The sequence below is a fragment of the Gloeocapsopsis crepidinum LEGE 06123 genome, from assembly GCF_015207655.1.
In the GTDB taxonomy this organism is placed as follows: Bacteria; Cyanobacteriota; Cyanobacteriia; order Cyanobacteriales; family Chroococcidiopsidaceae; genus Gloeocapsopsis; species Gloeocapsopsis crepidinum.
In genome coordinates this window covers 1-57,671 of record NZ_JADEWN010000014.1, presented here as the reverse complement: position 1 = coordinate 57,671, position 57,671 = coordinate 1, and the positions used below count along the sequence as shown (strand labels likewise).

General features: G+C 41.8%; 27 protein-coding genes (1 of these 27 running past the window's edge). 5 read left to right on the top strand and 22 right to left on the bottom strand.

The genetic code is table 11. The features are described 5' to 3' along the window. The 5 genes from IQ230_RS07930 to IQ230_RS07910 form a co-directional block, all read right to left on the bottom strand. A protein-coding gene (locus IQ230_RS07930) for a non-ribosomal peptide synthetase (RefSeq protein ID WP_193931481.1) crosses the window boundary here: on the bottom strand, positions 1-9,335 show its 5' portion. 184 nt of this gene lie to the left of the window's left edge; the window shows 9,335 of its 9,519 coding nt (coding positions 1-9,335); it begins with the start codon at positions 9,333-9,335; its stop codon lies off the left edge, out of view. A gap of 15 nt (positions 9,336-9,350) precedes the next feature. After that, entirely contained in the window at positions 9,351-13,130 is a 3,780-nt protein-coding gene (locus IQ230_RS07925; RefSeq protein WP_193931480.1) for a condensation domain-containing protein, read from the bottom strand. A gap of 91 nt (positions 13,131-13,221) precedes the next feature. After that, the gene (locus tag IQ230_RS07920) at positions 13,222-16,575 is read right to left on the bottom strand and encodes a non-ribosomal peptide synthetase (RefSeq protein WP_193931479.1); all 3,354 of its coding nucleotides are present in this window, start codon (positions 16,573-16,575) and stop codon (positions 13,222-13,224) included. Between the two features lie 71 nt (positions 16,576-16,646). After that, on the bottom strand, positions 16,647-21,209 hold the full coding sequence (locus tag IQ230_RS07915; RefSeq protein WP_193931478.1) for a type I polyketide synthase: 4,563 nt from the start codon (positions 21,207-21,209) through the stop codon (positions 16,647-16,649). A 3-nt stretch (positions 21,210-21,212) separates the two neighbouring features. Next, on the bottom strand, positions 21,213-26,495 hold the full coding sequence (locus tag IQ230_RS07910; RefSeq protein ID WP_193931477.1) for a non-ribosomal peptide synthetase: 5,283 nt from the start codon (positions 26,493-26,495) through the stop codon (positions 21,213-21,215). Positions 26,496-27,052: 557 nt separating this feature from the next. Here IQ230_RS07910 and IQ230_RS07905 point away from each other — a divergent pair. The 3 genes from IQ230_RS07905 (at position 27,053) to IQ230_RS07895 (ending at position 32,307) form a co-directional block, all read left to right on the top strand. Continuing rightward, positions 27,053-29,746 carry a TonB-dependent receptor domain-containing protein gene (locus tag IQ230_RS07905; protein ID WP_193931476.1) on the top strand — a complete coding sequence of 898 codons (2,694 nt, stop codon included), beginning with the start codon at positions 27,053-27,055 and terminating at the stop codon, positions 29,744-29,746. Positions 29,747-29,777: 31 nt separating this feature from the next. Beyond that, positions 29,778-30,770, top strand: coding sequence for an iron-siderophore ABC transporter substrate-binding protein (locus IQ230_RS07900; protein WP_228054681.1), 993 nt, complete (start codon positions 29,778-29,780; stop codon positions 30,768-30,770). A 226-nt stretch (positions 30,771-30,996) separates the two neighbouring features. Continuing rightward, on the top strand, positions 30,997-32,307 hold the full coding sequence (locus IQ230_RS07895) for an MFS transporter (RefSeq protein WP_193931475.1): 1,311 nt from the start codon (positions 30,997-30,999) through the stop codon (positions 32,305-32,307). Between the two features lie 25 nt (positions 32,308-32,332). On the opposite strand, the gene IQ230_RS07890 is transcribed toward IQ230_RS07895, so the two are convergent. The 13 genes from IQ230_RS07890 to ligA form a co-directional block, all read right to left on the bottom strand. After that, entirely contained in the window at positions 32,333-32,791 is a 459-nt protein-coding gene (locus IQ230_RS07890) for a hypothetical protein (RefSeq protein ID WP_193931474.1), read from the bottom strand. Between the two features lie 47 nt (positions 32,792-32,838). Further along, positions 32,839-33,762, bottom strand: coding sequence for a DMT family transporter (locus tag IQ230_RS07885; protein WP_193931473.1), 924 nt, complete (start codon positions 33,760-33,762; stop codon positions 32,839-32,841). 126 nt (positions 33,763-33,888) lie between these two features. Further along, positions 33,889-35,436 carry an iron uptake porin gene (locus tag IQ230_RS07880; RefSeq protein WP_193931472.1) on the bottom strand — a complete coding sequence of 516 codons (1,548 nt, stop codon included), beginning with the start codon at positions 35,434-35,436 and terminating at the stop codon, positions 33,889-33,891. Between the two features lie 10 nt (positions 35,437-35,446). Beyond that, entirely contained in the window at positions 35,447-36,460 is a 1,014-nt protein-coding gene (locus tag IQ230_RS07875) for a phosphotransferase (RefSeq protein WP_193931471.1), read from the bottom strand. Between the two features lie 10 nt (positions 36,461-36,470). Next, positions 36,471-37,754 (bottom strand): aminoglycoside phosphotransferase family protein, encoded by a 1,284-nt coding sequence (locus IQ230_RS07870; protein ID WP_193931470.1) that lies wholly within the window; start codon positions 37,752-37,754, stop codon positions 36,471-36,473. Next, on the bottom strand, positions 37,741-39,585 hold the full coding sequence (locus tag IQ230_RS07865; protein WP_193931469.1) for an ABC transporter ATP-binding protein: 1,845 nt from the start codon (positions 39,583-39,585) through the stop codon (positions 37,741-37,743). The genes IQ230_RS07870 and IQ230_RS07865 overlap by 14 nt, the downstream gene beginning before the upstream one ends. Before the next feature lie 3 nt (positions 39,586-39,588). Continuing rightward, on the bottom strand, positions 39,589-40,758 hold the full coding sequence (locus IQ230_RS07860; protein ID WP_193931468.1) for a glycosyltransferase family 4 protein: 1,170 nt from the start codon (positions 40,756-40,758) through the stop codon (positions 39,589-39,591). Then, positions 40,758-41,987 carry a glycosyltransferase gene (locus tag IQ230_RS07855; RefSeq protein ID WP_193931467.1) on the bottom strand — a complete coding sequence of 410 codons (1,230 nt, stop codon included), beginning with the start codon at positions 41,985-41,987 and terminating at the stop codon, positions 40,758-40,760. The genes IQ230_RS07860 and IQ230_RS07855 overlap by 1 nt, the downstream gene beginning before the upstream one ends. Positions 41,988-42,005: 18 nt before the next feature. Further along, positions 42,006-43,367, bottom strand: coding sequence for a glycosyltransferase family protein (locus IQ230_RS07850; RefSeq protein WP_228054680.1), 1,362 nt, complete (start codon positions 43,365-43,367; stop codon positions 42,006-42,008). 212 nt (positions 43,368-43,579) lie between these two features. Then, the gene (locus IQ230_RS07845; protein WP_193931466.1) at positions 43,580-44,245 is read right to left on the bottom strand and encodes a response regulator transcription factor; all 666 of its coding nucleotides are present in this window, start codon (positions 44,243-44,245) and stop codon (positions 43,580-43,582) included. Continuing rightward, positions 44,217-45,674 carry a sensor histidine kinase gene (locus tag IQ230_RS07840; RefSeq protein ID WP_228054679.1) on the bottom strand — a complete coding sequence of 486 codons (1,458 nt, stop codon included), beginning with the start codon at positions 45,672-45,674 and terminating at the stop codon, positions 44,217-44,219. The genes IQ230_RS07845 and IQ230_RS07840 overlap by 29 nt, the downstream gene beginning before the upstream one ends. A 374-nt stretch (positions 45,675-46,048) precedes the next feature. Further along, positions 46,049-47,515, bottom strand: coding sequence for a glycosyl hydrolase family 57 (locus tag IQ230_RS07835; protein ID WP_193931465.1), 1,467 nt, complete (start codon positions 47,513-47,515; stop codon positions 46,049-46,051). Between the two features lie 41 nt (positions 47,516-47,556). Continuing rightward, positions 47,557-49,599 carry an NAD-dependent DNA ligase LigA gene (ligA, locus tag IQ230_RS07830; RefSeq protein ID WP_228054682.1) on the bottom strand — a complete coding sequence of 681 codons (2,043 nt, stop codon included), beginning with the start codon at positions 49,597-49,599 and terminating at the stop codon, positions 47,557-47,559. 178 nt (positions 49,600-49,777) lie between these two features. Here ligA and IQ230_RS07825 point away from each other — a divergent pair, with 178 nt between their 5' ends. Continuing rightward, positions 49,778-50,074 carry a hypothetical protein gene (locus tag IQ230_RS07825; protein ID WP_193931464.1) on the top strand — a complete coding sequence of 99 codons (297 nt, stop codon included), beginning with the start codon at positions 49,778-49,780 and terminating at the stop codon, positions 50,072-50,074. A 7-nt stretch (positions 50,075-50,081) separates the two neighbouring features. Here the strand turns inward: IQ230_RS07825 and IQ230_RS07820 are convergent, their stop codons facing one another. Together IQ230_RS07820 and IQ230_RS07815 are read right to left on the bottom strand one after the other, a co-directional pair. Then, a complete protein-coding gene (locus tag IQ230_RS07820) occupies positions 50,082-51,806 on the bottom strand; it encodes a sensor histidine kinase (protein ID WP_193931463.1) in 1,725 nt (574 codons plus the stop codon). 182 nt (positions 51,807-51,988) lie between these two features. Beyond that, entirely contained in the window at positions 51,989-52,216 is a 228-nt protein-coding gene (locus tag IQ230_RS07815) for a hypothetical protein (protein WP_099700732.1), read from the bottom strand. 457 nt (positions 52,217-52,673) lie between these two features. Here IQ230_RS07815 and lepA point away from each other — a divergent pair, with 457 nt between their 5' ends. Then, on the top strand, positions 52,674-54,485 hold the full coding sequence (lepA, locus tag IQ230_RS07810) for a translation elongation factor 4 (RefSeq protein WP_193931462.1): 1,812 nt from the start codon (positions 52,674-52,676) through the stop codon (positions 54,483-54,485). A gap of 118 nt (positions 54,486-54,603) precedes the next feature. Here the strand turns inward: lepA and IQ230_RS07805 are convergent, their stop codons facing one another. Continuing rightward, positions 54,604-56,418 carry an ABC transporter ATP-binding protein gene (locus tag IQ230_RS07805; RefSeq protein ID WP_193931461.1) on the bottom strand — a complete coding sequence of 605 codons (1,815 nt, stop codon included), beginning with the start codon at positions 56,416-56,418 and terminating at the stop codon, positions 54,604-54,606. Positions 56,419-56,529: 111 nt separating this feature from the next. Beyond that, positions 56,530-57,522 carry a sucrase ferredoxin gene (locus IQ230_RS07800; protein WP_193931460.1) on the bottom strand — a complete coding sequence of 331 codons (993 nt, stop codon included), beginning with the start codon at positions 57,520-57,522 and terminating at the stop codon, positions 56,530-56,532. Positions 57,523-57,671: the final 149 nt, after the last annotated feature.

Here is a 57,671-nt window from a genome sequence, read left to right as displayed (position 1 = left end):
CGCAATTGGCTATGAACCTGCGCCAAAAGTAACGAATGACCTCCCAATTCAAAGAAGTTATCATCGATACTTATTTGCTCAAGATTCAGAACTTTTCTCCACACTTGGGCAATTGCTTTTTCCCAATCAGTTTGTGGCACTACATAGGTTTCTAAATCCGAACGTCTCACTTCTGGCGCGGGTAAAACTTTGCGATCGAGTTTGCCATTGGGCGTGAGTGGGAATTCTGGTAAAATGACAAACGCAGAAGGTAGCATATATTGCGGTAACTTCTCCTGCAAAAAGTGACGCAATTCTTTACTTGTCAGCGTCTCGTGGGTTTGGGAAGCTACATAGGCAACGATGTCACCTTGTCGAGCGATCGCGATCGCCTGCTGCACTGGCGGATGCTGATTCAACTGCGCGGCAATTTCTCCTAATTCAATGCGAAAACCGCGAATTTTTACCTGATCGTCAATTCGTCCGAGGTATTCAATATTGCCATCGGGTAGATAGCGAGCCAAATCTCCAGTCTTGTATAAATAGTCACCTGGTTCTGTACTGAAAGGATTGGGAATAAACTTCTCGGCGGTTAAATCGGGTCGTTGCCAATAACCCCTGGCTAATCCCACACCGCCAATGTGTAACTCACCAGGAACGCCAATCGGAACAGGTTGCAAGTAGCGATCGACTATATAGATTTGCGTATTTGCAATGGGAGAACCGATAGGAACAATCCGCATTTGATCTGGTTGGCAAATCCACCAGGTAACATCAATTGATGCTTCAGTAGGACCATAAAGGTTATATAGTTTTGCATTGCAATGCTCAAAGAATTTTTCTTGCAGTTCATAGTCAAGCGCCTCACCACTGCAAATGACATTTTTCAAGCTATGGCATTCTAATCCTGATTGCAGAAACACTTGCAGCATTGAGGGAACAAAGTGAAGTGTTGTAATTTGTTGCTGGGTAATTAATTCGGCTAGATAAACACTATCGCGATGACCGCCAGGTTTTGCTAAAACAAGACTTGCTCCGGTTAATAAAGGTAAGAAAAATTCCCAAACAGAAACATCAAAACTAAACGAAGTCTTTTGTAAAACTCGATCGCTGGGTGTTAATTGCAATGCAGCTTGCATCCACAACAAACGATTACTGATACCCTTGTGGGTATTCATTGCTCCCTTGGGCTTGCCTGTAGAGCCAGAGGTATAGATTGTATACGCTAAATTATCGAGGGTGACGCTCGCAACAGGATTTTCTAAGCTTTCTTGTGCGATCGCCTGCCAATCCGTATCTAGACAAAGACAATGATGTTCGGGAAATCTGGTCAGCAGTTGTTGTTGAGTTAATAAAACTGGTGTTTGTGAATCTGCTAGCATAAAAGCTAGGCGTTCTGGTGGATAGTCAGGGTCTAGAGGTACATAAGCGCCACCCGCTTTCAAGATACCTAAGAGGGCGATCGCCATTTCTAAGGAACGTTCTAGACAGACGCCAACTAAAACCTCTGGTTTGACTCCCAGTTTTTGCAAGTAGTGCGCGAGTTGATTGGCACGTTCGTTGAGTTCTCGGTAGGTTAATTGTTGATTCTCAAAGATAACTGCTACTGCATTGGGTGTTTGTTCGACTTGTGCGGCAAATAACTCGTGAATACAAGAGTTTTGTTGATAATCGATTTTCGTATCGTTCCACTCGACGAGTAATCGGTGTTGTTCGGCGCGACTCAGCAGGGGTAAACTTTTAATCTCTTGCTGCGGATTTGCCACAATTCCTTCTAACAAAATCTCAAAGTGTTCCACCATCCGCGCAATTGTCTCAGCGTGGAATAAGTCGGTATTGTACTGCAAACCTCCTCGTAGTCCGGAATCAGTTTCTTGCAGTGATAGACTTAAATCGAAGATTGCCGAAGTGCGATCGCATTCCAGCACACTCAAATTCAAATCTGGTAACTTGAGTTCAACCGCTGCATTTTGCAAGGCAAACATCACCTGAAATAGTGGATTGCGATCCAGGCTGCGATCGGGTTGCAGTTGCGCGACTAAGTACTCGAACGGTAAATCTTGATGCGTATACGCTGCTAACGTCATTTGTCGCACTTGTTGCAGCAAATCTGCAAAGCTTTGGTTGCTTGTCAGATAACTGCGCAACACCAAGGTATTGACAAAAAAGCCGATTAATGGCTCAATTTCCACGCGGTTACGATTCGCAATTGGTGAACCAACAGCAATATCACTTTGCCCGCTGTAGCGATATAGCAACGTCTGGAACGCCGCGAGTAATGTCATGAATAAAGTTACGCCTTGACGACGACTTAAGGCTTGGAGTGCCGCCGTGAGTGCGGGTGATAGCGAAACAGTTGTCGTTGCACCGCGAAAGCTTTGGACTGCTGGGCGGGGTAAGTCGGTAGGTAGTTGCAGTGGTGTGATGTCTGCGAGTTGTTGCTGCCAATAATTCAGTTGTGGCTCAAGTTCACTTTGTAGCCAGTGGTGTTGCCAGGTGGCAAAATCTGCATACTGAATCGGTAGTTCAGTTAATGGCGAAGGTTTACCTGCACTGAAGGCTTGATATAGAGTTGTGAGTTCATTAATTAAAATCCCAATTGACCATCCATCTGCAATGATATGGTGCATAGTTAATAACACCACATGCTCGGTTTCACCCAATTTAAGTAGGGTTACTCGCAACAATGGGGCTTGCGCTAAATTAAAGGGGCATTGAGCTTCCGATTTTGCAAGGCGTTTAACTTCTGCTGCTTTTTCGCTGTTGGGTAAATGCCGCAGGTCTACAACTGAAATCGTTAAGCTTAAAGTAGGAGCAATGATCTGTACAGGTTGACCGTCAACAAGTGCAAAGCTTGTCCTTAAAACTTCGTGACGGCAGAGGATTTCATTGAAGCTCTGTTGTAATATCTCAATATCGAGCCAACCCTTGAGACATACTGCTTCAAAGATGTTGTAAGCACTATCTGTCCCTAGTTGGTTAAGAAACCAGAGCCGCGCTTGAGCAAACGAAAGTGGACAAGAATCAGTATTTCTCCTGGGAATAATCTGTGTTGCTGTCTCTATTTGTTGTGGTTGGGCTTTGATCGTTTGAGCAATTTTTTCAATATCTTGCCCATTACCAAGTTTTGCTAATGCCTCTACCAAACCTTCAATAGTAGGAGCCTCAAACAAGCAACGGATAGGAAATTCGATTTGAAAAATTCTACTCAGGCGGGAAGTGACTTGTGTCGCGAGTAATGAATGTCCGCCTAACTCAAAAAAGTTGTCTTGAATGCCCACTTGTTCGAGATTGAGAACTTGTTTCCAAACATCTGCAACAACTTCCTCAGCCGCAGTTTTGGGTAGAGTTGAGCTACGTTCTATCTGTGGTGCTGGCAGTGCTTGAAGGTCTAATTTACCGTTGGGTGTTAATGGTAGACTGTCTAACAGTACAAATGCCCACGGAACCATGTAGTCGGGTAATTTTTGTTGCAGATAACGACGTAATTCAGCAGTATCTATATCTCGGTTTGGTACAATGTAGGCAACTAAGCGTTTGCCATTAGCAATATCTGCTTGGGGCTGGACAACTGCTACCGATACATCTGGATGCTGTTGCAGTACAGCCCGAATCTCTCCTAATTCAATGCGAAAACCACGAATTTTTACTTGATCGTCAATGCGTCCGATGAGTTCAATATTTCCATCGGGTAGGTAGCGAGCGACATCACCAGTTTTGTACAAACAAGCATCTGGTTCGCGGCTAAAAGGATTGGGAATAAATTTCTCAAGCGTCAGTTTTGGTTGATTGAGATAACCCTTTGCCAAACAAGCACCACCGATGTATAATTCGCCAGGAATTCCTACAGGTGTAGGATTGAGATGTTGGTCAAGGATATAGATTTGGGTGTTGGCAATTGGACGACCAACGGGTACGTAAGCATGAGCTTGCTCTGTATAGGTATTGGCTTCGTAGACTGTCACGCCAATTGTTGCTTCGGTTGGTCCATAGGCATTTAACCACCGGACGTTTTGACTTGCAATTTTTTGCCAAAGTGCAAGTTTTTCTGATGATGCTTGTTCGGTTCCAACAATGACTAAGCGCACTGTAGAAGGTAAGGAAGTGTTCGTAAATTGCAGATAGGATACCCACTCGTGCCAATAAGCCGTTGGTAAATTGAGGACGGAGAGTTTTTGCTGTGATAAGAATTGCTGGAAATTGGCAAAACTTGATATTTGTTCAGTGCGAATGACAACAGTTGCGCCACTCAACCAAGATGCAAAAATTTCTTCGGCTGCAACATCAAAACTGATTGAAGCAAATTGTAAAACTCGATCCTGCGGTTGCAGTTGGTAAGCTTGCGCGACTGCAAGGCTATGGTTGACTAAAGCGCGATGACTAACTAAAACTCCCTTGGGCTTTCCTGTGGAACCAGAAGTGTAGATAACATAAGCTAGATTTTCAGCGTTAACGCGATCGCTAGAATACTCTATGTCAGCCTGATAATTTATCTCATCACTATCCAGACAGATTATCTGTGCTTGATGCGGAGGTAGTTTTGAGTGTAAGTGCGTCTGAGTCAGTATGACTGTCAGCTTTGCATCTTCTACAATATAGGCTAGACGTTCTTGAGGATAAGCTGGATCTAAGGGAACATAAGCCCCACCTGCTTTGAGGATTGCCATCATCCCCACAACCATATCTAAGGAACGCTCAACGCAAAGACCAACTAATTCTGGTTTAACACCTAATGTTTGTAAATACTGCGCTAAACAATTAGCTTGGCGATCGAGTTCGCGATAGCTAAGATTTTCACCGCAAACCACCGCTAAAGCATCTGGTGTTTTTTCGACTTGTGCGGCAAACAACTCGTGAATGCACTTATTGAGGGGATAATCTACGTGCGTGTTGTTCCACTCGACGAGTAATTGGTGTTGTTCGGCGCGACTCAGCAGGGGTAAACTCTTCAGGTGTTGCTGCGGATTTGCCACAATTTCTTCTAGCAAAATCTCAAAGTGTTCCACCATCCGCGCGATCGTTTCCGCATGAAACAAGTCAGTGTTGTATTCTAAACTGCCCGATAGTCCGGAATCAGTTTCTTGCAGTGATAGACTTAAATCGAAGATTGCCGAAGTGCGATCGCATTCGAGTACACTTACACTTAAACCTGGTAAGTTGAGTTCAACCGCCGCACTTTGCAGTGCAAACATCACCTGAAATAGTGGGTTGCGATCGAGGCTGCGATCGGGTTGCAGTTGCGCGACTAAGTACTCGAACGGTAAATCTTGATGCGTATACGCTGCTAACGTCATTTGTCGCACTTGTTGCAGCAAATCTGCAAAGCTAAGAGTTCCAACAACGTTGCTTCTTAAAACTAAGGTGTTCGCAAAAAAGCCGATTAATGGCTCAATTTCCACGCGGTTACGATTCGCAATTGGTGAACCAACAGCAATATCACTTTGCCCGCTGTAGCGATATAGCAACGTCTGGAACGCCGCGAGTAATGTCATGAACAGAGTCACGCCTTGACGACGGCTTAAGGCTTGGAGTGCGCTAGTGAGTTCAGGTGAGAGTGATATAGTTGTGGTGGCACCGCGAAAGCTTTGGACTGCTGGGCGAGGTAAGTCGGTAGGCAATTGTAGGGGTGTAATGTCTGCGAGTTGTTGCTGCCAATAATTCAGTTGTGGCTCAAGTTCAGTTTGCAGCCAGCGGTGTTGCCAGGTGGCAAAATCTGCATACTGAATGAGTAGTTCAGGTAATGGCGAAGGTTTACCTGCACTGAAGGCTTGATACAGAGTTGTTAGCTCATTAATTAATATCCCAATTGACCAGCCATCGGAAATGATATGGTGCATGGCGAACAGTAAAATATGTTCATCCTCTGCCATGCGTAATAAAGTCACCCGCAGTAGAGGATCTGCACTCAAGTCAAATCCTTTTTGAGCTTCGGTAAGTGCTAGTTGTTTGGCTTTTTCTTCCCGTATTGGTTCTGGAAACTCGCGCAAGTCGATAATAGGCAAAGGTACGTGCATTGAGGCAGCAATCTGCTGTACTGGTTCTCCGTCAACGCTGATAAAGTTTGTCCGCAAAGCTTCATGACGGCGCACGATCTCGTTGATACTGGCGTGAAATGCATCGACATTTAAGTTTCCAGTCAGACGAACCGTACGAGGTAGGCTATAAAAAGGACTCTGAGGATTGAATTGGTCTAAAAACCATAAGCGTTGCTGGGCAAAGGAGAGGGGTAATTTGGGATCTCGTACCAGTGGTGATGTATCTGGTGTTACCCCCGCCCGCATGGCTGTTTCTATATGGGTAGCAATCTCTGCAACTGTAGGCGTTTCAAACAACTGGCGTAAAGGTAAATCGATCTCAAAAACTTTGCGTAAGCGGGAAATAACCTGAGTTGCTAAGAGCGAATGACCGCCTAATGTAAAGAAGTTATCATAGATCCCTAGTTTGACACCGAGGATTTCTGCCCAGATTCCAGTCAGTACTTCTTCAACCGGAGTTCTAGGAGCAACAATTGTCGCTGATTCTAATTGTCGTTCTGGCGCGGGTAATGCTTGGCGGTTGACTTTACCATTTGCAGTGAGAGGTAGCTTTTTCAGCAACACAAAACCTGAAGGCAGCATATATTCAGGCAATTTCTGTTGTAAAAACTGCCGCAGTTCATCAATACTGAGTTGTTGATTTGGCTTGGTGACTAAGTAAGCAATTAAGCGTTTATCCCCTGGCTTGTCTTCCTGGAGGGCAACAACAGCTTGTTGTATTTGGTGGTGTTGGCTAAGAACAACTTCAATTTCCTCAAGTTCAATGCGAAAACCGCGTACTTTTACCTGATTGTCAATGCGTCCTAAAAACTCTAGATTGCCATCAGGCAGATAACGAACTAAATCACCAGTACGATACAGCCTTTGCGGAGAATTACCAAAGGAATGTGTAATAAATTTTTCTTTTGTTAATTCTGGTGAATTGAGATAGCCCCGTCCTAACCCAGCGCCACCAATATACAATTCTCCTGGCACGCCAATTGGTAGTAGCTGCAACTGCTCGTCTAAGACGTACGCTTGAATATTTGGTAAGGGACGACCAAGAGGAACTGTTTCCGTGGTATAAATTGTTTGCTCGTTGCTGATGGCATACGTCATGACCCCGACGGTAGTTTCCGTGGGACCATAATGATTAATGATATGGCAGTGTGGTGATAATTGTCGGATCTGTTCAATCAAACTCCAACTCGCTGCTTCACCACCTAAAATTAATCTTTGCAATGGCAATATTGATTTAGCACCATCCTCTAACAACGCAGCTAAATGCGAAGGAACTATTTTTAAACAATCCACAGAATGACGCTGAAAGTAATCTGCAAGTAATTTGCTGTCGGTAGTTCGGTGTTGGGCAACTATATGCAAACAGCCTCCGCTACATAGTGCTGAGAAAACTGCGGTGTTACCTAAATCTGCTGCGAAAGTGGAAACAGTCGCAAAGCTAGCACCTGCGGGTAAAGATAATCTCTCTAAAATACCCCATACATAATTGAGCAGTTGTCGATGCTCAATGGCAACTCCTTTGGGTGTACCCGTTGAGCCAGAGGTAAAGACAACATACACCAAATTATCGCTACTAACCTGAATAGAGAGATTTTCTTGACTTTGTTGAAGAATATTTTTATCAAGACATTGATACGTTAGGTTATTTGGTAACTTTGCCGCTAAAGACTCTTGAGTTAAAACTAATGCTACTTCAGCAATGTGCGATCGCATTGCTATTGCTTCTGCTGGCAGATTGACATCAAAAACAAGATATGCATAGCCAGCCTTGAGGATACCTAGAATAGCGACAATTGTTTCTAGGGAACGTTCCAGGTAAATTCCGACAATTTGTTCTGAATCGATTTTTAAAGAGCGTAAATAATGGGCGAGTTGGTTGGCTTTATGATTGAGTTCAGCGTAAGTTAATTGCTCATCTTCAAAAACAACAGCAATTTTGTCTGGGTGATTTGCAGCTTGTTCTTCAAAAATTTGGTGAATGCATCGATTGAGAGGAAAATCTCTTTGAGTATTGTTAAAATCTACTAACAATTTTTGGCGATCGCTAGGACTTAATATTTCTAGCTTACTAATGGGAGTTTCTGGGTTTTGAGCAGCGCTAGTAACTAAAGTTTGGAATTGTGCTGCTATCTGTTGAATACTTTCTAAAGTAAATAATTCTTGGTTGTAGCTGAAGTCAATGAATAAATTATTACTTTCGATGCAGGATAATTTTATTTTAAATGGTTCGATACAAGTATATTGTCGATAAATTGCAAAATTAACTGCTGCACTAGAGCTTAAAATAGGAGATTGCGAAAATTCAAAACCAAACGGAAACGCAATGCGATTGCTATCTTCTCCCAAACACTCATCAACAAAATAATCTTGCCACTCTTCCGCGTCAGCTACTTGTTTTTCAACTAAATGCAACACATCTGTAAAAGACAAGTCAGCAGTTAATTGACAACGAATTGGTAAAGTTTTAGCAAATAAACCTAAAGCATCATGTAATTCTTCATATTCTCTACCACGAGCTACCATTCCGATTGTAATATCTGCTTGCTTTGTCAATCGCCATAGCAATATTTGCCAACAGGTAAGTAAAAATATCTCGGTAGTTGCATATTTATTTGTAATATTAGGAGCAAGCCTCAGCCTTAAAGATGCTGGTGAAAATGTATATTGATACTTTTTAGCTTCAAAGGGTAATAAGGTATTTAAGGGTAAAGATGAAACCTGACTCCAATAATTTTTACCTGCTTCAGCGTCTGATTCTTCGAGTAATTGATTTTGCCATTCTGCAAATTGTACGTATTGAACAACCTCTTCTTGATTATTATGATGATTTTTTAGATAAATTTGATAAAGATTGCTAATTTCTTGAACAACATTAGCAAGCGTCCAGGTATCTGCATAAATTGCAGGTAAGCTAATAATTAAAATATACTTTTTTGTAGTAAATTGAACTAAATAGACATTAAAGTAATTGCCAATCCAGTTAATATCTTGATAAATTAGCTCATCAAAAAGCAAATCAAATTTTGTTAATTGCTCCTGCGGGCTACAATCTGTCCAATTTAGCTCTTGCCATATAGGAAAGCTGTAGTTTTCTACAACCATTATCGGCATTTTCATACCCGATAAGCAGTGAAACCTAGTACGAAGCATTTCATGCTTATCAGTAATTTTTTCTATAGATTTCTTTAACAAATCAACATTAAGATTGCCTTCAATAATAACTGCACACTGCGTCTTATAAACTGAACTATTTGCTTGTAATGACCAAAGACGTTTCTGTTGAGGAGAAAGCCGAAATCCTTGAATAGTATTTGATTGCATTCTAATTCTCAATTTCTAACTAATAATGTCTTCGCTGTTAACCATTTCACCCATCGCTACCACAATCTTACGTGGTCCAACATAAGGATTCCGTCCGTGAGCAACGAGCATATTATCTAACATTAAGACATCGCCTTTTTGCCAAGGGAAACTAATTGTTGCTTGCGAATAAACATCCAAAACTTCTTCTATTACTGCGTCTTCAATTGGCGAACCATCACCGTAGTAAACATTACGCGGTAACTTGTCTTTGCCAAATAAAGAGAATAGAGATTCGCGCACGGCTGGCTCTAAACAAGCGATATGATGCAACTGAATTTGGTTAAAAAAGACAGCTTCATGAGTTATTGGGTGTTGTGCTATGGCATGACATACTTTTGAAGTTTTCAAATTATCATTGGTAAGCCATTCAAAATTAGTAGCTGATTGACGACAAAAATCCTCAATTTTCGCTTTTTCTGTAGTATGAAAGAACTCTTGCCAGCTAACATCTAAACCATCTATATAATTACGAATGTACAATAACTTTTTATCGGCAAACTTTTCTTTGGTTTTGGGGTCGAGTAATTGATATATTTGGCGACAATCTACTAGTGGTGTTTCTCCTCCCTGTGCTGCTGGTTGAACGCAGAAAAACCAAATTTTTAAAGGAAAGCGATGTAAATGAGAACTTTCGTTATGGAATAAAATTGCTTTATCTGGTGGATAAGGAGTCGAGGTGTAAACTTTACCGCTAACTCCCTCGCGTGGTAGATCGCCATATTCTCCAAACAAGTTTGGACAAATAGTTTGTGCAAAGCTTTCAAATTCAGAGACAGATTTTAGAAAACCTCTAAACAGAATTGCGCCGTGTTTGAGTAATTCTTTCTCGATGAAATTACTGTTATTTTTAGTCCAGTCGATTAAATTAATTCCATCATTAGCGGGACTAATGACTAAAGGTAATGTTTGCCCTGGCTGGAGATAATCTAGTTTAACTAATTGTGTTGATAGATTAACAGCTTTAGGTGCAACTTTCATAAACTTTTCTCGTTTGAAAGCTTTACGTTCACTTTGTTGCATAACTTGTTGTTTTATTTCTGTTTGTGTAAAAATTTCCAAACTGCTAATTCGCGCATCGGGTTGGATAACGATGCTATTCAGCAAAACTTGAAAATGACTTGTTATCTGAGCAATATTATTAGCAGTAAATAACTCAGTATTATAGTTCCAGTTACCGACTATTCCTTGCTCGGTTTCACTCATAAATAATGCTAAATCAAACTTCGTCGTTTTAATATCAACTTCAAATTGTTTAATGTTCAAACCCAATAATGACTGCTGTGCTATAGGGATATTTTGCATAACAAATAAAATTTGAAATAGCGGAGTTGGGTGTGAATGACGTTCTGGTTGCAGTTCTTCTACTAATTTTGCAAAAGGGAGATCTTGATGAGTGTATGCTGCTATGGCTACCTCGCGTACTCGTTCTAAAAGTTCGCGAAAAGTTGGATTACCTGATAAATCGGTTCGCAAGACTAATAGGTTAATAAAAAAGCCAATTAATCCTTCAATTTCCGCATGGTTACGGTTAGCAACATCAGTACCAACAATAATATCTACTTGGTTTGTATAGCGGTGCAAGAGAGTTTTAAAAGCTGCTAGTAAAGTCATAAACAGGGTGACACCTGCTTGATGAGAAAGCGTTTGGAGTTTTTGGGATAAATCTGTGGGTAATGCAAATGTATAAGTCGCACCTTGGCAACTTGTAACTTGCGGACGGGGGCTATCGCTGCTTAAATTGAGTACAGGAAGATCGCCTGCTAATTGCCGCTTCCAATAATTCATCTGGGTTTTTAGTACTTCTGTTTGCAACAATTGACGCTGCCAAACTGCAAAGTCTGCATACTGAATTGGTAATGGGGGAAGTGCAGGAAGCTTCCCTGTAGAAAACGCTTCGTAAAATTGAGCAATTTCTCGAATCAAGATTCCCATTGACCAGCCATCAGAGATAATGTGATGCATGGAAAACAACATCACGTGGTTTTCTGGATTCAGCTGTAGCAACGTAACTCGTAGTAATGAACCTTGGTTAAGATCAAACGGACGAATTTGTTCTTCAGCAATAAGAGATTGAATTTGTTGTTGCTGTTGGCTTTGGGGAAGTTCTTGTAGATTTACTATTGGGATTGCAAACGGCAAACTTGCAGCGATCGCTTGCATTGGTTGTTCTTGTACGATCGCAAAAGTCGTTCTTAACGCTTCATGGCGTTGCACTAATGCCTGAAACGATTGTTCTAGGGCTGTAATGTTTAGCCTTCCCGTAAGTTGAACCGCACCAGAGATGTTATATGTAGGGTTGCCTGGTTCTAATTGATCGAGAAACCACAGGCGTTGTTGCGCAAACGAAAGGGGAAAATAATTGAGTTCGGGTTGGCGGGGAATAGCAGGAATCGTTTTTGGATTTCTTTCCTTTTGCATCAACTTTAGTTCTAGCAGTGCCAGTTTTTCGGGAGATAGTTTTTCTGCTAGCGCAAGAAGTTGGCTGTGAGTTGTTTTCTGGGGTTTGGTGTTGGTTGTGGCTGCGTGAGATGCGTTTTCTAAGTCTTCCTCGACTAAAACGTTGCGGAATGATTTTTGGCGGGATATTTGTGCTTCAATCACGTCACAAGTTGTTGCAACTGGATCAGTGTCGATAAACTTATCTGCGAATATTCGACAGCGATCGCGCACTAAATCTGAATTGATTAATTGATGCAGACTTTGCGCAACAACTTCAAGTTGCCATTGCGAACTAGTTAGATATTTGCCAACCCCTAAGTGATTCAGACAAGAACCAGTGTAAAGTTGATCGGCACCACTCGCTAAAACTAATTGAGGTATCCCTGCTGCTAAGCCTTGACCGCTTGTGACTAAACCGCCATGATGGATAATTGCGCTAGTGTAAGGCATACAGCTAGCCAGTGATGGCAGGTATTTCATCCACTTCACACGTTGTGGAAGGTTGCTAGGAACCAATTTTTGATGACGAGTTACTAATAACCCTGGACGATCTAGTAACTGACAGGCTGCGGCACTTACTTCAAAAAACTTTTCTCCAGCCAATGATGTTGTTCCACCTGTAATCAGGATTGGTGGTTCCTGTTGCAAAAAATCTTGGATATCTGCAGGAATAGCGCTGGTTGTGGGTTCGTCGTCCCAGATAAAACCTGTTTGCAAGACTCCAGATGATTCTGTAATTGCATCACAAAACCAATCTGCCCACAGTCCGATTGTTTGACTCGGTGTATTTCTTAACCATGCTGACCAGTTTTCTATAACAGGTAGACCAATTTTTGTTCTAATTTGATTAATTTCACCACCCAGAATTGAACCGATCATTTCTTCGGCTAGCGGTTGAGTTGATACATGACTGGGAGAAGACATCACCGCTATGAGTGGTATTTCTAGTTTTTCGGCGGCGATTCGTGCGGCAATTCCTGGTGTGGAACGGGCAACTAAAATAGTTTCTTTAGGAGAGTACAGTTTAGTTATTAATTGATATTCTGTGGCTACTTTTGGCAAAACATATTGTTGATAAATTTTTAAGAATCCTTGCGGGGTATTAAATAAATATCCCTCTGTCATTAACTGCTCAAATTCTTCTGGAGTGTCTAGCGCTAGGAAATTTAACTTTGCTTGTTGTACTGCTTTTTCAAAGTAGCAGTTTGTGATGACGGTGACGTTATGCCCCCGCACTTTCAGTTCCTTACCTATTTTGATAAACGGGTAGACTTCTCCGTTTGACCAGTGTGTTGTGAGTAGGATGTTTGCCATAATCCTTGTTGCTATAGCAATCTGCTTTGAAGTGTGAAGAAGTTTTTATTGAAATGAACCTAATTAGGCGCAGAGGAAAATATATTAACAGTCACTGCAATTGATTGAGTGTCATTAGCACTTCTTGATCTGAGAGTTCGTTTAATTCTTGAAGAAGCGCAACAATATCGTCGGTTTCTACTTGCTGAAGTTGGTATTCTCTAATAATTTTTGCTAATTCTGCAATTGTAAAACCTACAGTGAAAATGACTTTTAAAGGTAAATCTACTTGAAATTGTCGGCGAATGCGGGACAGAAGTTGTGTTACTAAAAGTGAGTGTCCGCCTATTTCAAAGAAGTTCTCGTGAATGCCTATGAATTCAACATGAAGTAATTCTGACCAGATTGCTGCTAATGCTTTTTCTATCGGTGTTCGTGGTGCAACTAAGGAAGTTGTAACATCTGTTCTGTGACAATCTGGTGCGGGTAATGCTTGTCTGTCTACTTTACCGTTTGATGTGAGTGGTAATGTATCTAAGATAACGAAGGCAGATGGCAACATGTAATCGGGTAGTTTTTGTTGCAGGAACTGACGCAGATTCGTTGTAAGTTTGCTGTGTTTTTGCCGTGGTACAACGTAGGCAATAATCTGCTTGTCTTCAAGTTCTCTGACGAGTACAACAACTTCTGCAACTTCAGGATGGGTAGCTAGTACTGTTTCGATTTCGCCGATTTCAATGCGGAAACCGCGAATTTTCACCTGATTGTCAATTCGCCCTAAGTATTCCATCTCACCGTTTGCTAAGTAACGCGCTAGATCGCCTGTTCGATAAAGACGCGCTGAGGAGTTATTGTTAAAGAGATGAGGAATAAACTTTGAGTTGGTTTCAGTACGGTTGAGATAACCTGATGCGACTCCTGCACCCCCTACATAGATTTCTCCTGGAATTCCGATGGGTACAAGTTGTTGATTTTGATCTAGTAGATAAATTTGCAAATCTGGTATGGGACGACCAATAACACTACCGCAATGATTGGAGATATCGGCGATGGTGATGGGACGATAGGTAACATGGACAGTTGTTTCGGTAATTCCGTACATATTGATTAACTGCGGCGATCGCCCGTGTTTTTCTAACCAAGGCTTCAAACTTTGGATTTCTAACGCTTCGCCGCCAAAAATAACGAAACGCAAGTTTAAATCGTGGCGATCGCGTTCAGCATCAACGCGCATTAACTGACGAAATGCTGAGGGTGTTTGGTTGAGAACTGTCACCTTGTGTTGCAACAACATCGCATAAAATTCTTCGGGAGAACGACTCACCCAATAAGGAACGATCGCGAGTTTTCCACCGTGAAGTAACGCACCCCATAATTCCCAAACTGAAAAGTCAAAGGCGATCGAGTGAAACAGCGTCCAGACATCGCGGGAATTGAAGTTGAACCACGCTTGCGTCGCTTGAAACAGACGGACGACGTTGTAGTGCGTACACAAAACTCCTTTGGGTGTCCCTGTAGAACCAGAAGTATAAATGACGTAGGCAATGTTATCTGCGGTAACTTCTAAGTTAAGATTTTCAACTGATTGGGTATTGCTAGCGAATGTGTCTAATGCTAATTGCGTTGGATATTCAATCTTGAATTGACTCTGCGTTAGAAGTAATTCTACTTGTGCATCTGCTAAGATAAACTCCAACCTCTGCCGTGGGTAATTGGGATCGATAGGTACGTAAGCTGCACCCGCTTTGAGAATTCCTAATATCCCTACAACCATTTCAATCGAACGTTCGACGCATAACCCAACTTTGGCTTGAGTTTTAATTCCCAAGCTATGGAGATGATGCGCGAGTTGATTTGCTTTTTGATTGAGTTCGCGGTATGTTAGTTGCTCATTTTCAAATACGACGGCTACCGCATTTGGTGTTTGTTCTACTTGGGCTTCAAATAACTGATGCAAGCACTTATCTTGAGGATAATAGCACTCGATTTGTTGCCATGTTGCTAAAGTTGCCTGTTCTTTCGCGGTAAGTAATGGTAAGGTTGCGATACTCTGGTCTGGGTTGGCAACGATACCTTTGAGTAGAACCTGATAATGTTCTAGCATCCGCGCGATCGCATCTCGATTGAATAAATCGGTGTTGTATTCCATGACACCAGTTAATCCTTGCTTGGTCTGTGTAATCGACAGAACCAAATCGAAAAACGCTGTTTGATTTTCTACTTCGGGAAAACTTAATGTGATGCCTGGTAATTCCAGCGTGACATCTGGTAGATTTTGCAACGAGAACATGACTTGAAACGGAGGCTTACTACTGGAACGACGCTGCGATAAAGATTCCAATAGCTTTTCAAATGGTAAATCTTGATGGGCGATCGCACCTAATACCACCTCGCGTACTCGACCTAATAATTCTCGAAAACTCACATTACCCGATAAGTCGCTACGCAACACCAAAGTATTCACGAAAAATCCAATCAACCCTTCTACTTCCGGTCGGTTACGGTTAGCAAACGGAGAACCAACTAAAATATCATCCTGTCCGGTATAGCGATGCAATAGCACCTTGAATGCAGCTAACAACGTGACAAACAATGTTACACTCTCTTGATGGCTCAAGGCTTGCAGTGAATTCGTGAGTGTTTGAGGTAACGTAAAGCATAGACTTGCACCTTTGTATGTCTGCGATCGCGGTCGAGGGCGATCGGTTGGTAAATTCAGAATTGGTAATTCACCCTGTAATTTCTCTTGCCAGTAAGCCAGCTGCGTTTCTAACAATTCACCCTGAAGTTGCTGTCGTTGCCAAACTGCATAATCTGCATATTGAATGGGTAATTTTGATAAAGGAGAAGATTTTCCTTGGCTGAAGGCGGTATAAAGCGTTGCTAACTCTTGCAAGAAAATTCCCCGCGACCAAGCATCAGCAACAATATGATGAATAGTCAATAGCATCAAGTATTCTGCTTCATTCAAATGCAGCAACTGAACTCGCAACAGTGGATCTTTTGCTAAGTCGAAAGCTTGCGTTTGTTCAGATATCGTTAAGCGTTGAACTTCTTGTTGCTGCTTGTCAACAGCTAAATGTCGCAAATCAACTAGCGGTAATGTCAACGACGTAGAACCAATGACCTGAATTGGTTGTCCTTCTACGGCTGAGAATGATGTCCTTAAGATTTCATGGCGTTGAACGATTTCTTGAATACTGCGTTCTAATGCAAATATATCAAGCTTTCCTTTAATTAGAATGCTACTAAACATATTGTATATAGCAGCACCAGATAACCCTTCAACTAACCATAACCGTTCTTGAGCATAAGATAGCAAGATAGCACAATTTTGTGGACGTTGAGGAATTTGATTGAGTTGTGAATCTGAATGAGTTTTGTTTTGTAAGCGTTTTTTCAGCAAAGCCTGTTTGACAGGAGAAAGCTGCGATCGCCGTTGTAATTCTGTTTCATTGCTATCCATACTCGATTACCGCCAGTCATCACTTAATACTTGATCGACTAATCTTCAAAGTTTATTTAGTAAGAATTTTGTTAAATACCTGATAAAATTGCCGCAGCTTCTTCATCAGTGAGTTGATTCAACTCTTCAATCATTTGATCTTCAATTGCTAAGGCTAGTTCTGCTATAGAAGGAGCAGTAAATAAGAGTTTAATAGAGATGTTAGTTTGAAACTCTTGCTGCAACTGAAAAACAAGTTGAGTACCTATTAAGGAATTACCACCTAAATCAAAGAAATTATCATGAATTCCTACTTTATCAATTCCCAAAGTTTCTTGAAAAAGCTTTGCAATTTTAGCTTCAATAGAATTTCGTGGTGCAACTTTGTTTTTTGAATTATTTTGTGCTGATGTAATTCTACTAGAACTTTTATCTAATTGCTCTAATAAATTGGATAGTTTTAACCTATCATATTGAGCAATAACATCTTGAATGCTGCGTGCCGCGACAATGACTTGTGGTAATTGCCAAGAGAGAACTTTTTCAAAAGCCTTGACTCCCTCCCAAGATTTTATGCCATATTGGGTACGCATTTGCTGAAACCAAGCTTGAATATCTGGAGCAAATGCTGTGAGTGAGTCTTGCCAGTTATTTGCTTCCCACGTATCCCAATTAATTGCAACAGTAAATTTATCACGGTTGTAAAAATTAGCTTGGGCAAAAGCATCAAGAAATGCATTCGCAGCACAATAATCTACTTGCCCTAAACCACCACAAATCGAAGTAATTGAAGAAAATAAAACAAAGAAATCTAAATTAATGTCCTGTAAAACATTATCTAATACAAGTGTCCCTTTTATCTTTGGTAGAAAAACTTTTTCTGCCGTTTCTGGACTTTTTAATTGAATCAAGCCCTCCCCAGGAACTCCCGCAGCATGAATGACGCCATGAATTGTCCCAAAGTGCTGACAGGTTTGATTGACTACCGCTTGCATTTGTTCGCAGTTAGCAACGTCAGCTTGCATCACTAAAACTTCAGCACCCGATTCTTCAAGGATTTGAATTTTCTGGATTTTGCTGCTAATGAGATCTTCTTCACCATAATGAGATAACCAATCTTGCCATTCAGTTTTTACAGGTAATCCTGAACGATTAATTAACACTAATTTAGCTTTTACTGTCTTTGCTAAATACTGCGCAATTTCTAGTCCAATTTTCCCTAATCCCCCTGTAATGAGATAAACTCCTCCTTGACGTAACTTAGGAGTATTTGAGGTTGCGTCTTTAACTGGTAACTTTTCAAAATATTGCACCCAACGTTGACTACCTCGGTATGCAATAATCGAGTCTGAAGATGGGCTAGTAATTTCTGCAAATAGGCTGTCAGTTAGTTGGTGCGATTGCGCGAAGCGCAGCGCCAGAGGCGATCGCTCACTATCAAATGCAATATCAATACTGCGACAAGTAATTGGATATTCTTGAGAAATAACTTTGCAGAGTCCGAGAATTGTTGCTTTCCCTGGACACAAATTGTCGTTATCGTTTATGTATTGTAAGTAATTGGAGATGATATCGATACTGATATCAGTTTTTTGTTCTCCTAATGCTTGCACTAAAAATAATAGACTCCAGAAACATTTTTGTATTTCTTCCCATTCTAAACATTCATTAGATGTAACGCTCCAAAAATGAACAATATGTTGGGGTTGATTGTAACTACAAACCTCTTTGAGCAAAACATCGTAATCGTCTCTGATTTCAGGATTAATTATATATTCTTGTTGATTGCATTTAGCAAATTCTTCTCCCTGTCTAACAATGACTACTTCTTGATTTGCTTGCTTAAGTCTTTCTGCAACTTGGCAACCCACACCACGATTATCAAGAAATATTAACCAAGATTTTTTTGTCTTTATACTACTCTGATTTAAATATACAGGCGATATCGTTCGCTTCCATGAAGGTACATAAAACCAGTCATTGAGATCTAATTTTTGATTTTGTTTGTTACTTTCTGTTTGGATTTGATCTATCCAATAACGCTGACGCTCAAACGGGTAAGTTGGTAAAGGAAGGCGGTGACGTTTTTCCGAAGAATAAAATCCAGACCAATTAATTTCAACTCCTGCTAACCAAAGTTGTCCCAAGGTATGAAGCAAGCAAGCAATATCAGATTTCTCTTCCTGGGGATGGCGGAGTGAAGGTAATACTAATTGCTGTAGAGATTGATGTTGCTTTACTAAAGTAGATAATGTTCGTCCTGCCCCTACTTCTAAGAAAATTCGGTTTTCTTCTTGCAATAATGTCAAAATACCTGCATTAAATAGTACTGTATGCCGTAAATGCTGTGCCCAGTAGTTAACATCTGTTGCTTGTTCGGCTGTAATCCAGGTTCCCGTAAGGTTTGAGATAAAAGGAATTTGCGGAGAATTCAATTTGATGTTTTTCAATTGCTTGATAAATGGTTCCAACACAGGTTCCATCATTTGAGAATGAAAAGCATGGGAAGTATGTAAGCGACGGCAGTTTACCCCCAAACTAATGAGTTTTTCCTCAAAAGCGTCAACTGACTTAAAATTTCCGGAGACAACGCATAAATTCGGCGCATTACTAGCAGCTAAAGATAAGTTTTCATGAAGTAATGGTTTTAGTTCTGCTTCTGATAAAGCAACAGAAAGCATCGCGCCTGCTGGCATTTGTTGCATGAGTTTTCCGCGCCAAGCAACCAAAGCAAGCGTATCTTCAATTGATATAACACCGGCAAGACAAGCTGCAACATATTCCCCAATACTATGACCGATCGCCGCTTGCGGAACAATGCCCCAAGACATCCACAATTTAGCCAAAGCATACTCAATAACGAATAACGCTGGTTGCGCTAAAGATGTTTGTTTGAGTTGTATCGCTGCTTTCTCAAGTTCACGAGGATAAATGATTGAACGCAAATCTAAACCTAAATGCGGTTTTAGTATGAGACAACATCGATCTACTTCTTCCTGAAATTGCTTATATTCGTAGAGTTCCCGCGCCATATTGACATACTGCGAACCTTGCCCAGGAAACATAAAAGTAATCGAGTTTGCTTCTGTAGGTGGTAATACTTTTTGTGGTTCTTTTGCCTTCAAAGCAGACACCGCATCGCTGATACTTTGACACACTACCATCCGACGATAATTAAACTCTCTGCGCCCTATTTGGAGGGTATAAGCGACATCAGCAAGATTTAAATGAGGATTTTGTGCGAGATATGCAGCTAAATTGGCTGTTGCAGATTCTAAAGCTGTTTCACTCTTAGCAGAAAGAACGAGTAAATGCCAAGGATGAGCAGGGCTTGATGCTTCAACCACTGGCGCTTCTTCTAAAATTGCATGAGCATTCGTTCCACCAATACCGAGAGAACTAACACCTGCACGACGTGGCGTTCCATTTGCTTGCCATTGTCTCAACTCTGTATTGACATAAAAGGGAGTATTGGCAAAGTCAATTTTAGGATTTGGTTGGGAAAAATTTAAACTAGGCGGTATTAGTTGATGTTTTAAAGCTAAAGCAGTTTTGATTAAACCAGCGATTCCGGCAGCGGCGTCTAAATGCCCAATATTTGTTTTCACCGAAGCGATCGCACAAAAGTTATTTTTTTGGGTGCTAGTACGAAAAGCATTCGTCAAGGCAGAAATTTCAATCGGATCGCCTAAAGCCGTTCCCGTACCGTGCGCTTCAATATAACTAATACTCTCAGGTTCTACACCCGCTAAAGCTAATGCCTCGATAATCGCTTCTGCTTGACCGTTTACACTTGGAGCCGTATAACCAACTTTACCAGCACCATCATTATTAATTGCAGTACTGCGGATTGTAGCGTAGATGTTGTCTCCATCAGAGATCGCATCCGATAACCGTTTTAAAACAACGACTCCCACGCCATTACCAATAATCGTTCCCTGTGCATTGGCATCAAAAGCGCGACAATGACCATCAGGAGATAAAATTCCCCCTTCTTGATGCAAATATCCGGTTTTTTGAGGCACTCGAATCGAAATTCCACCTGCCAAAGCCATATCGCATTGATAGTTGAGTAAGCTTTGACAAGCTAATGATGTTGCGACTAATGATGTTGAGCAAGCAGTTTGTACTGTGAGGCTTGGTCCAGTTAAATTTAGTTTATAAGAAACGCGAGTAGCCAGAAAATCTTTATCGTTCCCCAGTAATTTTTGGAAACTATGAGCTGAGCCTATTTGATCGTCGTTAAAATTAAATGATAAGTAGTTACTTAAACTCGCACCTGCATAAACGCCAATTCGACTTTCAGTGCGGAGTGAATCATAGCCAGCATCTTCTAAGGCTTCCCAAGCACATTCTAAGAATAATCGGTGTTGCGGATCAGTCATTTCTGCTTCTTTGGGGTTAAACCCAAAAAATGCTGCATCAAATAAATCAATATCTTCTAAGAAAGCACCGACTTTTACATAATTAGGATGATTGATTAACGCTGGAGATATTCCAGTAGCTATTAATTCCTCATCGCGAAAGTGAGAAATAGATTCTACGTCATTGCATAAATTTTGCCAAAATTCGGTGATATTTTTTGCGCCAGGAAATCGCCCAGCCATACCAACGATGGCAATACCTTCTAAACTATCATGATCTGTAGCGCTCATTATTTATCTACCTTGTCGCAGTGATTGCCGACGCATTGATGCAATTTGTTTTTGGGCGCGGTTTTGAGTTTTTCCAAACATAGGTGGCGATAGTTGTTGATTCAAAGACTGCGCTAGCGAGTGAATTGTTGGATGTTGAAACATTGACACTACAGATATATCTCGCTGTAAGATATGACGCAGTTTGTTATTGACCTGAAGCATCATGATTGAGTGTCCACCTAAGTCAAAAAAGTTATCATGAATACTCACTTTCTCTAACTGCAATACCTGTTGCCACACTTGGGCGATCGCCTTTTCAATTTCAGACTGTGGTGGTTGGTAGTTTGTCCTTATTTCCAATCCTATTTGAGGTGAAGGTAAAGCAAAACGGTCAATCTTACCATTAGCTGTTAAGGGAAATTCATCTAATATGACAAAAGCCGAAGGCAGCATGTATTCTGGAAGCTTTTCTTTGAGAAAGTCTCGCAATTCATTCACAAAAATGTTTGCTTTTTGTGTCAAAACTATATAGGCGACTAAGCAAGTTTGATCTTGGTTTAATTTGTCTCTAGCAACAACGATAGTTTCTCGTACTTGTGGATGCTGTTGAAGTACGGCTTCAATTTCTCCAATTTCTATCCGAAAACCGCGAATCTTTACTTGATAGTCAATTCTACCTAAAAATTCAATATTTCCATCAGGGCAAAATCGTGCTAAATCTCCTGTTTTATAAAGTCGTTCGCCTGCTACAAAAGGACTAGAAATAAACTTTTCTTTGGTTAAATCAGGTCGATTCCAATAACCTCGTGCTAGTCCAATACCACCAATATACAACTCTCCTGAAATTCCAATTGGAACAGGTTGCAAATGTTTATCTAAAATATATATTTGAGTATTAGCAATAGGACGACCAATCGGAACTATTCTATCATGACTATCTTTTTGACATTGCCATGCTGTAACATCAATTGATGCTTCTGTAGGTCCATAAAGATTGTGTAATTCAGCATTTAACCGTTCAAAAAAGCGCTTTTGTAAATTAAAGGGCAATGCTTCACCACTACAAATAACTTTTGCAATACTCTGACACTTTTCTAATGCTGGTTCCTCCAGAAAAGCTTGCAGCATTGAGGGGACAAAGTGAAGTATTGTTATCTTTTGCTGTGCAATGAGTTCGACAAGATAGCTAGCATCTTTATGTCCGCCTGGTTTAGCAACTACCAAGCTTGCACCTGTTATTAAAGGTAAGAAAAATTCCCAAACAGAAACATCAAAGCTGAATGGCGTTTTTTGCAGAATGCGATCGCATGAAGTTAATTGATAAGTCTCTTGCATCCATAGCAAGCGATTACACAATCCTCGATGCACATTCATTGCCCCCTTGGGCTTGCCTGTAGAACCAGAAGTATAAATGACATAAGCTAAATTTTGTGACTTTACATCAACAACTGGGTCTGAACTACAATTATCAAATACTGTATCTTCAGTGTCGATACACACAACTTGCGCTCGATTTCCTAGCAATTGCTTCAAGCTGGGTTGTGTTAATAATACTGATACTTGGGAATCTGCCAACATAAACGCTAAACGTTCTTTTGGATAAGTAGGATCTAAAGGAACATAAGCACCACCAGCTTTCAAGATGCCTAATATTCCTACTACCATCTCGATGGAACGTTCCATACAAATACCAACCATGACATCTGGTTTAATGCCTAGTTTGATGAGATAATGTGCAAGTTTATTAGCACGTTGATTTAACTCACGGTAGGTAAGTTGGCGATCTTCAAATATTAGAGCAATATTTTCTGGAGTTTTAGCTACCTGCTGTTCAAATAAATGATGGATACAGGTATTTTGAGGATAATTTATCTGAGTATTATTCCAGTCGTGTAATAAAGTCTGGCGTTCAGTAGGTGTTAATAATGGTAGCCGAGAAATCCACTCGTTTGGGTAAATAACTACAGCTTCTAGTAAAGTTTGAAAATGAACTATCATCCGACTAATAGTATCAGCTTTGAACAAATCAGTATTATATTCCAGTGTTCCAATTAACCCTTCTTCACTGTCGATCATTGATAGGAAAAGATCAAACTTAGCTGTACTAGTATCTAGTTCTCTAGTTTTCCAACTTAACTCTGGTAGAACAATATTTGTTAAATCAGAATTTTGTAAAACAAACATTACCTGAAATAACGGATGGTAACTCAAATCTCGACTTAGCTGTAATTCTTCTACGAGTTTCTCAAACGGTAAATCTTGATGAATATAAGCATCAACTGCTACCTTACCTACTCGTCCAACTAATTCTTGAAAGCTGAGATTACCATCCAACTCAGTTCGCAAAACTAAAGTATTAATAAAACAGCCAATTAAGCTTTCTATTTGCGTACTATTACGATTTGCAATTGGCGAGCCAATAACAATATCTTCTTGACCTGTATAGCGGTAAAGTAAAACGTTAAACGCCGCTAACAAAGTCATAAATAAAGTTCCGTCGAACTGTTTGAGATTATTAGTTAAAGCTAGAGATAATGTAAATTTTTGCTGCGCTCCTCGATAAGTTTGGATAGGTTGTCGCGGATAATCTGTAGGTAACTTTAAAACAGAAAGTCCGCTTAACTGTTGTTTCCAATAAGCTAGATGAGTTTCGACAACTTCGCCTTGCAACCATTGTCTTTGCCAAGCAGTAAAATCTAAATATTGAATTGGTAGTTCTGGAAGTGAAGAGGATTTTCCGATAGAAGCTTGATAGAGTATTGATAACTCTTGAACCAAAACCTTAACTGACCAACCATCAGCAATGATATGATGCAAGGTTAGTAATAGTATTGAATTATCTGTAGCAAGCTGTAATATCTTTGCCCGTAATAATGGAGCTTTTCCTAAGTCAAAGGGTAACTGGATTTCTGCTTGTGATAACTTTTGTAGTTCAGCTTGTTGTTCGCGATCGCACAGATGACGTAAATCTAATTGAGGTACAGTAATCGTGGTATTAGAAGAGATGATTTGAGCGGGTTCACCGTTAACCACCTCGAAGCTGGTGCGTAAAATTTCGTGGCGTTTAATAATTTCATGAATACAGCTAACTAGTACAGAAGCATCTAAACATCCCTCGATCTTAATAGCGATCGCTATATGATAAGCAACATTATCTGGTTGCAGTTGATTGATAAACCACAAGCGTTGTTGCGCGTAAGAAAGGGGATAGTGAGGCTGATTCCTTTCAACTGTGGAGATAGTTGATACAACCGAATTGCCGGAAGTCATTTGCTCAAGAATCTGCTGTGCTAACTGAGTTATCGTGATACCTTCAAACAAATCAGCGATCGCGACAACAACCCCTAATTCCTCAACTCGATTTTTTAACTCAAAAACTTTTAGGGAATCTAACCCAAAACGAGTCAAGGGCTGCTTTAAATTTAACTGCTGAGGTGTAATTTGTAGTATCCGCGCTACTAAACTTTGTAAATATGATTCAACGAGTTCTAGCCTTTGTGGTGAATCGACAGCCAGCAATTCTTCTCGCGTCAAATTCTTTGTACCTAATGCTAGCAAGTTATCAAAAATACTACTTCCAATAACCTCCAAACCCCCCGCCAAAAATTGCGCTTTAGTCGCACGGCGCTGAATCTTACCGCTAGAAGTTTTAGGAATAGTACCAGCTTTGATCAAAACTACTCCATAAACTTGAACCTCGTGTTCTTCTGTGACTGCTTGACGAATCGCAGCAGCGACTTCCTCGACATTAGGTTTGGCACGAAACTCGACTTCTTGCACAATAACAAGCCGTTCTTCACGATCAATCTCAATCGTAAAAGCCGCAGAACTTCCTTGACGAAGTACAGAGTGACTACCTTCACTTGTTAATTCAATATCTTGTGGATAGAGATTGCGTCCTCTAATGATAATTAAATCTTTCGCTCTACCTGTGATGAAAAGTTCACCTTGATGCAAAAATCCTAAATCTCCAGTCCGCAAAAATGGTCCTTCTGCTGTATCTTGCAGGTAAGCCTGGAAGGTTTGCGCTGTTTCCTCTAAACGATTCCAATAACCTTTTCCAATGCTAGGGCTAGATACCCAAACTTCACCAACTTGATTTGCAGCACAACGAGTTAAATCGGAGTTAGCAATAATGATTTGCTGCTGTGGTAAACTACGACCGCAACTGACTAAAGACACTGAATTCTCTGCACCAGGAGTTGCATCAACAATGTGGTTGCTTTCTAATGAAGACTTTTCGATAGTTTTTACCTTTGGTAAGGCAGTTTTGACACTACCCGACACCATCAAAGTTGCTTCCGCCATTCCATAGCAGGGATAGAAAGCTTCGGAACGAAAACCACATTCGGCAAAAGTTTGTGCAAAGCGTTCTAGAGTTTCGTGGCGAATTGGTTCCGCACCATTAAAAGCGACACTCCAGCTACTCAAATCGAGTGTTGAGCGCTGTTCGGGAGTAATTTTTTGAGTACATAACTCGTAGGCAAAATTAGGCGCACCGCTAGTCGTTCCGCCATACTGAGAAATTGCGTGTAACCAACGATACGGGCGTTGTAGAAACAACGCAGGTGACATCATAATACAAGGAAATCCCCCGTATAAAGGCTGGAGTACGCCCCCAATCAAGCCCATGTCATGATAAATTGGTAGCCAAGTTACAAATTTACTACTCGGTGAATGCTCCATGTATAAGTAGGTAGAAGCGGCATTATGTAGCAAATTGCCATGCGTCAGCATCACACCCTTGGGCGTACCTGTCGAGCCGGAAGTGTATTGTAAAAAGGCAAGAGTGTCTTGATTAATCGATGGTTCTTGCCATGCTTGGGCAATGTCGAGTGTCAGATTATCGGTCGCAAGCCATTTTAGCGACGTATAATTTACGGTTCCGAATAATGATTGTATTTGACCTAACGCCTGAGATGTACTCAGAACAATTGCCGCTTGTGCATCTTGCAGTATTAATAAGATTCTGGGGGTATTGCGTTGATTTCGTGGTGGATAAGCTGGAACGGCTACCACTCCAGCAGATAAACATCCGAAGAAAGCCGCTAAATAATCTAACCCTGGTGGATACAGCAATAAGGCGCGTTCTCCACTTAAACCCAAAGCTTGGAGTTGTGCTGCGATCGCACGCGATCGCCACTCTAATTCTCGATATGTCCACGTTACGGCTTGCTGCTCTCCATCTACCAAAAAGCTGAACGCTTCTGCATCCGGTTGTGTAGCACTTTGATACCGTAATATTTCTATAACGCTGGAATACTGACCAAAAAGAAATTCCGAACCATTAACAGGCTGAATCATTGCACTTTTAAAACCTTGATGCAGAGAATTACACAGTTGACAGCACTTTACACCACAGAAGCAAGGACTAAAACTCCATCAAAAGAGGAGCCACAAACACAAAGAATAAATTGCTGTTGTCAAAAACACCGGAGTTGCTATCGCCGCTTAAATCCCTGCAGCAATAGATGAGAATTTATTTCAACTGTCTTTATACACTTAATGCAATTTTTTATTTTTTACAATCCCCAAAGAATAAAAATTTGTTATCTTTGTTACAGAATTAATCGCTTATTATTATCAATAAGTATTTAGATCCTAAGATAGAGGTATAAAATTTAAGGGTGAAAACAAAGCTGCTAAGTGAGCTATATCAGCAAAATTAACAAGCTGTAGATGAATGAGGTACTTACCTAAGATAAGAAATATATGATAAGTATTTTCAACAAACCCAAGATAGAGTATAAATTTATTTGCATCTAAGGTTAGCTGTTTATAGCAATAGTGCAAATCTATAGCGATAAGTTTTGGCGTTGTTAACTGCGGTGTGAAGGTAGCGATTCGGTGTAAGAAAAATAATGAATGTCAAATTACTGCCAAGTTTGTTTTTAGCAGGTTCAATTATTGTTGTCTTATCGACTAGTGCGAATTGTGAAGAGGCACAGGTTTCAGCACAAAGTCATAGAAATGTATCAACGTTAGCCAAGCCACTACTGAGGGACAGACAACCATCCGAGACAGCACAGCTGGTGCAACCTCAAATTATAGAGATTAGCAACGTCAGGGTTGAACAAACCGACCAAGGTTTGGAAGTCATTCTAGAAACAACCCAAGGCGAACAGTTGCAAGTGACACCTGTAAGTGAAGGTAATGTATTAACTGCTGACGTTCAATCAGCACAACTGCGTCTACCATCAGGAGAATTTCGTCAAAATAATCCAGTTTCAGGAATTGCAGAGATCGCCCTGACAAACCTTGATAACCAAACAATTCGATTGGTAGTTACAGGCACGCAAGGTGTTCCTACACTAGATTTATTTGACAGCGATGAAGGTTTAATTTTGGGTGTAACGCCAAGTGCAACAACATCAAGCGCGCCAGCGTCACCTCAACCAGATACAACAACACCAACTACACCTCAACAAGAAGCACCAACGCCACCCCAGCCAGACACAACTCAATCCGAACAATTACCTGATGACGAAGCAATTGAACTCGTCGTGACAGCAACGCGCACCGAAGAAGAGTTACAAAATGTCCCGCGTACTGTAACAATCATTGAACGAGAACAGATTGAGCAATTAGCTCCAGTATCGAGAGGCTTAGACGATATTATCGGTAAATTAACTCCTGGTGCAGGTCCACCAACAGGAACTATCAGAAATTCAACGATACGCGGTCGTCCACCTCAAGTTTTAATCGATGGTGTTCCAGTCACCTCAAACGATAGTAATGTTGGGTATCAACGCGACCTGAGAAGTATTGCACCGAGTGCAGTAGAACGAATTGAAGTTGTCCGCGGTCCTTCTGCGGTGTATGGAGATGGTGGAACAGGAGGGGTGATTAACATTATTACCCGCAGACCAAGCGAAGACAGATTAGTTTCCGAAACTCAGGTAGGTATTGAGGCGGCGGACAATTTAGCAGCTGACAGTTTTGGCAATTTCTTCAGTCATTCAATTTCAATTGCTGAAGGTAACTTTGATGTTTTTGCGCTGTTGTCGCGCCGAACGACGGGGATTAATTATGATGCTGAAGGTTCGCGCATTCCCTTTGATGAAAATACGGCAGAAACCGCAACAACGCAAGCATTAGGTAAAGTCGGGGTACGCTTTGACGAAAACCAACGCTTACAATTGACTGCAAACTTAACACGCGATCGCAATGACCCAAGCATCACCTCTGACCTCAGCGTAGACTTGTTACCTTTTGAGCGTAAAGCCCGTGCGATTCCCTTTGACCCGATATATATCGGAGTCGATCCACCACGGACTTTAAATTATGCCCTAACGCTTGACTACAATCACGCCAACTTATTTGGGAGTGAATTAAATGCTCAAGTTTACTACCGCTACACGCGCATTGTACCAACATTCTTTGATGGTAGACCCTTCGATGACCCCTTAGGAATTACAACCCGCAACGCGATTGATGACAAGTGGGGAGCAAGATTTCAAGTTGAAACTCCTGTCTTTAACACAGCAAACTTACTGTGGGGAGTTGACTACTCAAATGCCAATCTAGAAGATGAATTATCAATCTTCGACGCCGATGAATTTGATGCAACTGGCGGTCGAGTTTTACGTGTTGCTGAAACTCGCACATTCTATCCCCGTTTTAGTATTGAAAACCTTGGTTTATTTGGACAACTTCAATGGGACGTCAGCGAACAATGGTTGTTAAGTGGTGGCTTGCGCTACGAACGCTTTGGAATTGATGTCCCCGACTTTACTAATCAATTCCTCGAACCAATCGAGGGTGGTAATCGTACTTTGGACGATGTGGTATTCAACAGCGGAGTTGTCTTTAAACCAAGTGATACAATCAGTGTTTATGCTAACTTTGCGCAAGGTTTTTCGCTAGCACCAATTGCCCGCATTCTCTTTTCTAACGCTACTACAGGGTTTCGATTTGATCGCGATGTTGATATTTCCGAACCGCAAAAAGTGAATAACTACGAAATTGGTATTCGGGGAAACTGGAACACAGTGCAAGCATCGCTAGCTGGATTCTACAGTCAATCTGATTTGGGAACAACTTTAGTTGAAAATCCTGAGTTACCTGGTACTTTGCTTTTAGCACGCGCACCCCAAAGAAATTATGGTATTGAAGCGGCGATTGATTGGCAAGCAACAACAGCACTTGCACTGGGAGGTTCGTTGACATGGCAAGAAGGTGAGAACGATCTTGAGGGTGATGGCGATTATCAAGCACTCAATTCTGCAGAAGTCCCGCCGATTAAACTCACGGCTTATCTACAACATCAAACAACCCCTGGCTGGCGCAACCGTTTGCAAGCGTTATACGTTGGCGATCGCGATCGCGGTTTTGAAGCTGGTTCAGATAATGGACCAATCGATGGCTATTTCGTCTTGGACTACATCAGCAGTATTCAACTTGGTGCAGGCACAATTGATATTGGCATTGAAAATTTACTCGATACCCAATACACTCCTGTTTTCAATCAATTCCAAGGTGATTTTCTCGGTAATTCGTATCGGTTTCCAGCACGAGGGAGAACTCTTAGTGTCAATTACCGCATAACTTGGTAATTCATCATAATTTAACCCTTGGGTAGTCAGGATGAAGAGAAATATACATCATTTTTTTCAGTTTGTTTTACTTGTGACTTTCACTTATCTTTTAGTGATAGCTTGCTCAAACCAAATTGCTACTAAAGGCAACCCAAGGGGACAATTTACAACATCAGAATGTCAAGTTACAAAACATCAGTTGGGAGAAAGTTGTATTCCTACAAATCCCCAACGAATTATAGTGACAGATGAAACCGTTTTAGATGCTGTAGTTGGCTTAGGATTCAAACCAATTGCTGCTGCTGAATCGAATGCTTTAGGTAGTCGAGGTCCTCAGTTTGGTAACAAAATTGAGGGGATAATTTCTATTGGTAAAGAGAGCCTGCTTAATCTAGAAAAAATTGTGGAATTACAGCCAGATTTAATCTTAGGGCTAGAAATTGGTGCAGAAAATTACGGAATTTTTTCAAAAATAGCTCCAACAGTATCGATACAATTTGATGAAACAGCTTGGAAAGAAACCTTGCAACTACTCGGCAAAATGCTAAATAGAGAGACGCAAGCTTCGCAAGCATTAAACCTATATCAACAGCGCGTAGAAAAACTGCGGGCAGCTATTGAACAAAAGCATCAAAATACTGAAGTTTCTATTATTCGTTTCTATGGGGGTTCGCCTCTAACGCAGTTTCAAAATCAATTTTCATTTCCTGTTAAAATTTTAGAAGAAGTTGGGCTTTCCATACCAGAAGCACAAAAAAAAGTCAGCAATCCTGCTGATAGTTATGTATTGGTAGGTTTAGAAAGTATAGAATTACTTGATGCTGATGTCATGTTTGTAGCACTCGATCCAGGTTCGGAAAATAACTTTAAAAGATATCGCGATAATCAAATTTGGCAATTACTTAATGTTGTTAAAAATAACCGTATTTACACAGTTAATTCAGGTTATTGGATTGTTGGTAATATCTTATGCGCAAATGCTATTTTAGATGATATTTCTCAATACCTACTGGGTGCGGGTTCAAAAATAAGTAGTCAATAGGTAGATGAAAATAAACATACCTTAAAGACTGGTAATTGGTCACTATTATCCTAGCAAGAGTTATGAGTTATGAATGTTGAGTGTTGAGTTTAAGAGAGTTCTTCTAATTCAAAACGTGCTAAGGCACCGCTACGCTAACAAAACTTAAAACTTAAAATATTTGCCTCCGGCACCTTTGTTCGCTTTCCAGAACTCAAAACTCAAAACTTTTTATCCAAAATAAAAAATGTCGCCTTCTCCCAGCCTGCGTAACTTTATTATCGTCTGGAGCGGTCAGCTAGTTTCAACAATTGGCAGTACAATGAGTACCTTCGCCTTTAATATTTGGGCATGGGAATTTAGCGGTCAAGTGACTTCTTTAGCGCTAGTAGATTTTTTTACGCTGCTACCTAGTATTTTATTTAGTCCGATCGCTGGGGTAATTGTAGATCGATGTAATCGTAAATTGTTGATGGTATTGGGTGATACGATTACTGTCACTCTAACCGTCATGATTGTCTTGTTGTATCTCACCAATCAGTTGCAAGTTTGGCATTTATATGTTACAGGTGCGATCGCGGGAACTTTTAATCAAATTCAGTGGCTTGCCTACTCTGCATCAGTTTCATTAATGGTTCCAACAAAGCATTATGCCCGTGCAAGTAGCCTAGATTTTGTATCGGGTTATGGTGCTAATATTGTTGGTCCAGCATTAGCAGGATATCTTTACTATTCAATTGGTTTGGCTGGCATTTGTGTGATTGATATTGTGACTTTTTTGATTGCCATTAGCAGTATCTTACTTGTCAAAGTTCCTCAACCTTTACCAGATGAAGCCGAAAGTCAAATTAATCCGAATATTTGGCGAGAATTTGTGTTTGGGATGCGTTACATTCGAGCACGTCGAGGGATGCTTGCACTGCTTATTGCCGGATTTTTGTTTTGGCTACCCTATGATATCTGCGATTTGCTTTACACCCCAATGATTTTGTCACGTAGCGGCAACGATACTGTCGTTCTGGGTAGCTTAGCATCAGCAGCAGGTGTAGGTGGTGTGATTGGCGCTTTAATCATTAGCCGCTGGGGTGGTTTCAAGCGCCGGATCAAAGGAGTTCTAATTGGTATGGCTGGAATTGGTTTAAGTAAAACTGTGTTGGGCTTAGGTCAATCACCTTGGATTTGGATGTTAGCTCAGTTTAGCGCATCACTCTATGCTCCTTTAAGTGGCAGTTCTACTACGGCAATTTGGATGACAAAAGTTCATCCTAATATTCAAGGGCGCGTGTTTGCTGCACGTTCCTTAGTTGAACAACTAACCTCGGCATTTGCCTACTTGATTGCTGGATTACTAGCTGACAACGTTTTTGAACCTGCAATGCATCCAGGAGGTATGCTAACACCATTTTTTGGCAGATTATTTGGCACGGGTACAGGCGCTGGTATATCTGTGCTATACGTAATTTGTGCTTTGTGTATGTCTTTAGTGGGCTTGTGTGGGTATCAGTTCCACTCACTGCGAAATGTCGAAGATTTGCTACTCGATCAGGATGCGGGTTAATATTTCTGCATAAATGCGATCGCCGCTAATTGTACTGCGGATCGCTTAACTCTTTCCATTTAGCTTCGGCGGCTTGATATGCTGCTAAGTATTCAGCACCACCCAACATGACATCACCATAGTATTCATAAGGTGCAGCACCGTAAACTGGCAGGGGATTGTCTTCAGGATAATCTTCTTGTGCTTCTTCTATGGCGGCTTTGAGTTGCTTTAGTGTAAGTTGCTGTGCAGGATAGTAGTAAAGATCTTGTGCTTTGTGATTTAAAAAAGGCAGTGTCGGATCAATAATTTGTTCTTCGAGTTCAATCCAGCTGTGTTCGATGATGCGATAAGGTTTTGCTGCTAAAACTAAAAAGCCTTGAACATACAGCGCGCCTTCAGTGGCTAAGGCTGCTTTATAGGCGTTATCAAAGCTGTCTTTAGCTTTACTTTTGATATTATTGGCGATTTCTCTAGAAACAGTTTCATCTAATTGTTTACTCATAAGTAGATGGGGTAAAGATAAGAAGTATATCTACCAAGCTACTGCATTTAACGCGATCTCCCTAAAGCGATCGCCATTGAACCACTCACAACTAAAATGGCTCCAATCAAGCCTAACAATGTTAATTGTTCGCTGGCAATCCACTTAGGAAGGAGTGATGATACTATCTCTACGGATGCCAAAGTTACAACTGGAGTTAATGCAAGAACTGCACTCACCCGCGAAGCTTCCCAATGTTCGAGGGCTTCAGCAAATGCACCATAGGCAATCAAAGTATTTAACCCACAAAATAGTAGCGTTCCCCAGTGTAAAAGACTCAGCGTCAGAATTGTTGACGGTGTCGCCACAGGCGTAAATAGCAGCGCACAACCACCGTAGATCAGTAGCATTACGTTTGCGGAAGAAAGCGATCGCAGTAATTGTTTCTGTGCTAAAGCATACACTGCCCAAGCTGCAGCTGCGAGTACAAGAATACCACTACCGATAAGGTAAGTAGAATTTGCTGTGAGTAAACTCTGTAGTTGCTCATTAAAGAACAACACTAAACCAAGCACAAGGGTACTCAACCCGATGGATTGATAGCGATTAAAGCGTTCTTTAAAAAATGCGATCGCACCTATCCCAAATAATACTGGTGCAAGTTGAATTAAGACTTGGGCATTTGCAGGCGATGTTAGCGTTAAACCTTGTACGAAGAGTAAGTAATTTATTCCTAAAAATACTGTAGCAACGACAACAAGTCCTAACCCTGCGCTGCGGAGTTTTTGCAATTGGGGTAACTGCTGGCGGCTAGCTAAATAAATTGCGAGTAACCCAAAGGAAATTAAAAATCGAAACCAAGTAAGTGTATAAACATCAAGTGCTTGGAGTGTTACTGATAAAGCAATGGGTAAAATTCCCCACAAGAAAACCGTCAATAGCGACAAGGCTAAACCTAAACGCCATCGACCTGAAGTTTGATGCGATCGCATTTGTATTTAATGAAACTGAACTACACCAGCTTGTGTTTATTCATTTATATCTTGAACTTACCGTAGTTACGCTTCTAGCAATAGAGTGAAATCCGATTACCAATTACCTATTACCCTTTCTCTACTTCAAAATTCAAACGTCGTGCGGACAGTTCCTACATAAATCGTGTCATTATCTGCATCGTGTTCGGGATTGGTAATCATAAAAACACCAGGAGTAATTGCTAAGTTGTCGTTAACTTGAAAGCGGTAGAAAGCTTCAAGGTGTAAGGAACTATCATCTTCTTCTAAATCTGGATCAAGTTGATTACTCACGACTTTGGGCGGTAGACCAATAATGATACCCGCTAAATTATCTTCTCCGGCTAAGTCAGGGAAAGCAAGCGACACAGCCCAAGTGAAAATATCTGCCGAAGGATTGTCATCAAGATCAGTTGCGGTTGCTTGAATCAAACCAACTCTACCACCAAGTGTAAAATTAGGACTCACTTGTAATGCGGCTTCGACACCATACGAGTTTCCCGTAATCGCATCTGCATCACCATCAAACGGATCGTTGGATAATTCGCTACCTGTACCCGTACTAATGCTGTTGTACGAACGAACATAAGTTAAACCGAGATTTAAAGTTTCGATGGGTTGTACAGTTAACTGCGCGATCGCTGCATAAGGACTTTGCCAAATACCTACTTCTGGATCAGTTGCGTCACTCGTTGCAATCCCAACTTCTAAAGTAACAGCATCACTAAAGCTATACGCAAAACTTGCCCCAGGCGCACTTCCTTGTCGTCGCACTGGATTTTCTCGCGCAAACAGTGAAACTGCACCCGAACCACTACTACCATATAGCGGATTCACGTTAGTGACAAAATCGCCCAAGCCTCCACCGACAAAACTCAAATAACCTTGGGCGCGATCGCCCAGCGGAAAAGCATAATCCATCCGACTTACTTCTATGCGATTTTCGCTATTACCATCAAACCCCAAATTTGCCATTGGCGTACCTGCCGCATCTTCTAATTCAGGGATATTACGCGCTTGTAAACGCACTCGGAAGGCATCAGAACCAGAGAAACTAGTAATAAAGTTGAGCCGGACACGATTGTTGAGTGTGATGCTATCATTAATTTCCTCATCGCTACCATCAGCTTTGCGATCGCCAGTAACGCCACTCACCGCAAATAAAACTTCGCCTTCGAGTCGTGTTGTTGTCGAAAATTGTTGTGCTTCAAGTTCAGCAGTACGGGCTTCAAGTTGATCGACACTTCCTTGTAACGTTGCTAGTTCTTGCGCAAACTCAGCTTGCAATCGTTGTAAGGTATCCAGATCTGCTTGACGAATTGCGCCTGTTGTGCTAGAAGTAATCAAAGTATTGATCTGATCTAAACAAGCATTCAACCCTGCTGCAAACTCATATCGAGTTAAAGCGCGATCGCCGCGATACGTTCCATCGGGATAACCTGCAACACAACCATAGCGTTCTACCAACGCGCGGAGTGATTGAAATGCCCAATCATTAGGTGCTACATCAGATAACTGAGACACCGATGTCACTTGTGCAAGTAGCTCGGTAGTGCTAGAAATTTCTGATGCACTAACAGGAGCATTTGTCAAGATTGAAAAAACACCTAATACGGTGAGTTGTGTTAATATTTTGGTTGATGTTATTGTCATTAATCCGTTCTCACACATAATGAGAGGCTACAGACCTTTGTTCGCAAAGTTCTAAGAGTGTCTCTGTAAATTTTTGCCGTTCAGGAAATAGCGTACTAATGTAAATATGTCGCGCTAACGTCAGGGTTTTATACGCCTGGATGGCGACATGAGTTGCAGTACTAGATAGACGAGTAAATTCAGCGATCGCCGCTTCTTCTCGATCTATTAAAGCATCTGCATTGCCTAGAGTACGCAAGCTTTGTTCAGTTACATGTGCAATAAAGTTGCCAATATCCAAACTCGGATCGCCAAGACAATAAAGATCCAAATCAAGCAAGTAAATGCGATCGCCTGCAACTAAAACTTGATCGGGGTAAAAATCGCGATGAATGCCACTATTTTCTAACTCTGGCGTCGCAGTACCGAGGCGATCGCAAGCTACAAGTAACCTCTCGATACGTTGTGACAAATGCGGATATAGTTGCACTACCTTCAACAGGCGATCGTGCAAAATCTGTAGTTCATCTGCCATTGTATGGCTGCGGCGAGGAACAATATTTGCCTGATGTAGCTTATGCGCGGCTTGGGCAATGTGCTGTGATAAGGCAATACCGTCAGGTTGTAGTAGTAAATTCGTAGCAACTGTACCAGCAACTTTACGCTGTAGCCACATTTGAAATTGGGGAATTGCCCCGATGGGTTCAGGAACCGAAATGCGATCGCCACTCTTGGCATCAAAACCATTGTGCCAGAGTAATTGCAGCAGACGATAGGTACAAAGATCGAGTCCCTTCGCACGGGTTTTGCCAATTAACGTGACAACTGATTGATTTTCAACAACATCATATTCAATCAAACACCGACGCCCTGGCTTATAGCGAATGACGCGAATCGCTTGTAGTTTTATCGGGTGCGTGTTTTGCCACAGTGAAAGCCGATCGAACTGCTGTTGGACGACTTCAGGATGCAATGCTTGTGTTAAAAATGGCATTTTTGCATCACGGACAACATCAAAGGGATCGATAACTGAAATGGTACTCATACACCTCCTGTTATGCTGATTGAGGTGTGCTTAATGGCTGTAAAATTGTCTCAACCTGCTGTAAAATCATCACAGTTTTTTCATCCCAATTTGGTTCGCGATAGCGAAATGGCTCACACGCCAGACGAAATAAAGCGATCGCTGTGTATAACTCGATGCGGTTAAGTAGGAATGGTGCTTGATAGCTTTGTAACAATGCTTCCTTAATACGTTCTAAGCGGTATGATGGCAAGTTAACGCGTAATTTGTCATATTCTAATCGAGCAACAAATGAGCCTAAATCAGCTGCAGGATCGCTGCGAACTGCCCGATCGAAGTCGAGAAAGGTCACATTATTTTCTCCTAATAATATTTGTTCGGCGTTAAAGTCACCATGAATTGGAATTGTTAGCTGAGGTAGTGATAGTAATTGTTCTGTAAATTGTTGTGCTAAATTCTGAGCTAAATCAGCGATTTGAGGATGAATAAAGCTTAAATCGGCAGCAATCGACAATAAACTTTGTGCTTCAGCGTTACGGCTAAGAATATTTAAGTTTGCGGGATTTTGGGCGTGAACTTCGGCTAAAGCTGCACCTGTAAGCGTAATCGTATCATAGTTAAATTGTGGCTGGGCGATCGCTTCATGCAATGGTAATTGTGGTATCCATTTAAATGCTAATAGGCGATCGCGATCTGAATAACCCAAGGTTGGTGCGACATTTAAAACTGTACCTGAATGAAATGCTTGGGCGTTTGTTTTAGCTTGCAGGAAATCTTCTTTTGTGTATGCTTTTAGCACTGCCTGAATGTTAGTATCAGTACGCAGTTGCCCTACATATCGCCTTTCTGGTTTATACCGCAAATTCAACAGTTGTGTTTTGCACAAATCAGTTGCAGACATTTTGTCTAGCAGATGCTTGCGAGTTCGCTGATCGACAAGCTGCGGCAGTTGTTTGAGATTTTTATCATTGGGGAAAAAACACACTGCAATTCCGTAAGCTTCTAAAATCACCCGACCAATACCTAACGATCCTGGTACGCTGGTTCGATTTCTAAACTTTTGTAATTTATTCCAGCTATTTGCACCAAAGGCTTTAGCATAAATCGGAACTTTGGTTCCTGCGACATTCAATTCATAAGCAACTAAACAGTTAGTTCCGCGCTTGTACCGTACATAAGTACTGCGGATTGATTGAATGTTAATTTCAGGTAGTTCTGCTTGTAGTACAGCTGCCAAAGCATCAACATCGAGTAATACCGCTAATCCTGATAATTCAGCATCGCGATGAATTAAGCTGCTATCAGCGGGTAACATGAGTTGCCTCCTGACGATTGTTGAGATCTCGTTGTGCGGCTTGTAGGTTGTATAGTTCGGCATAGCGACCGTTTGCTTGCATCAGTTCTTGATGCGTGCCGCGTTCTAAAATGCGTCCGTTTTCGACATAAAGAATCAAATCAGCACGCGCTGCTAGATAAAGATCGTGGGCGATCGTGAAAGTCGTTTTACCCCAAGCCAGTCTTTCTAAAGCTTCGACAACAACTTGCTCATTTTCTTGATCTAAACCTGTTGTCGGTTCATCCAAAATGAGAATTGGTGCTTGACGCACAGCTGCGCGGGCGATCGCAATTCGTTGTCGCTGTCCGCCAGAAAGTGTAACCCCGCGTTCGCCTACTAGAGTATCGTAGCCTTGCGGGAGATTTTGAATGAAGTCATGCGCATTCGCAACTTTTGCCGCAGTAATGATTTCCTCAGGTGTAGCATCGGGCGAACCATAGGCGATGTTTTCCCAAATACTTCCGGCGAATAACAAACTCTCTTGCAACACCACACTAACTTGCGCCCGCAGTGATGTCGCTGTATATTCGCGAATATCATGTCCATCAATCAGTACGCGACCGCGATCTGGGTCATAAAGCCGCAGGATTAAGCTGGTTAATGTTGATTTGCCACTTCCAGAATGCCCAACTAAAGCAACTTGCTGACCAGGGGCGACACTAAAATCAATATCTTTGAGTGTGGGGTGTCCTGGTTCATAGGCAAACGTGATGTTTTCAAATTGAACATAACCCTGGAATGGCGGTGCAGGTTTTGCGCCTGGAAGGTTTTGAACTTCGGGTTTTTGGTCAAGTAAGTCAATAATGCGTTCGCCTGCGGCAGTTCCTTTGGCGAGTCTTCCGGTATATTTGGCAAAGTCTTTGACAGGTTTAAAAGCGTTTTTTAAGTAAGATAAGAAAACCAGCAAGTCACCAGGCGTCAGCGCATTACTCAAAACTAATTGCGCACCGCGTCCTAAAACAATTGCAGTTGAGATCGCAATTAACAGATCGACGGTTCGTTCTAAACTTGCTTCTAACCGCTTAGCTTTCACGCCATCTTTTAAGCTTTTGTGACTTTGACCTGAAAAAGTCTGTGCAAAGGTTTCTTCTAACGACAGCGTTTTGACAATTTTAATTGCGCTGATTGATTCAGCAGCAGTTGCAGCCATTGCGCCTTCTCGTTGACGTTGTTTGCGCGAGACATCGCGAATTCGGCTACTTAACCTTGCTGTAGCAATGTAGAACAATGGAACAGTCAGAAGTGCCAGCAGCATCAATTCAAGATGCAACCAGAACATCAATGCTACCATTCCCACCAAAATCAACGCATTACCTAGTAGAGGCAAAAACGCGGTGACAATAACATCTTTAAGTAAGCCAATGTCACTGATGACTCGAATCGTTAGTTCGCCACCTTTAGCTTTCGTGTGAAACGACAGCGATAAACTCTGCAAGTGGCGATATAAATCATTGCGTACCTCAGTGAGAACGCGGTTTCCCGTCAAGGCAAAACCTACGGTACTACCATATGCCGCAAGCGATCGCAGCCCAGTCACTAACACAAGTCCTAATGCCGACAGCCATAACAGTGTCGTTGGCGTCAGATTATCAATCCAAGCAATCCCTGATGCTTCGCCTGTAGGATCAATCACGCGGTCAAACACGAACTTCAAGGGCCAAGGTTCTAGAAGTCGCAACCCCACTTCAGCAAGGAGTGCCAACAACGATCCAATCACTAACGCTTGCTGTTTTTGAATATATGGTTGAAAGCGCTGTAAAATCTGCCAAAATCCTGGCACAATTTCTTGTATTTTCTGCGGACGACCCATCGATTAACTGACCTCCACAACCGAAGAACTCACTAAACGAAGTGTCTGTTGCACGACGACATCCCACGTATGATTTTCCAATACAGTCTTTCTTGCCGCCTGACCTAAGCGCGATCGCAGTTCTGGTTGCAGTCGTAGTTGATAAAGAAGTGCAGCTAACTGTAATACATCACCTGGCGCACACAAAAGTCCATTTACGCGATTTTGAAGCAAGCGCGAGATTTGCCCAATATCAGTGGCAACAATGGGCAGTCCTGCTGCCATATATTCATAAACTTTCAACGGCGAAAAGTAAAAGTGCGACTGGTGGACATAAGGTGCAACTGCAACATCCATTGAGGCAAGTAATCCTGGAATTTGTGCGGCGGTAACAGCGCCTGTCAGGTGGACTGCTTGAGTTAAACGGCGAGTTGCTAGGTTTTGTAGTACTTCGTCTTTTGTTGGTCCATCTCCAACAATCAACAGCCGAGTTGTATTATCAGCACCATATAAAATATTAAATGCTTCAATCAACGTCTCTAAACCATGCCACGGCTTCATTGTTCCAACAAAACCTACTGTAAAGACATCATTAGGTGTCGGAAGTGATGGATTGAGATTGACGGGAAAGCGGTCAGGATTCACACCATTGGGGATAACATGAATTCGTCCTTGTGCCACAGGGTAACTTGCCAAATAATCCGCTACTCCTTGCGAGACTGCAACCAAAGCGGTGGCTGCGCCAAAAACTCGCTGTGCAACTTCATACGCGGCTTCATGGTTCACTAATCCCCGATGCTGCGCGTGTTCTTCAATTAATGGTGCATTGACTTCTAATATTCCTGGAATTTTTGCGGCATTGGCGTACTCCATTGCGGTAAAACTCCACAGCGAGTAACGTTCGTAAAATAAGTCAAACTCACTGCTGTTTTCTAGGGCTAAACGTAGGTCGAGGTTTATTGAGAGTGCTGCTGTTTCGCGTTGCGCGCGATCGCCTTTGGGTAACTTCGGTAATTGATGAACGGTAACTTTTGCTAAATCTTGTGGTGGTTCTCCACCTAAGCGCGTTGTAAATAACTCGACTTGATGTCCTTGTTTAAGTAATGCTCGAATAACTTCTTGAACGTGAATTGAGCAACCTTTACAACCAAATACAGGAACTCCTGGATCGGCACAAACATAAGCAATTCGCATTATCCTACCTCCTGCATTGCTTCAACGGGTGCTGCCCGAAAAATTGTGCGTAAATGTGCAGCATTGCAGTGAATATCAAAATTTGCCTCGATTAATTTCCGTGCTTGGGTGGCTAGTTGTACGCGCAATTGAGCGTCAGTGAGTAACTTTTCTAGTGCCTTGGCAAGTGCGATCGCATCATGTTGCGCTACCATCAATCCTGTTTCTTGATGCCGCAGTACTTCGGGAATCCCTGTAACGTCTGTAGAAATACAAGGCGTACCTAAAGCCATTGCTTCGAGTAATACAGTTGGTATGCCGTCACGGTTACTGTCTGTACCAACAACACAAGGCGCAGCTAACACCGCAGCCGATTGCACAATATCGATGATTTCACTCTGCGGACGAGGACCGATTAATTCTACATAAGATTGCAGATTTAAGGCTTCAATTTGTGCGGATAAGTTTTCTCTTAAATCTCCTGCACCAACGATATGACACTCAAACTCATAACCACGACTACGCAGAAGATCGCAGGCTTCAATTAAATAGGTAAATCCTTTTTTCTCAATCAATCTCCCAATGGCAATAATCCGCAGTGGGCGATTTTGAGGCGATGCATAGGTAAATTGATTTAAATCCAAACCGTTGTATATCCGTTGAACTTTTGCTGCTGCTTGTCCGTAGGTTTCGTTTAAATAGTTGAGATTATAATCGCTGATTGTGACAACTGCTGCCGCATCGCTGAGCTTGCGTTCCACATCATCTGGTTGTACGCTCTCATGAAAGATATCTTTGGCGTGCGCTGTGAATGTATAAGGAATTTCCGCAAAATGACTAGCAAGTCGCGCTACTGTTGTTGCTGAAGTGCCAAAATGTGCGTGTAGATGTGCAATTCCTCTAGTCCGCGCTTCACAGGCAAGCATAATCGCCTGATGTACGTCATGAACATCTTCGCCCCGCGCGATCGCAAGTTTGCTCCATAAATCTGGTAAAACGGCGCTTGCTTGTTCTAACACTGCCCATAAAGTACTGCCCCGCAGATCGTGCGATAACAAATACTTTACAGGTGCTCTTACTTCAGATATAATGTTTTGAAAATATGCATCTACCGGAGGGCGTAAAGCAAGAATTTCGATTGCTAGTCCGGCAGCTTCATGTGCTAAGATTTCTGAGACAACAAAAGTTTCAGAATAACGAGGATACCGCTTTAATACGTACCCTACCTTAAAAGTATCATTTAAAGACATATTAAATTGATTCTCCTGTTACGAAGCTCGGCTTTGTGCCTCTGAAGAGCGCGTCACTAGCTCACTTAATAAATATGGCAAGCGCTCTAGACCATTGAGATCGACCGATTGTTTTGGCTGCGGTTGCTGATGTTGTGCCAGCCATGCGGCGATCGCTTGAGGATTGACATCGTTGGGATGAAGTAAGTCGGTCAAACCTAGCTCGTAAAGGCGTTGTGCTCGAATCAGTTGTTCAGTCCGAGGCTGAACTCGCGGGACGATGAGCGATCGCTTACCAAAAGATAGCAACTCACAAGTCGTGTTATACCCACCCATCGCAACGACACAATCTGCATGATGTAGTAGTTGAGTTGGTTCAGCGACATCTAATACTCGCAGTCGCGGACACATTTGTGCTTTCTGATGTAGTTGTTGCCGTACTTGTTGCGGCATAAAAGGTCCTGTGACAATGATGCCATTTGTGTTGGGAGGTAATATTGCATTGACAAAGGCTTTGGCAAGATAAGCTCCATCTTGCCCACCTCCTACCAAACAGAGTGCCAAACGACCAGGTGGTAATTCTAGACTTGCGAGTAATTCATCAGTCTGAGATTGATTAAACTGAAGGCGTTGACGTTGGTCAAAATAGCCTGTGTAGCGAACTTTTTTGGCAACTTCAGGAGAAAAGTTGTACTCGTGTACAGGATCGTAAACAGTTGGATCTCCGTAAACCCACACTGCATCATAATATTTACAAATAGCTTCTTCGTTGGCAGCGCGTTGCCATTCGCGGTGTACTATTGCTGGAGCATCTAGAACATCACGTAACCCTAGTACGCAGTGTGTCTGTTCCCTACTTTTGAGATACTCTAAAGCAGAATTCAGTTCACCAACTGCACCTCGTGGGACATTATCTACAATAAAGACATCCGGCTTAAATGCTGCGAGTGCCGCCCGAATCGTTTGAGAGCGCAATGCAATGATATCTTGTAATGGCAATTCTATCCGTCGTGACTGATACTTGCCATCTACCTGCTTGCGCAGTGCTGGAAGTGATAAATAATCGATTCCTGGGGGAATATCAAAGGTACTAGCTTCTCCCATCCCAGTAATCAACAAAATTGACGCTTGCAATGAGGATTTTGCGAGAGTTTGGGCAATAAGCAAGTTACGGCACTTGTGACCAAGACCCATTGTGTCATGCGAATAAAGCGCAATGTGTAGCTTTCGTGTATTCGTGCTATTGTCCTGCTGATTGTCGTAATTTTGGCGTTGCAGCGGTATTAACCGACAACCTTCCTTGATAGTAGCTACGGTGTTTATCGTAATTCCTTTGTTGATGGAACCGATAGTATAGTTATCCCACTGTCGCTTCCGGTTATTCTTAGGTGACATTCTCATAACTGTTCCTCCCCCACATGAGAGCTTGAAGCGTTTATGTCAAATGCATCTACCAACCTGAAACCAAGTCAGGGAAGATGTTTTGTGAGACTTATCCTTACTCGAGTCATCAACTTTAAAAAAAGATTATTTGCTGTTTAAGATCACATTAAGAATAACTTTCATGTATCTAATTTTGCATGAAATATTGATGAGAAAAGATGAGAAAGCTCTCATTCTCGTAAACGATACCCAATTCCTCTAACGGTTTCAATCAATTTGTTACCGAGCTTTTTACGGAGATAGCCGATATAAACATCAACAATATTTGAATTAGGCTCGTAGTCATAGCCCCAAACATGATTGAGTAAATCTTCGCGACTGATGACTTCTCCTGGATGACGCATCAACATCTCTAGCAACGTAAACTCTCGGATGGGTAACTCAACGAGGCGCTTTGCAACTTGCACCTGACGTTTGCGCAAGTCAAGCACAATATTGCCAACCTGCAGTAGCATTTCCTCTTTTTGTGGCGAGTGAGTTTTACGCAACTGCACCCTAACCCGCGCGATCAGTTCTTCGAGACGAAACGGCTTTGTGATATAGTCATCGGCACCAGCTTCAAGTCCGGCGACTTTATCTTGGACATCATCAAAAGCTGTCAAAATTATAATAGGTAGCTGTTCGCCGCGATCGCGAATTTCTTCTAGCACTTTTAAGCCATGTTTTCCAGGAAGCACTAGATCGAGTAGCATGACATCAAAATCTTGGCTGCGAGCTAGATACGCTGCTCCGTTACCATCTTCTACAACAGTGGTTGCAAATCCGTTAGCTTCTAAACCTTTCTTAAGAAAGGCAGAAATTCGCGGTTCATCTTCGGCGATGAGAATACGGTTCATTTGATACGACTTCTTGGGGCGGTTCGAGTGGGATAACAACGGTAAAGGTGGAACCAACACCTGGGTAACTGTGTAGTTTTACGTAACCTCCATGTGCTTTAGCGATCGCCTCTACAATAGATAATCCTAACCCAGCTCCTTCAGAACGCCTTCTACTATGAGTAGCACGAGCAAACCGCTTAAGAATACGTTCTTGATCTGCAAGATTGATACCAACTCCTGTATCGCGAACCCAGAAATGAGTGCGATCGCCAACTAGCGATACTCCAATTTCAATTAAACCGTCCTCTGTAGTATGTTCGACAGCATTTCTAATTAAATTCATCATAACTTGAGTTAGCCGCTGACGATCTGCAACAATGCGGATCGAGGTTTTTGCTTCTAAATGCCAATTTCGCTTAGCTAACGCAATTGCTTTTGCATAAACTTCTTCTACAAATTTTTGAACATCTACTAACTCTACATTCAAAAAATCTAGTCTTTCTGCTCTTGCAAGTAAGAGTAAGTCCCCAACAAACCGACTCATACGGTTTAGTTCATCACTGACTAATGCTAGTGTTTCGTGCTGTTCTTGTGGGCGATCGCTTAAGAGTTCTAAATTTCCTTGAATAATTGTCAAAGGAGTCTGTAACTCATGACTAGCATCGTTAATAAAATCCCTTTGGCTAGTAAAAGAAGCCTCAAGCCGATCGAGCATTTCATTGAAAGTCATCGTTAATTCGGCAATTTCATCTTCTCCTTTAACTGGAATTCGCTGACTTAAATTTTGATCGAAATCAGTAATTGAGCGAGCAGTTTCAGTTAGTATTTTTAATGGAGCTAAAACTTTTCCGGTAATCATCCATGCCAAAAACAAAGCAACAAAAAGTACAATAATAATCACTATTGCTGCTACAAAAACAGCTTGATTTACCTCTTGTTGCTCATTTGTAATCAAGTTAGCTACAACAAATACACCTTGCTGTTTTCCTCCATTGATGACGATTGGTTGAGCTAAATAAACAAACGTGCCTGAAGAAGTTACTAATCTATTTTGCTTAGGACGATTTAGATTTAAAAAATAACGAGTTGACTCTAATTCCTTGTACAAAACATCTGGAATAGTAACAGGACTTGTCTGATAAATCTCTCTGTCTATTATCGCAATCAAGTATTCATTATCGTCTGGAACATTACGAGATAAAAAAACTCGCAAAATCGCTGCTACATCATCACCAAAAAGATCTCCTGTAACTGGGTTTCTTCCATCAACTAATCGATTAACTTCTTCCACCTCTTGTAAAAGCGAGGCTTCAACTCGTTGTTCTAATAAAGTATAAAGAATATGGCGAATGGTTAAGACAGAAGCAATGACAGAGAATATCATTAAGACAGCTAGCCAAGCTAAAATGCGTGTTTTCGCACTTACTAAAAATTGACGCCAATTCATATCTATCTATAAATACTTACAAACGAATTTAACTATAAGTAATTAGCAATAAAAATGAGTGACAATAAACATAAATTGAAAGCACATCAAGAGTTCTAAATGTTGGGTTTTGAATCTATATCAGTAAAATTAGAAATTATTTAAGTTTCGAGCTTTTTCAAATCATAATTTTCTATCAATTATTAACCAAAAACTAACATTAAAAAGTCTGGCATAGCACTCTAATTGAGTTGTATTTTTTGGAAAATAACTACATTAAATTAGTCTTCCTGTAGGGTAGATGCACAGTAGCAAAGAGAAGAGAAAAAAGAGCCTTACGAACGATTTAGGAATGTTATGCGTAATTTCCCCCACTTACTTAACAATCTATCAAACTAAAAATTGGTATTGATTACTGATGTTCCTTGATTGTAAATTGTTCGAGCATAATCTGTCCAAGTTCCTTGTCCCCAGTAGCGGAAACAGCTTGTTTGCAAAAGTAAGTTATGTAATAAAGCTTGACGATATTGTGGCTGTTTTGTATCTACATCTGTGCTATCAACTTTTTCATGAAATAAAGCACTCAATTGATTCATTGGACTCAAAACATTTTCGTATCCTGCTACCCAACTGATATGATTTGTCCAAGAAGCTCCATCAATGTGAAAGTTTGGGTTAGCTCGCTTAATCTCGTCAATGGCATTGGCTACGTTATCAGGATTTAAGTTATCTTGCACTCTTTGCCAAATTTGATGTTGACCTGCAGCTTGACACGTTGGATAATTTTCAGGTTGACAACCAGCAGCCGCAATTAGTTCTAAATATTCTGTACCAGTTAATCCAACAACGCTACTTTCTTGCTCGTACCATACTTTTTTAAACGCTGAGGGAAATTCATTCATCATCACGCCACCATTCTCCCCATCTGCGATTTGTGTCACCAGGGGGGGGATAGAAACTGAACCTAGACTTTGCCGAGATAATGTTTTTGCTTCGTAGTAAGGTTGCATTTGCCCGACTAATTTTGTATCAGAGCCTTGTGTTTTAATTAATGCAGTAATACTTAAAGTTTCACCATTAGAATTACGCGCAATCAAGCGATGTGGAAGATGTTTAAATTGCAGTGGTTCTCCAGTTAATGTTTCTACAGTATGCTCTTGAACAATGAGCCAACGATATCCGCATTCAAGAAGCGCTTTGATAAATTGATACAGTGTATCAGGGTGATTAGGTAAGTGCATTTCTGGAGGAGAAAAACCTTTCACTCTTGCTAAGGCTTCCCAACCAAAAATTGCAGCAAAATGATGTTGCCAAGCTTGAATATGCAACTTAATATCAGGAATTGGAGTTGAAGGAACAACGCTATGACTCCACATTGTTCCTAGCCATTCGACATACGGTTGGTAAGCGCGATCGCATGTAATGCGTTTGAGATTCTCCAAAATATCGCCACCCCCCATTTGTTGCAAGCCCCACAACAAATTGCCAGAGTAATCTAACATGACACGCGGATTGCGCCCTTGACTGACTAATTCAGGGATAAAATCAGCCATGCGGCTATAACAGTAGCTAAAAGGACCTGCATTGTGATTATCACCTTCTTGAGGATGTTCAAACATATATTGCAGGTTGCTTATGAGTTTTCCATCAACTCCAGCAGGGATAGTAGGCTGATGCATATGCAGTGCGATCGCAAAAGCTGCTTGGACTTCCTCTAATCGAATGTTCGTTGTTGGTAAAAAAATCGGTTCTTGATGCTGTACTACTGCTGCAACTTCATTTTCCCAGCCAGAAATATTAGGTAATCCATCAATTGTTTCTGCTAGTAATGGTAGTTGAGTAGACTTTATTGAGGAAATCATTCTTATATTTGCCTGCTAAAAATTACAGAAAATATCTTGATTCAAGACAGTAATTCCAAAAATTCTGCCTCAGATAAACAAGTAATATTTAATTGTTGCGCTTTCTCTAACTTAGAACCTGCGGCTTCTCCAACAACCACATAATCAGTTTTTTTGCTCACAGACTCTGTTACTTTACCACCAGCATTTTGAATTAATGCTTTAGCTTCATCACGCTTTAAAGTTGGTAGTGTACCAGTGATGACAAATGTTTTACCACTTACTGAAGTCTTAACTTCGGTTACTGGTATTGTATCTTTTTGTGCTAATTGTAACTCTGCAGCTTGCAGTCTTTCAATTAAAGCTTGATTGGCTGGAATACGGAACCACTGATGCACTGATTGGGCAATTTCTGCGCCAATGCCATATACTGCGGCAATATCTTCTGGGGTAGCAGTGGCTAACTTGTCTACTGTGGGAAAGTGTTGAGTTAAAGTCTGCGCATTCACACTACCAACATGACGAATGCCTAATCCATATAATACCCTTGACCAAGGTTGTGTTTTAGATTGAGCGATCGCCTGTAATAATTTTTCTGCAGATTTTTTGCCCATACGTTCTAGCGCTTGCAACTGTGTCGCGGTTAAGTCGTACAAATCTGCAACTGAATGTACTAATTCTCGATGAACTAATTGTTGCACCAACTTTTCGCCCATACCGGTAATATCCATAGCATCGCGGCTTACCCAGTGTTCAATTGCCCCTTTAAGAATTGCGGGACACGAAGCATTTACACAGCGCGTTACAGCTTCACCTTCAGGACGAATGACCGGTTGAGTGCATACCGGACAATGCGTTGGCATTTGGAAAGGTTGGGCATCAGCAGGACGCAGTTCAGTTAATACTCGCACGACTTCAGGAATAATTTCTCCAGCTTTGCGGACAATCACTGTATCACCAACGCGAATATCAAGTTGCGTGACGCGATCGCTATTATGTAATGTTGCTCGCGAGACTGTAGTTCCTGCTAACTCTACAGGGCGCATCTGGGCGAGTGGTGTTAATGCCCCTGTTCTTCCCACATTAACAGCGATATTTTCGACACGGGTAGGTGCTTCTTGGGCAGGATATTTGAGGGCGATCGCCCAACGCGGAAACTTTTGAGTAAAGCCTAATTGTTCTTGTAAGGCAAACAAGTTAATTTTGACAACGACACCATCTGTGAGGTAAGACAAATTCAATCGCTCAGTATCCCAATCTTCATAATATGCTGCAACTTCCTCTAACGTAGGACATAGTTTTCGATTGGGATTGACGCGAAAACCCATATTCTGCAACAATTCAAGTGCATCCCATTGTGTTCGTGCAATACTAGCGTCATCCATCCCTGGAATATGCAGTGTATAAGCAAAAAAATCAAGCCGCCGTTGTGCTACGATTCGCGAATCGAGTTGACGTAAAGTGCCTGCTGCTGCATTACGAGGATTAGCAAATAGCTGTTCTCCTGCATCGCGTCGTTCTTGATTCATTCGTTGAAATACTTCTAAAGGTAAAAAAGCCTCTCCCCGAACTTCTACACGACTCGGAGGATTTGCTAAATTCAAGCGTAAGGGAATCGAGCGAATAGTTCGTACGTTTTGGGTAATGTCTTCTCCTGTAACGCCATCACCGCGTGTTGCACCGCGTACCAGAACACCGTTTTCATAGGTTAAAGCTAAAGCAGAACCATCAATTTTCAGTTCACAGACGTATTCTGCAGATTCTACCTCCTTGAGTGCATGACGTTTCCAGCGTTCTTGCCAAGTCTTTAATTCATCAATGTTGAACGCATTTTCAAGACTGTAGAGAGGTACATTATGACGTACTGAGGAAAATTGCGTTGCTGGTTTTTCGCCGACGCGCTGTGTTGGGCTATCAGATGTAATTAATTCAGGGTACTGCGTTTCTAGCTGTTGTAATTCGCGGTAGAGTTGATCGTAGACTGAATCCTCCATGATAGGATCGTCCAACACGTAATAGGCATAGCTTGCTTTTTGTACGAGCTGCCGTAGTTCCTCAACACGCTGTTTAACTTCCGGTGCGATCGCTTCCACTAATCTCTCCATACTCATCTAAGGTTCCCAGCACGCTAGTGGCTAGTTGCTGATCGCTAGTCACTAGTCACTTGAATCATAAGTAATTAACCGACTTTAAAATAACTTAACAATAGTTTTTTTGTGAAACATCAAGTATCCTGCTATGTATTGATACCAAAATTGAAGTTCAACCGTTCGAGTGCGAACTATGAAGGTCTGGCTAGCTTGTTTTTTCCTACTATTTGCCCTTGCTGAATTGTTCCAATGGGCAAAACAATTTTCTTTTCCTTTACCCATTTATATTTTAGGCGGAGCATTTTTGGCGATCGCTTCTAACTATGATAAATTTGGCGGATTACGCTGGCTAACACGCGATCAATCATTAATGAATCCCGTAAATCAACCTTCTATCAGTGATTCAACTGCACAGCCTTTGAATTCGATACTTGCTGCTCATAATTCTAAACAATCAATGCATTTGTCTCGTTCCCAGGATAGTCAATAGTTTGTCACTACGCCTCAAAAGATTCTGCTGGCGTCGATACCATGACTGGTTCTTGATACAGCGGTACAGTGAATGTCACTGTAGAACCGAGTCCTTCACCCATACTGTAAAAGTTGACTGTCCCTCCCATTGCTTCTACTAGCTTCTGAGAAATCGTTAGTCCCAAACCAGTACCACCATACTGTCTTGTGCGCGAACCATCAACTTGGCTAAAAGATTGAAAGAGTTTGTCTTGTTTGTCTAGTGAGACACCAATTCCTGTATCAGCAACGCGGACTTTCACTATTCCTGGAAATTCCTGATTTTGAAAAGTAAACTTTTTGCGGACAATATCAGCACTAATTGTAATTCCGCCTTCGTGGGTAAATTTCAGTGCGTTGCTGACTAAGTTGAGTAGCACTTGCTTCAATCGTTGATAATTACCGTGCAAGATGATTTCATCTGAGGTATCGGGCTGATAAATATGGAAGCTCAAGTTTTTCTGTTCAGCTTGCGCTCTGGTAAAGTCTTCTACAGCAACAAAGAGTTCATCAAGCTTGACAGGTCCTAATTCTAGCTCCATTTTACCTGCTTCAATTTTGGCAATATCCAAGATATCGTTGATGATATCGAGCAAATGAATTGCCGAACGATATGCCTCTTGGATAAATTCTTGCTGCTCTTGAGGATCGTCTGCCATCCCCTCTAGAATTAGCTTTAAAAAGCCGATCATGCCGTTGAGAGGCGTGCGGATCTCGTGAGAGGTATTAGCAAGAAACTCGCTTTTAAGGCGGGAAGCTTCTTCGGCTTGCTGTCTTGCTTGTTCGAGTTCTTTGTAGAGAGTAGCATGAGCGATCGCTGTGCCAATTTGATCTGCTAATTCTCCGACAAGTTCTATTTCAGTGACGTTCCACTGTCGCGGACAATCTTGCTCGTGCTGATTGTTGTACAGTAAGCTAATTAAGCTATTCGGTTGATCTTGATAACAGGTAGCAACAATCAATTGTGTCTGTTGAGTGCGGGTAAGCTGATTCGTCTTCTCAATAACGATGGGTTGTAAAGTTGTCAGTGCTTGCCGAAAACTCGGTTCTTGCGCGGTCAAAACCTCTAATCCTAACATTGAAGGAGTCGGCTCAGAAACGTATTCTGCAACTGCACGTAGGTAGCCTTGTTCTGGTAGATAAGAATAGATAGTGCATTGAGTTGCTCCAAGGGCTTTGCCTAAGCTATCAACTGCTTGCTGCCAAATAATATCTAAATCTAGCGTCCGACGAATATTGCGGGCAATTTGTGTCAACAGTTTTTTGAATTCAGAAGATGTCGTCATGGAGGAATTCGCAGTTTCTACCTGTTGTAATGTTTCCCGCGATCGCCCCATGACTAAAACTGTTTTCGCCTGAGTATTAGCTGCAAATACAGGAGCAATGATAACATCTAAATAAAATAGCTTCTGTCCACAACGAAACAACAAATGGCATTGCTCAGGAACTTGACTTTGCAAGATTTGCTGAATTTTGGCTTGATAAGTCTTCTGCTCTACCGGAGTAAAAAATTCTTCAAGAGTTCCTGTTGTTTGTTGGGCGAATTCCTTTTCTGCTTGTTGCCAATAAAAAGACAAATAACAACCCTCGACATCTTGTATAAAAGCTAACTCTGCACCTAGTGCTGATAGCGAAGTCGAAAAGCTCCTGTCGAGCGATCCTAGATTGTTGGAGACAGATGACGGTTGGGAATAATTGGTGTTAACACTCATTACAGGCGCTAATTATACAAGTGGCAAGCAATATCGCTATGTCAATAATTGTTTTGAGTTTGGCACAAATTTGAGGAAATTAGGACAATATTGATGCTTAAAGAAAAACTGTTTGGCAAAAGTCGTTAATCCACTCTTGCCATGCTGGAGCTGATTTTGTTTCACTCGTTTGTTGTGAAGCTTTAATCGTTCCATTCACCCCGAGGTGGTACAGGGGTACGTCTGAAAGTCCGGCTGAGTTCATCATCACGTTGGGTTTCGCCCCGCAGCCATTGTCGAATTGCCACCTCAATCACCTTACTAGGATCGTTTGTTAAGTGCTGAATTTGCTTGACTAATTCTGGGTCTAAATGGATGGCAATTTCTACTTTGTCGGTTAAGCTTTCTGATTCGATAGCATTTTCATTCATAAGCATTGATCAAAAGTTGAAAACAAAGAACTTTACTTGCGATGGCGTTGATTAGTCCGAAAGTCATGTCAGATTCAAAAGAAGATCCACCCGCTAATGTCCATTGTACGCCCCTCAATGAAGAATACTCAAAAGCAAACATACAGATTCATGCTTCAGGCTGATAAAGTGCAGAATATAGCTTCTATCGTTTATGGCAGTGAGCAATATGATTAAGAGATTTTAAAAGCTTAGAGTCGTTGCCTCAAAAGCATTTAACCCTGACCTCTGACCCCTGACCTCTACTACTACATATACCCAATCCATAACAGTTACCATACAAATATGCACGTAGATGGAGGAGTGAACCAAAATCAATTGCCTGCAGTACAATAGCAGCGTCTTAGTTCAAAAAAGTTTAAAATGCGTTAAAGATTCCTATTTCTTAACAATATCGCTTGCCGCTAAATTAAAAAATATGACTGACGTCCCCGCAGAGCGCATTCGTAATTTCTCTATTATTGCTCACATCGACCATGGGAAATCTACCCTTGCCGATCGCTTACTGCAAACCACTGGTACAGTAGAAGTCCGGCAAATGAAAGAGCAGTTTCTCGACAACATGGACTTAGAACGGGAGCGCGGCATTACAATTAAGTTGCAAGCGGCTCGAATGAACTATCAAGCTCACGATGGTCAAAATTATGTCTTAAATCTGATTGACACTCCAGGACACGTTGACTTTTCTTATGAAGTATCTCGCAGTTTAGCGGCGTGTGAAGGTGCGTTACTTGTAGTAGATGCTTCTCAAGGGGTAGAAGCCCAAACTTTAGCCAATGTTTACCTAGCACTAGAGCATAATCTAGAAATTATCCCCGTTTTAAATAAAATAGACTTACCAGGAGCCGAACCCAACCGAGTTGCTGGGGAAATTGAAGAAATTATTGGGCTTGATTGTAGTGGGGCAATTCTGGCTTCTGCAAAAGAAGGCATTGGTATTGAGGAAATTTTAGAGGCAATTGTCCAGCGGGTGCCACCACCAAGAGATACTGTTAAAGATCCTTTACGCGCGTTGATTTTTGATAGCTACTACGACAGTTACCGAGGCGTGATTGTTTATTTCCGCGTGATGGATGGTACGGTCAAAAAAGGCGATCGCATTCGTCTAATGGCGTCACGAAAAGAATACGAAATTGACGAATTAGGCGTTCTTTCTCCGACTCAAAAACAAGTTGACGAACTTCATGCAGGGGAAGTAGGGTATCTTGCCGCCGCAATTAAAGCAGTCGCAGATGCACGGGTAGGCGACACAATCACCTTAGCACCGCAACCAGCGGCAGAACCATTACCAGGTTACACCGAAGCCAAGCCAATGGTTTTCTGTGGGATGTTTCCCATCGATGCCGATCAGTTTGAAGATTTGCGCGATGCGTTAGATAAGCTGAAACTCAACGACGCAGCTTTAAATTTTGAACCGGAAACTTCTAGTGCAATGGGTTTTGGCTTCCGTTGCGGCTTTTTGGGATTACTGCACATGGAAATTGTGCAAGAACGCTTAGAGCGCGAGTATAATCTCGATCTGATTATTACCGCCCCTTCTGTGGTTTACCGCGTCACAACTGTCAAGGGTGAGGTGCTGTATATTGATAACCCTAGTACGTTACCTGCACCCAACGAGCGCGAAAAAATTGAAGAACCGTATGTCCAAGTAGACATGATTACCCCAGAAACCTATGTTGGGACTTTGATGGAATTGTGTCAAAATCGGCGCGGTATCTTTAAAGATATGAAGTACTTGACACAAGGGCGCACGACACTAACGTACGAGTTACCACTCGCAGAAGTCGTTACTGACTTTTTCGATCAGATGAAGTCGCGATCGCGCGGTTATGCCAGCATGGAGTATCAACTTATTGGCTACCGCGAAAACCCATTGGTCAAACTTGATATTATGATCAACAGCGATCCTGTTGATTCGCTCGCCATGATTGTGCATCGTGACAAAGCCTACAATGTGGGACGGGCAATGGCAGAAAAACTCAAAGAACTTATTCCTCGCCATCAATTTAAAGTACCAATTCAAGCAGCGATCGGTAGTAAAGTAATTGCCAGCGAACATATCCCTGCTTTGCGCAAAGATGTACTTGCGAAGTGCTACGGTGGTGACATCAGCCGTAAGAAAAAGCTCTTACAGAAGCAAGCGAAAGGTAAAAAGCGCATGAAAGCTGTCGGTACTGTAGATGTACCACAAGAGGCGTTTATGGCGGTACTGCGGTTGGATCAAGCTTAGCAGAGGAGCAGGGTAGGTGGGTAGGCGGGTAGGCGGGTAGTAGGGTAGTAAAGAACAATAATAATTAAATCTCTCCCACACTCTTGCACTCCCACTCTCCTAATCTTCCACTCATTCCTCACCCCTCTTTAATAAAAGACTTAATCTCATCAAAGCTTCCCTCTGCGATGATTCTACCTGCTGCAAGGACAATAATATTGTCAGCACGGCGGAGGACAGCATGACGGTGCGAAACTGCAAGACAAGTGGGTTGCCAAGTGGATTTTGCTATTTTATCTTGAGTACTCGTAGTAAATAAACGCGACCAGACAAGTTGTTCAGTTTCTATATCAAGCGCACTGGAAAGATCGTCAAAGACGAGTAACTCTGGTTGATGAACAAACATCCGTGCTGCTGCTGCGCGTTGTAACTGTCCTCCAGAAAGTCGCATTCCTTTGGTTCCAATGACAGTTTCTACCCCTTCAGGCATGGTAGCAAGATCGCGGTCAAAGGCTGCTAGAGCGATCGCTTGTTCTATGTTTTCTTGTTGTAATCCCAGCGTGATATTTTCCTTGAGAGTACCGCTAAATAACTGCGGAACTTGTGGTGTATAAGCACTTCGAGGGGGTACAAAAAAATTAGCAGGGTCTGTAACGAGCTTTCCATTCCAATAAATTGTGCCAGCTTGTTTAGGTAATAACCCAAGTAGTACGCGTAGTAGTGTCGTTTTGCCAGCACCAATGCGACCTGTAATTACAGTAATACTACCGCGTTGTATTGTTAAATTAATATCAACAACTCCCCGATTTGTCCCAGGGTAGAAGTATGTTAAATTAACTGCCTTCAACTCATTAAGATAACTCTGCTCATCGCGGTAAGGTTGCACAACTAACGGTAGCTTGGGCTTTTGTCCCCAGAGATTATCTAAATACAACGGTTGAGGTGTAACGAGATTAGTTGCAGCAAGTACGCCATCGTCTTGTACCAATGAACCCATGCGCTCAAAAGATACTTTGGTTTGCTTGGATAGTGCCAGAAAACTTCCTAAAGAACTAATAAACTCAGTGACAAATGACAGATAGTAAACAAACAGCGCGAAGTCTCCAACACTAATTTCGATTGCACTTCTTGATAGCGCACTCACTAGCAAGATTAACCCTATGCCGAGGCTGACAAGATTCTGTAAAATTGAATTCAGGATGGCGGTAAACACTTGATCCTGCACCATTAAGCGCTGCCGTTGTTGATTGAGTTGCCGAAACTTTGCTAGTACAGGTTGTTCAGCACCTGCAACTTGAATTGCTTGCACTGAACTGAAGATTTCACCAATTAATCCTGTCACGTTTTGCGTTGCTTGGCGACTTGCACGGCGATAGCGTTTAATACGGGTTTCAGCGCGTTGAATAACAATAGCGATCGCGACTAATGGCAAAAACACAAACAAAGTTAACCACACATTGACGCTTAAAAGAATCACCAATGCGATCAGTGCGAAAACTCCTTCGCCTAAAATTTCATTAGTCCCAACGACGTTATCTTCAACTTGGGCAGCATCTTCGCGGAAATAACTCAATACTTCTCCAGGAGATACTGTATCAACTTCACGATCTGTACTTAAAGGTTGTGCCCCTGGACGTTGCAACAATTGTGCTAAAAGATTGTGGCGTAGCAGAGAACTCATCGTAAACCGATGCTGAGTTTTGGTCACGCGACCTGAAAAAATTGCCACAATTCTCGCTAACCCTGTTGCTAATAAGAATGCAATCAGTGTTTGAGGAGATAAGTTGAGTTGTGAGTTATTAGTGAGAGTATCAAAAAACTCGCGGACAAGTAAGCCTGGAATCGCGGGTAATCCCATGATGAACAGCCACAGTATAGTGTCTGCTGAATAAAGTCTTGGCGCATAAAGAATCATCCGCCAGAGAAGTTGCCAAATAGAAACAGAGTTTTTCATTCAGATAAAGACAAGGCGATCGCTACAATTCACGTCTTGATCGTGTTTAGTGGTATGTCATTTTTGTGACATTGGCGGACTTACACTTTCTCGTCAACTTATAAGTTGTAACTAAACAACTTTATCTAAGCGACTAACATGATACTGCTTCACTTCCCACAGGGGTTGATCTTTGCCTGAAGTCCACATCGTTTTAACTGTCCGATTCGCTTCAATGCGGGCTTCGTAAGCACCTGATATTGTGCCATCCGGTGAGGTAAAGTCGATACGAACCTCTGCCCAGTTAGGATAATCTTCATCGGAAGGGTCGATCGCTAGTGTTTGTCCAGTCTTGTGGTAATTAATCCAGTCCCAGCCTTCTTGCATCCAGACCTCGCGTTCAACGATTTGTTCAGCCCATCCTAATCCAGCCCAACCAACATAGAAATGATAAAGTTCAGCAACTGAACCATTGCGCTGTACTAACAGAGGTAAAATTTCAGATTTCAGGCGTCCCCAGTAGCGTCCTTCTGGAAAATCAACAAGCAGAGGCGCAAAGTTATGCGGACCAAGATGAGTGCATCGCCATACTCGCAATTGGTCACAATTAGCTGCATATTCAGAACGCATCTGGCGATAAAGCGGATAGCCAAACCGACCGCAGGCAAGATCGTAGCTGCCATGCGTACAGAGCATCATGTCTCGAATGTGACCAGTTTGTTGTCGGTAAGCATTAAACTGAGATAATTCATCAGATTGTTTCAAAAGCGCGATCGCCAATGACATCATCTCTTCATGAGGAATCAAAAATTCCCGTTTCTCAAATCTGGCAAATTTCTGAGTGGGACGTTGATAGTGCAATACGCGAGTTTGATTGGATGTTTTGTAATCGGGTGCGATCGCCATCACTCTGATACTCACTTGCTCTTGAGATAAATCTTCCGCCATTGCATAGATTGCACCAAGCTGGGGATGTTCATAAACGAAATTTCTCGCCCAGGGTTCTGCCATTTCCACAAAGAGAAAATGGTCATAGTTGCCAGCTGAACCGATTAGATCTTCACCATTAGCTTGAGAAACTTCAGAGCAGATTTGGCATTCTTTAATAATGTCAATTTGAGTCATGATTTTGTTGTAATGAGATGCTTACAGCCTATTGCAGTTTTATGAGGCACAGTAGCAACAGTGAGTAAACCAGTTTTTCAAATGCACGGGATTAATTAAATCGAGTGCAGTGGCAATGAGAAGATCAACCCTGAATGCAGTAGTTGGGG

Excerpts from the sequence above, each read along its gene's own strand:
- IQ230_RS07925 (WP_193931480.1), bottom strand. The coding sequence starts at position 13,130 with ATGGCAAACATCCTACTCACAACACACTGGTCAAACGGAGAAGTCTAC.
- IQ230_RS07920 (WP_193931479.1), bottom strand. The coding sequence starts at position 16,575 with ATGGATAGCAATGAAACAGAATTACAACGGCGATCGCAGCTTTCTCCT.
- IQ230_RS07915 (WP_193931478.1), bottom strand. The coding sequence starts at position 21,209 with ATGAGCGCTACAGATCATGATAGTTTAGAAGGTATTGCCATCGTTGGT.
- IQ230_RS07910 (WP_193931477.1), bottom strand. The coding sequence starts at position 26,495 with ATGATTCAGCCTGTTAATGGTTCGGAATTTCTTTTTGGTCAGTATTCC.
- IQ230_RS07905 (WP_193931476.1), top strand. The coding sequence starts at position 27,053 with ATGAATGTCAAATTACTGCCAAGTTTGTTTTTAGCAGGTTCAATTATT.
- IQ230_RS07900 (WP_228054681.1), top strand. The coding sequence starts at position 29,778 with ATGAAGAGAAATATACATCATTTTTTTCAGTTTGTTTTACTTGTGACT.
- IQ230_RS07895 (WP_193931475.1), top strand. The coding sequence starts at position 30,997 with ATGTCGCCTTCTCCCAGCCTGCGTAACTTTATTATCGTCTGGAGCGGT.
- IQ230_RS07890 (WP_193931474.1), bottom strand. The coding sequence starts at position 32,791 with ATGAGTAAACAATTAGATGAAACTGTTTCTAGAGAAATCGCCAATAAT.
- IQ230_RS07885 (WP_193931473.1), bottom strand. The coding sequence starts at position 33,762 with ATGCGATCGCATCAAACTTCAGGTCGATGGCGTTTAGGTTTAGCCTTG.
- IQ230_RS07880 (WP_193931472.1), bottom strand. The coding sequence starts at position 35,436 with ATGACAATAACATCAACCAAAATATTAACACAACTCACCGTATTAGGT.
- IQ230_RS07875 (WP_193931471.1), bottom strand. The coding sequence starts at position 36,460 with ATGAGTACCATTTCAGTTATCGATCCCTTTGATGTTGTCCGTGATGCA.
- IQ230_RS07870 (WP_193931470.1), bottom strand. The coding sequence starts at position 37,754 with ATGTTACCCGCTGATAGCAGCTTAATTCATCGCGATGCTGAATTATCA.
- IQ230_RS07865 (WP_193931469.1), bottom strand. The coding sequence starts at position 39,585 with ATGGGTCGTCCGCAGAAAATACAAGAAATTGTGCCAGGATTTTGGCAG.
- IQ230_RS07860 (WP_193931468.1), bottom strand. The coding sequence starts at position 40,758 with ATGCGAATTGCTTATGTTTGTGCCGATCCAGGAGTTCCTGTATTTGGT.
- IQ230_RS07855 (WP_193931467.1), bottom strand. The coding sequence starts at position 41,987 with ATGTCTTTAAATGATACTTTTAAGGTAGGGTACGTATTAAAGCGGTAT.
- IQ230_RS07850 (WP_228054680.1), bottom strand. The coding sequence starts at position 43,367 with ATGAGAATGTCACCTAAGAATAACCGGAAGCGACAGTGGGATAACTAT.
- IQ230_RS07845 (WP_193931466.1), bottom strand. The coding sequence starts at position 44,245 with ATGAACCGTATTCTCATCGCCGAAGATGAACCGCGAATTTCTGCCTTT.
- IQ230_RS07840 (WP_228054679.1), bottom strand. The coding sequence starts at position 45,674 with ATGAATTGGCGTCAATTTTTAGTAAGTGCGAAAACACGCATTTTAGCT.
- IQ230_RS07835 (WP_193931465.1), bottom strand. The coding sequence starts at position 47,515 with ATGATTTCCTCAATAAAGTCTACTCAACTACCATTACTAGCAGAAACA.
- ligA (WP_228054682.1), bottom strand. The coding sequence starts at position 49,599 with ATGGAGAGATTAGTGGAAGCGATCGCACCGGAAGTTAAACAGCGTGTT.
- IQ230_RS07825 (WP_193931464.1), top strand. The coding sequence starts at position 49,778 with ATGAAGGTCTGGCTAGCTTGTTTTTTCCTACTATTTGCCCTTGCTGAA.
- IQ230_RS07820 (WP_193931463.1), bottom strand. The coding sequence starts at position 51,806 with ATGAGTGTTAACACCAATTATTCCCAACCGTCATCTGTCTCCAACAAT.
- IQ230_RS07815 (WP_099700732.1), bottom strand. The coding sequence starts at position 52,216 with ATGAATGAAAATGCTATCGAATCAGAAAGCTTAACCGACAAAGTAGAA.
- lepA (WP_193931462.1), top strand. The coding sequence starts at position 52,674 with ATGACTGACGTCCCCGCAGAGCGCATTCGTAATTTCTCTATTATTGCT.
- IQ230_RS07805 (WP_193931461.1), bottom strand. The coding sequence starts at position 56,418 with ATGAAAAACTCTGTTTCTATTTGGCAACTTCTCTGGCGGATGATTCTT.
- IQ230_RS07800 (WP_193931460.1), bottom strand. The coding sequence starts at position 57,522 with ATGACTCAAATTGACATTATTAAAGAATGCCAAATCTGCTCTGAAGTT.